Raw genomic sequence first — 55672 nt, forward strand, 5'->3', positions numbered from 1 at the left:
GTGGAGATCGGCGGCGGCTGGTTTTACAACTCCATGGCGCTGCTGGCCGACGGCTGGCATATGAGCTCCCACGCGCTGGCGCTCGGTCTCTCGGTGCTGGCCTATCGCGCCGCCCGCCACTTTGCCCGCGACCACAGATTCAGCTTCGGCACCTGGAAGATCGAGGTGCTGGGTGGCTTCACCAGTGCTCTCCTGCTGGTGGGGGTGGCCGGTCTGATGCTGTTCGAGTCGGTGTTCCGGTTACTGGATCCCAGCCCAATCCACTATCAACAGGCGATCGCCATCGCGCTGGTGGGGCTGCTGGTGAACCTGGCCTGTGCCTGGTTGCTCAAGGATGATCACAGCCATCATCACCACGGCCATGGGCATGACCACCATCATGAGCATCACGACCACGATCATCATGACCATGACGCTCACCACGGCCATCAGGATCTCAACCTGCGCGCCGCCTATATCCACGTGCTGGCGGATGCGGCCACTTCCGTACTGGCGATCCTGGCACTGGTGGGGGGCATGCTGTGGGGGGCCGACTGGCTGGATCCCCTGATGGGCATAGTGGGGGCCGTACTGGTGGCTGTGTGGGCCTGGGGTCTGTTGCGTGACTCCGGTCGGGTGTTACTGGATGCCGAGATGGATACCCCGTTGGTGGGTGAGATCCGTGAGGTGATTGCCGACCTGCCGGATGCCGAGATCCGCGATCTGCACGTCTGGCGGGTGGGACAGCAACAGTATGCCTGCGTGCTCTCCCTGCTGATGGCGGCGCCTGTCTCCGCCAGCGAGATCCGCGCGCGGTTGGCGATACATGAAGAGCTGGTCCATGTAACCATAGAGATAGCCACTCCATAGCCAGACTTATAGCTGTCTATGCCAGATAGCGTGCAACTTGCACTCTGCAACACGAGCAAATCGAAGCGGTTGTTTCTGGGGAGGCCTGTGGCAGGCAAGTGCTGACTATATGCCTGGTACAAGCCTCACTGGAGCCAAGGGTGAGATGTGACGGTTTGAGTTAACGTTCGAAGAAGCGATAGAGGTGTTCTACCTGCATCGGGCAGTCAGCTACCAGATGCACATGATCGCGGGCCTGTTCGACCGTATCGAAACTGACCGGGCAGCCGAGGGTGTCGGTCAGCTCGTAGAGAGCGCCATTATTGCCTCTGAATTCGATGATCCAGCCGGGGATGGCCACGTCGTGGAGTATTTCGGCCTCTTGCAGGATCTGTTGTTGATAGAGCTTGCGAAGTTCACTGACTGTCATGATGCTCTCCTGTGAAGGGGGATTCAGCTCCAGTCTATGCCTCTCTTTGTGCGGACGGCAACCGGATCATCCCCGCAGGGCCTCCCAGGCCCAGCGGATGCGGATAAAGGTCTCGACATTGCCGCCCCGATCCGGATGGTGCTGCAGTGCCAGCTCTCGCCAGCGGCGGCGGATCGTCTCCTGACTCGCCCCCTCATTCAACTCGAACAGGGCCAACGCCTCAGCTTTGTGCCCCTCACCGTCGTAAGCGCGCCAGAAGCGGTTGAGCAGGGCCTCCACTTCGGCATGGTCGGTCTGCCAGAACACCTGCCAGTCGAGATAGTAGCCGCGCAGATTTTCGCCAAGAGCAAGGCCGTGGTTGGCCTCCTGATTCCCGGCCAGCGGTTCTAGCCGGATATCCAGGGTGCTGATCACCAGCCACCATCCCTCTTCCCACAGCTCGGCCTGCAACTGGTAGAGGGCGTTCATGATCAGGAAGTTGACCCGAAACAGCTGCAGTTGCTCGTCGTCGGCAAGCTGTGGAATTGCCCCCTGCTGGCGCAGAGCAGCCATCAGCTCATGCACCTTGTAGCTGCCCGCCGCCTGTTGCAATAGCACCAGCAGAGGGGCGATCAGCGGATTGTGGTTGGCTTCGCTCATTCGGAGCCCTGATCCCTAGGCGGTTGCAGGGCGATCAGCAGCTCACCCGCCTGCGGGGTGACGGGGCCGGTGACGATCTGGGGCTTGCCCTTGCCATCCATGATGAACAGCGGGATGGCGCCGGGATTGGCGGTCTGATAGTGGGCCCAGTCGAACGCCTCGCTCAGGCGGGTCGCCTTGATCTGGCCACCCCGGCTCAGCAAGCCGCTCAGCCTGGCATAGTTGATGTCGGGGCCGAACAGGTTCTGGCGAGCGCGAAAGGTGGCGCTCTCCCGGTTGGCCTTGCCGTGCTGCTCGCTGGATCGCAGGGAGTAGACCTGCTCCTCGCCGTAGAGGTGGGCAAAGTGCAGCACCCCGAGGGCGTTGTTGTGGCGGTTGGGGGAGAGTGCCAGCACGGTACTGATGCTGGTAAGCGGCAGGTGCAGCTCGGCATGTTCCGACTGGGGGTTGCCGAAATAGCAGGGGAGGTTGCTCATCCGCGCCTGTTTGCAGAACTCCCAGGCGGGATCGCAGAGCTGTACCGGCACCCCCTGATCCGCCAGTGCCCGGCCTATGGCCCGCGCCACCGAGTTGGCCCCTATGATGAGCCAGGTGTTGGGGGCGCTCTGGCGCATCTTGAGCAGGCTGGCCAGCGGTGCCGAAGTGAGACTCTGCAGCACCACGGTGGAGATGATCACCGCAAATACCAGTGGCACCAGCTTGTCGGCATCGGGGATCTCTGCCTGATGCAGACTGATGGCGAACGAGGCGCTGACCGCCGCCGCAACGATACCGCGCGGGGCGATCCAGCTCAGCAGGGCGCGAGCCCGCCAGGAGAGATCCGAGCCCCAGGTCGAGACCAGAATACAGAGCGGACGCGCTACGAATTGCACCACGCAGAGCAGCGCCAGCACCATGGGGCCGAGCTGCCAGAGCTGGGCCAGATCGAGGCGCGCCGCCAGCAGGATAAACAGGCTGGAGATAAGGATGACAGCGAGGTCTTCTTTGAATGCCAGCACCTCCTCGAGATCCAGCCCCTCCTGATTGGCGAGCCAGATGCCGAACACGGTCACCGCCAGCAGACCGGATTCGTGGCTGAGCCAGTTGGAGAGACTGAAAGTGACCAGCACCAGCGCCAGCACGCCGAACTTGTGCAGACTGACCGGCAGCCAGTCCTTGCGAATGAGCAGGGTTGTGAGCCAACCAGCCGTCCCCCCGATCAGGGAGCCGACCAGCACTGTCTTGCCCAGCGCCAACAGGGTATGGCTGATGAGGTCTCCCTGACTGCCGAGGCGTACCGCCTCGAACACCAGCACCGCAAACAGGGCGCCGATGGGGTCGATGACGATCCCCTCCCAGCGCAGGATCCTGTCCACCTCCCGGGTGGGGCGGATCACGTTGAGCATGGGGGCGATCACCGTCGGGCCCGTTACTACCAGTACCGCGCCGAGCATGGTGGCGACCCGCCAGTCCAGCCCCAGCAGGAAGTAACCGGCGCTGCCGATGACGGCGAAACTGACCAGCATGCCGGTGGAGCAGAGATTGCTCACCACCTTGCCGATCCCCTTGAGCTCGGCCAGATGAAGGGTCAGTGCCCCCTCGAACAGGATGATGGCCACCGACAGGGAGACCAGCGGAAACAGCAGATCCCCGAGCAGGGCATCGGGGTCGAGCAGGCCGCTGACCGGGCCCAGAGTCAGGCCGGTGAGCAGCAGAAACAGGATGGCGGGTACCCGCAGCGACCAGGCAAGCCATTGGGCCAGCACGGAGACCAGGGCGATCCCGGCCAGAGAGAGGGCAATCATGCAGACCTCGATTCAGGCAGTGAGTATGGAGCTAGTGTAGTGGCTAAGTTGGTCAGATTGACACCTGAAGGAGCGTGCATCATGGCCGGGATGGGGAGATGTGCGACAGTCGGCGTCATGGTGGCTGGCGGTGGTGTGCAGGGCGCCAGCCAGACGCCAACCGTGGTGATGGGGTGGCCTCGGGGCTGGATTAGATGGGGCTCTCCTTGTGGAGTTCGCCGACACAGTCGGCCAGCGCCAGTACCAGTGCGGAGCGCACCATCTGATCGAGCCGGTTGAGCTGCATCTGGTAGAAGGCCCAATCCTCTTCGCTGGCGGGGGGCTCCAGCTTCATCATGCCGCCCTGATTGACCCCGTGCAGGCGGTCGAGCAGATCGCGGATCGGCTTGTCGCTGAAGCGGTAATCCTTGGGGTCGCGCACCAGAAAGTCGCGGATCTTGAGATAGGCTTCCAGATCCTGATAGCGCTCAAGGGAGATGAGGCCGAGGGCGAAGATGAGCTTGAGGCGCACCTCCAGCTGGCCGAGGGGGCCGCTCTGGTTGAGCAGGGGTTCGATGGCGTATTTGACGGCATACTCCTCCTGACGAAAGGCGCGTCGCATCAGGGAGTCGACCGCTTCTTCCAGGATGGTCACGGCTTCGAGAAAGAAGCCGCGAGGGCCATCCTGCTCATTCAGTCGTTCCAGTACTTCATCTTCCTGGTGTGTGGTCATAGGTGCATTGGGTCCAGCTGACAGGGAGAGAGTCAGCCTCTCTCCCGGTTTTTATCATATGGGGCGCATTTCCTTGCGATTCAATCAATTGGAGCATCCGTTCATGCGCCGCCAGCAGGGTATTACAAGGTCTCGTAACGAGCCACTATGGTGCGGACGATTTCGCTCTCTGCATCAAGTCCGGTGACGCGGGCCAACGCTTTGGCCGGGCCAAGCTCCGCCAGCAGCTGTTGCAGCTCGACCGCCTGCGGATCATCGGCATTGCGATAGTGGAGCGCCGCGGCGATCCCCTCCTGCAACTGCTCGTTGGGCAGGCCGTACTCCAGGGTGCCGAGCAGCGGTTTCACCAGTCGATCCCCCGCCGCCAGCTTGCGCAGTGGCTGACGGCCGACCCGGTCAATCTCGTCCACCAGATAGGGGTTGGCGAAGCGGGCCAGGATCTTCTCGATATAGGCGGCGTGCAGGCGCGGGTCGAAGCCGTAGCGTTTTACCAGCACGGCACCGCTCTCCTCCATGGCGCGGCGTACCTTGCTGCGGATCACCGGATCCTCGATCGCCTCGCGCACTGTGTGGTAGCCCCGCAGTTTGCCGAGGTAGGCGGTGACGATGTGGCCGGTGTTGAGGGTGAACAGCTTGCGCTCGACGAAGGCCATCAGGTTGTCGGTGGGCTCCATGCCCGCCACCTGTGGCAGCTCCCCCTTGAACTGGGTCTGGTCGACGATCCACTCGCTGAAGCTCTCGACCGTCACTTCCAGCGGATCATCGTTGGCAGCCGCGGCGGGCGGCACGATGCGATCCACCGCCGAGTCGACGAAGCCGATACAGGATTCGAGCGTGGCATGATACGCGACCGGCAGGTACTTGAGTACCTCCCGCTTGAGGTGGCTAGTGCCGCGCACCATGTTTTCACAGGCGATGACGTTGAGCGGAGTCAAGTTGCCGGCATCGAAGCGAGCTTGCAGCCCCTTGGCCAGAGTGCTGGCAATCTTGTCCAGAATGTTGGGGCCCACTGCCGTGGTGACCAGATCGGCGGTGATGATGCGGGCGATCACCTCGTGACCGGCGGAACTCACCGCCGCCACGTTGCGCACCACGTCCAGCTTCTGATCCGCTCCCACCACATGGACCTTGTACTCCTGGCGGTGGTTGAGTTGGTCGATCAGGGTGTCGTTGACGTCGGCGAAGGTGACCTGATGGCTGGCATCCGCCAGCACTTTTCCGATAAAGCCGCGACCGATGTTACCAGCACCAAAATGCAATGTTTTCATGATATTAACCTCTTGAACCAAAGACGATGAAAGATGATTACGCAGCCTGTTCGGCACCCAGCAGATCCAGGAAGGCCTGGGGATCCGTGGTGCTGGCCAGCCGGTCGATGAGACCGGGTTCATCCAGTGCATTGGTCAGGCGGGTTATCACCTGCATGTGTTCGTCGTTGCGGGCGGCGATACCGATCACCAGCCGTGCTACCTCATCGGCAGCCTCGCCAAAGGCAACCCCGGCCGGGTACTGGCAGATGACGATGCCGGCCCGCTTCACAAACTCCTTGGCGGCGATGGTGCCGTGGGGCACGGCGATGGACTCGCCGAGGTAGGTGGAGACCAGCTGTTCGCGCTCCAGCATGGCGTTGACGTAGTCGGGAGCCACGTAGCCGCGCTCGGCCAGCAGTCGGCCTGCGGTCAGGATGGCGGCCTCCTTGTTGTCCGCTTTCAGTCCCAGATGCACGTCATGACGGCTCAGGGTAAAGACTTCGGCAGCTTGCGGCTCATAGCTGTCGTCGTTGGCGGCCACCAGCAGTTGCGGGTTGGCGACGTCATCGTTGGCGGCGCGGCTCAGGCTCTGTACCAGCTCCTGATAGAGGCCGTTGTCGAGGAAGTTGGTGAGCGAGATATGGTGAGCGTTCGGCGCATGGCGACGGGCCCGCTCGGTCAGATCCTTGTGGGTGATGACCCAGTCCACCTGATCGTCGAGCTGATCGATGGCGCGGTTGGTGACGCTGATATCGAGCCCTGCGGCCTGCACCCGCTTGCGCAGCATGCCGGCGCCCATGGCGCTGGAGCCCATGCCCGCATCGCAGGCGACCACGATATTGCGTACCGCCATCAGTTCGCCACCCGGCTTCTTGGCCGCTGCGGTTTCGGGTTTGCCTCCCTTCATGGCTTTCATCTTGCGAGTGGCTTCACCGAGGGCATCGGCCTCGTCCGCTTCCGGCTGCTGGGCGCGAACGAACAAGGCGGCGACCAGGAAGGAGACCAGAGCGGCGCTGATGATGGAGAGGGCGACCCCGATCAGGGAAGCTTTCGGCGTCATCAACAACACTGCGAAGATGGAACCCGGTGAGGCAGGGGAGACCAGACCTGCATTGAACAGGGTCAGGGTAAAGACCCCGGTCATGCCGCCGGCGATCACCGCCAGAATGAGGCGCGGGTTCATCAGCACATACGGGAAGTAGATCTCGTGGATGCCGCCGAAGAAGTGAATGATGGAGGCACCTGCAGCGGACTGCTTGGCGGCGCCGCGGCCGAAAACCATGTAGGCCAGCAGCACGCCCATGCCCGGGCCCGGGTTCGCTTCAATCAGGAAGAAGATAGAGCTGCCGTGCTCGGTCGCCTGCTGGATCCCCAGCGGCGAGAAGATGCCGTGGTTGATGGCGTTGTTGAGGAACAGGATCTTGGCCGGTTCGACGAAGATGGAGGTGAGCGGCAGCATGTGGTTTTCCACCAGGAAGCCGACGCCACCGGCCAGCAGGCCGGAGAGCACCTTGACGAAGGGGCCAATCACGAAGAAGGCGAGGATGGCCAGCAGCATGCCGATAAGGCCGGCGGAGAAGTTGTTGACCAGCATCTCGAAGCCGCTCTTGACGCGACCGTCCATCGCCTTGTCGAAGCGCTTGATGGCCCAGCCACCGAGCGGGCCGACCATCATGGCGCCCATGAACATGGGGATATCGGTGCCCACGATGACACCCATGGTGGTGATGGCACCAACCACGCCGCCGCGCTCACCGCCCATCAGCTTGCCGCCGGTGTAGCCGATCAGCAGCGGCAGCAGGTAGGTGATCATGGGGCCGACCAGCTTGGCCAAGGTTTCATTGGGTAGCCAGCCGGTGGGGATGAAGAGGGCGGTGATAAAGCCCCAGGCGATAAAGGCGCCTATGTTGGGCATGACCATATTGGACAGGAAGCGTCCAAAATTCTGTATCTTGACTTTGGTATCCGGTGATAACATGTCGGGACCCCGTTTTAAGCCTGTTTGATTAAAAGTGGTAGTCGGGATGGCCGGTTTTGCCGAACCTCCATCCCGGTCGTCTAAGCAACTTCAATCTACCAGCTTGATATCAAATTAGGCTGAAAACGGGGTGTCTTGTGATCCAGCTCTCAGATACCCAGCGATACCCCCTCCATAACCAGTGACCCTGATCACATTCGAGAGCTGTAATTCGGCTACATTTCGATCTTTTCTGTTTTGCATGGTCATTTTTTGTGATTTAAATCACTAAAGTTACTTTGTGGCTCTCTTGTGGAATGGTGATTAGCGTCACAAATTATATTTTTGTATTCGAATGGGACAAATTACTCAGTCACTCATCAGCGGGTGGTGACGATGGATCTATCGAAACACTCCATTGCTTATCAATGAATCAATAAATTTGTAACCCGCTTTCAGTTTTTACGGTTGGTGATGAGCTCTCTTTTGCTGCTGGCTGGTGGGAATGGGCGCCAACATGCAGGATGTGATTGCGCGGCAGATGTTCGGGACGCTTGTTTGCCGCGCAGGCCAGACTGCAGATAAAAACAAACCGCCAACAGGCGGTTTGTCGGTTTTTACGAGCTATCCCATGTCGGTGGCTGCGGTTTAGTAGAAACCGGCATCCTCGGGGGAGGGGCGGGTCTTGAAGCGGCGATGGAGCCACATGTACTGCTCCGGCGCCTTGCGCACGGCGGCTTCAATCTCACGGTTGGCGCGGGCGGCATCGACCATGTCATCTCCGCTCGGGTAGTCGGCGAGCGGCGCCCCGATATGCAGGGTGTAACCCTCGCTGGTACGGATGTTGTAGCAGGGCAGGGTTACGGTGTTTTTAACCCGAGCCAGGGTGGCGGTGCCGGTGATGGTGGCCGCCTGCTCTACCGCGAAGTAGGGCACGAACACGCTGGCGTGGCTGCCGTAGTCGTGATCCGGTGCATACCAGAGGGCGTCGCCGTTGCGCAGCGCCTTGATCATCCCCTTCACATCCATCCGGTCCACCAGATATTTGTTGGAGGCGCAGCGACCGTGGTACTGGGCATACTCCAGCACCGGGTTGGTGTTGGGGCGATAGACGCCGACCCCGGGGCGCACCAGCCCGAAACAGCGGGCGTTGAGTTCCAGCGTTAGGAAGTGGCAGGAGAGCAGCAGCATGCCCTGACCTTTTTCCATGGCAGCGATGACATGCTCTTCCCCTTCCACCTTCATCAGGTTGCGCATCCGCCAGTCTGGCCAGAACCAGGCGATCCCCACCTCGAACACGGCGCAGCCCACGCTCTCGAAGTTTGCCTTAAGCAGTTTCTCCCGCTCATCCCGGGTCAGCTCGGGCATCGCCAGCTCCAGATTGCGACGGGCGATCTTGACCCGGGACTTCAATATCCTGGCGGCGAGACGACCGAGCTGACGGCCCAGCCACATCTGGCTGCGCCACGGCAGCAGGGTCAGCAGCCAGAGCAGGCCGAGGCCGAACCAGCTGGCCCAGTAACGGGGATGAAACATGCGGGGCTCGAGGCGGGGAGCGTTGTCGTGGGCCATGGCTAATCTCTTGTTCGCAAACACAATCGGGGGATTCTAGCCGAAAAGGGGGGGCGGGGGCGAATGGCAGTGTGCTGGTCAGAGGGGCTAATTGTGGTTCACTGGTGTTACGGGAATCCTAACTATCGGTTTCCTTTAAATGGAAACCGCAGGTTTGCTTTTTCTCCCTCAAATAAAAGAGTGTGATAAAATCGGCGACTGATTTTTCAGGTTTTGAGAGTCGATACAGATGAAGATCACCCTGCCCGAGTTTGAAAAAGCCCGCGTTCTGGTCGTTGGCGATGTCATGTTGGACCGTTACTGGCATGGCCCTACCGGCCGGATCTCCCCCGAGGCGCCGGTGCCCGTGGTCAAGGTTGAACACATTGAGGAGCGTCCCGGTGGCGCGGCCAACGTGGCCCTCAACTCCGCTGCGCTGGGCGCCCACGCCGTGCTGCTTGGCCTGACCGGTCAGGATGAAGCTGCCGATGCGCTGGCTGGCCAGATGGCTGGCGTCAAGGTGGCCTGTGACTTCGTTCGTCTGGCCGACTTCCCGACCATCACCAAGCTGCGGGTGCTGTCCCGCAACCAGCAACTGCTGCGTCTGGACTTTGAAGAGCCCTTCCACTCCGTCGATGCCACCCTGCTTATGACCAAGGTCGAGCAGGCGCTGCCGAATAGCGACGTGATGATCCTCTCCGACTACGGCAAGGGTGCTCTCAACGACGTGCCCGGCATGATCAAGCGTGCCCGTGCCGCCGGTATTCCGGTGTTGGTCGACCCCAAGGGGACCGACTTCGAGAAGTACCGCGGTGCCACCCTGCTGACCCCCAACATGTCCGAATTCGAGGCCGTGGTAGGCAAGGTGAAGAGTGAAGAGGAGCTGGTCGCCAAGGGACTGGATCTGGTCAAGCGCTTCGAGCTGGATGCCCTGCTGGTCACCCGTTCCGAGAACGGCATGACCCTGATCCGCGAAGGTCAGCCGGAGTTGCATCTGCCGGCTCAGGCCCACGAGGTTTACGATGTGACCGGTGCCGGTGATACCGTGATCTCCACCCTGGCCACTTCGCTGGCGGCAGGCAAGAGCCTGGACGAAGCCTGTGCGCTGGCCAATACCGCTGCCGGTATCGTGGTCGGCAAGCTGGGTACCTCTACCGTGAGTCCGGTCGAGCTGGCCAATGCTCTCTATACCGAGCAGGAGACCGGCTTTGGCGTTATGTCCGAAGCTCAGCTGAAAGTGGCGGTTCGTGCCGCCCGTCTGCGCGGCGAGAAAGTGGTGATGACCAACGGCTGTTTCGACATCCTGCACGCCGGCCATGTCTCCTATCTGGCCAACGCGGGCAAGCTGGGGGATCGCCTGATCGTGGCGGTCAACACCGACGAGTCGGTTCGCCGTCTGAAAGGGCCGGGTCGTCCGGTCAACCCGACCGAGCGCCGCATGGCGGTGCTGGCTGCGCTTGGCGCGGTGGATTGGGTTGTGCCGTTTGGTGAAGATACCCCACAGCGCCTGATTGCCGAGATCCTGCCAGACCTCTTGGTCAAGGGCGGTGACTACAAGCCGGAAGAGATTGCAGGTTACGCCGAGGTGACTGCCAATGGCGGCGAGGTGCGCGTTCTCAACTTCGAGGATGGCTGCTCCACCACCGACATCATCAAGACGATCCGCGAGCGCGGCTAACGATAGTGTTTGCCCCACTGGATGGTGGGGCCGACAGACGGCGCGATAAACAGAGAGAGCCGCCGACAAGAATCCGGATAACAAAAAGGCGACCTTGCGGTCGCCTTTTTCATGTCCGATAACGGCTATCAGGCTTTGGCCTTGGCCTTGGCCTTGGCTTTTGCGGTGGCAGGCATCAAGCCCTGGTTTACTTCCACCAGATCCTGCGCTTCCAGCACACCGGCAGCCTGCTTCAGGCTCAGGATATTGAGGATGTAGTTGTAACGGGCTTCGGAGAGCTTCTGCTTGGCCTCGTAAAGCTTGCGAGTGGAGTCCAGCACGTCGACGATGGTACGGGTACCCACTTCGTAACCGGCTTCGGTCGCCTTCAGGGCGCTGTCGGCGGAGACCACAGACTGGCTGTAGGCACGTACCGAGCCGATGCTGGCATTCACGTTGTTATAGGAGGAGCGCACCGTGCTCTGCACCGAGCGGAAGTTCTTCTCAAGCAGCTCGCTGGCCGCAACATAGTTGTATTGAGCCTGCTTAACCTTGGAGCTGGTGGCGCCACCGCTGTAGAGGGGCAGCTTGAAGGTCAGACCGATATTGGCCTGGTTGTCATTGCCACCGTTCTGAATGCTATCCAGCTTGTAATCGGTATTGCTGGTTTGCAGGCCGGCGCCCAGATCCAAGGTCGGCTCGTGGCCGGTCTTGGCGAGATCGATCTGCTCCTTGGCGATATCCTTGGCGATGCGGGCATTGTGCAGTTGCAGGTTCTTGTCCAGCGCCAGCTCCAGCCATTTGTCGGAACCGAAGGCGGTCTTCTGCGGGCTGAAGCGATCGGTGTTGAGGATGTCCAGGTTGCGGTGATCAACACCGGTCAGCTCGCGCAGGGCTTCGTAGCTGTTATCCAGAGTATTCTCGGCATTGATCTCGTCAGCCAGCGCCTGGTCGCGAGAGGCTTCCGCTTCATGCACATCGGTGATGGCGGTCAAACCCACTTCGAAACGCTGCTGTGTCTGCTCCAGTTGGCGCTCTACTGCAACCTTGTTGGCACGCACAAACTCCAGGGTATCCATCGCCTTGAGCACATCAAAGTAGGCTTTGGCAGTGCGCACCATCAGGTTCTGGATTTCGAGGTTGTAGGCGACATCAGACTGGGTGGCCTGCTTCTCGCCGATATCCAGATTGACCCAGTTGCTGCGACGATAAAGGGATTGTGACAGCGTCAGCTCACCCTTGGCGTTGTTATTGGTCTGGGTATCGTTCTTGTTTTGCAAATAATTGAGCCCGGCGCCCAGATCAATCTGGGGTAGCAGGGGGGCGCGGAATTCGTTGATCTTTTCGAAGGCCTGGTCGCGAACGGCTTTGGACTGCAGCAACTGCGGGTCTTTCAGCTGGGCTTGTTGATAGATATCGAGCAGGTTTTCGGCGTGGGCACCGGCACTGACGCCCAGCAACACCATGACGGACAAGAGTGTTCTTTTCATAGATCGTTTTAACCTTATGTAGTAACCCAAACTGGTTGCTGGAGAGGGCAAATATTGTCGCCGACCAAGCTTGATTGCAGCTTAATCACTCTACTATAAGCAAAATTTAATGCGAAGTGTCTCGGGTCCGGTGACGGGAACGTCAAGAACCGGCTGCAGTTTTCTCCCCGAGTGCCTAGCCAAATGGTCTGTGGCTGCTAAAATCCACCCCTCATTACCATGTTACACCGAGTGAATGAATGTTCATTCATGTTCCTCGGATTTTATGGTCAAACTGGTTCAAGTCAAGCTGACGGGAGTCCCTGATGTCGCAGCAACCCTTGCCGCAAGATCGGCACTATGCCGCTGATGATGTGAAAATCATTGAAAAATCAGCTGGATATAACGGCTTTTTCAAGGTGAACGTCTATCGCCTGCAGCACAGGTTATTTGCTGGTGGTTGGAATCAGCCCATCGTACGCGAGCTGTTTGAACGGGGCCATGCTGCTGCGCTGCTCCCCTATGATCCGGTGCGCGACCAGATAGTGCTGGTGGAGCAGTTTCGCATCGGCGCCATGGAGACCAGCCCGACCCCATGGTTGCTGGAGCTGGTGGCCGGCATTATCGACGAAGGTGAGACTGCCGAGGCGGTGGTGCGTCGCGAAGCGGTGGAAGAAGCAGGGATCGAGGTAGCCCGCTGCGAACATGCCATCAGCTATCTGGTGAGCCCGGGCGGCAGTACCGAGCGGATCGAGGTCTATGTGGGCGAGGTGGATGCCAGCAAGGCGAGCGGTTTGCACGGTCTGGCGGATGAAGGCGAGGATATCCGGGTCCACGTGGTGAGCCGCGAGCAGGCCTACGCCTGGCTGAAAGAGGGGCGCATCGACAACGCCGCCTCGGTCATCGCCCTGCAGTGGCTGGCCCTCAACCACGGCGAGTTGCGCGCCCGCTGGTTGGCGGAGCGCTGAGTTGGCTCAGACCCAGCAACAGAGCAGGCGCTATGTGCCTGATCTGATGTCCTTGCAGCGTACCTGCGAGGTCAATTACATGGCGCTGATGAAACTGCTGCCGCCAGATGGGGAAGTCGGATCTGAACGCCGCTATCGTGTTGGCAACGATCTGCAGTTCCAGCTCACCATTTGTGGCGAGAGTCGCTTCACTTCTCAGGTTCTTTTGAGTCAGCACAATCCCGAGTTGCCCGAATATCTGCAGGCTCAAATCGAGATTCGTTTGTATCATGATGTGCGGATGGCGGAAGTGTGTGCAGCGCAACAGATTTCCCGTTTGCAACCACGTTATGATTACCCCAACAAAAAGATGCACCAGCGGGATGAAAAGGAGCAGGTAAATCTGTTTCTGGCCGAATGGCTGAAATTTTGTCTCAGGCATGGCACCAGCCCCATCAATATCTCCAGTTGAACAAATATAAAGAAGCGTGATTTTGGAAACAGAGCTCCCCCAGGCGCAGGACGGCAGTGTGCGCCTGTTGCAAATTACCGATACCCATCTCTTTGCCAGTGAAGAGGGACGGCTGTTGGCCGTGCGTACAGCAGAGAGTCTGGCTGCCGTGCTGGAACAGGTGCAGGCCAACGACCATCCCTACGAGGTGATCCTGGCGACCGGCGATCTGTCGCAGGATCACAGCCCGGAATCCTATCTGCGTTTTGCCTCCATGATGGCGCCTCTTGGCCGCCCCATCTACTGGTTGCCAGGCAATCACGATGACAGTCCGCTGATGACCGAATACCTCCATGCCGCCGGGATCAGTGAGTCCAAGCAGTTGGTGGGAAACCACTGGCAGGTGATCCTGCTCGACACCCAGGTGCGTGGCAAACCCCACGGCATGATCGGTGATCACCAGCTGGAAGCGCTCGACCGTGCTCTGCGCCAGTATCCGGATCGCCACGCCCTCATCGCCCTGCACCATCAGGCGGTGCCGGTGGGTTGTGCCTGGCTGGATCAGCACAATCTCAAGAATGCCGATGACCTGTTTGCCGTGCTGGCTCGCCACCCGCAGCAGAAGACCATTCTGTTTGGCCACGTCCATCAGGAGTTTGACGAGGTGCACCGCGGCGTGCGGCTGATCGCCAGCCCATCGACCTGCATCCAGTTCAAACCGCTCTGTGACGGTTTCGCGCTGGACGAGTCCGGCCCGGGCTGGCGCTACCTCACCCTCTACCCTGATGGCCGTATCGCCAGCCAGGTGTGGCGTCTGCCGGTGGGGCAGTTTGTGCCCGACCCCAATGCCACCGGTTATTGAGGAGTCGCCATGAAGCCCGTTCTCCTCTACCTGCACGGTTTCAACTCCTCACCCGGTTCCGCCAAGGCGCAGCAGATGGCGGCCTGGGTGGCCACCAACCGACCCGATATAGAGGTGGTGATCCCGGCCCAGCCCAATACGCCAGCGGCAGCCTGGGCGGCCATCGAACAGACCATTGCCAATTTGCAGAGCCGCTATGGTAGTGAATTCAAGCTCGGCACCGTGGGTAGCTCCCTCGGTGGCTTTATGGCGACCCGGGTCAGCGAGCAGTACGGCTGCCGCGCGGCCCTAATCAATCCCGCGGTGCGCCCGCATGAGCTGCTCTGTGACTACCTTGGCCCCCAGACCAATCCCTATACGGGTGAGCAGTACCAGCTGCTGCCTGAACATATGGATGAGCTGCGAGCGCTGGCGGTACCGGTGACGGCGCCGGAGCGACTCTGGATCCTGCAGCAGCAGGGAGATGAGGTGCTCGACTATCGCAAGGCGCTGGATGAATACCGTTTTGCCCGCCTCTCGCTGGAGTGCGGCGGCAACCACGCCTTTGTCGCGTTTGAGCGTTACCCCGCCCAGATTATCCGTTTCCTCGGGCTTTAATCATGCAACCGCCGTTGTCCGCCTTTCTGGAACAGGTACTGGCCACGGCGCAAGCGGGCCTCACCTACTCCAAAGACCCCTTCGATATCGGCCGTTTCGAGGCGCTGCGAGCGGCCACCGTGGCCCTTATTGCCAGCCAGAGCGAGCTGGCGCCGGAAGCCATTAGCGACTGGATTGCCCTCGATCACGGTTATCCCACCCCCAAGCTCGATGTGCGGGCCTTCATTCAGAACGATGCGGGTCATATCCTGCTGGTGCAGGAGCGCAGCGACGACTGCTGGACTCTGCCCGGTGGCTGGTGCGATATCGGTGACTCGCCGGCGGATGCCGTGGTGCGTGAAGCCGTTGAGGAAACCGGCCTTGCGTGTCGGGCGGTGCAACTGCTGGCCCTGTTCGACAAGCTAAAACACCCTCATCCACCCCAGTTGCCCCACGCCCACAAGGCTTTCTTCCTGTGCGAGGTGACCGGCGGCCAGCTGCTGGGCGAAACCGATGAAACCAAAGGGGCGGGGTACTTCCCCATCGACGACTTGCCCCCGCTCTCCCGCCATCGGGTGGTGGCCTCCCAGCTGCGCACCCTCCATGAGCACTTGCAGCAGGGGCGGCGCGATACCCTGTTTGATTGACATCTGAGGAAGTGAACCCGTTCGAGCTTGGGGAGGTGCCGACGCGCGATGGAGTGCACCATCCAGCGGATCGACAGGCCTGAACGAAAGGGGCTCATATGTTCCTGTTGCGCCCTGCGGGGCAGTGTTAATCTTTAGCGGCCTGTTTACTTTGCCTCGCCCGGGGCAGGGAATGGCCGAACTCTTCTGAACTTCACTGCCAACAGGGAGCACGTTTGTGACAACTCCTTCTGCGCTGCCGGATCTGGTACTGGGCGCCTCTCTCTACTTTCCGCCCTTGTTCAAGGCGGTGTTGCTCGGCCTGCTCTGCTGGCTGCCGGTGCACCATCTGCTGCGTGACTGGCTCTATGGCGGGGATGTCTGGCACCCCTTGCTGATGGATCTCTCCCTCTTTATCCTCGCCGTCAGCGGCGCTCTATGGATGCTGTTACATGGCTAAATCACCTCTCGCGACCCTCAAATACTTCTCCACCCTGCTGGTCTGCGCGCTGGCGCTGGCGGCGGGCTGGTGGCTGTGGAACTACTACATGCAGGGGCCCTGGACCCGGGATGGCAAGGTGCGCGCCGAGCTGGTCAGCATTACCCCCGAGGTGTCGGGCAAGATCATCAAGATAGCGGTGAAGGACAACCAGCTGGTGAAGGCGGGGGAGGAGATCTTTACGCTCGACCCCGAGCCCTACCGGATCGCCCTCGATAATGCCCGGGCGGCGCTGGCCAAGGCGAAATCGGATCTCGACAAGGCCGAGCATGAGGCGAATCGCCGCAGCGGCCTGTCGCGTAGCGTCATCTCCGCCGAGACGATGGACGAAGCGCGCCTCAATGCCCAGGCGATGCAGGCGGCCTATCAGGTGGCACAGGCCAATCTGGAGAAGGCGGAGTGGTCGCTGGCCAAGACCCGGGTGCATGCCGCGAGCGATGGCTACATCACCAACCTGCAGACCCGGGTCGGCAACTATGCCAGCGCCGGCGTGCCGCTGGTGGCGCTGGTGGATACTCACTCCTTCTATGTGCAGGGTTACTTTGAAGAGACCAAGCTCGGCCACATAGCACCGGGCAAACCGGCTGAAGTGGTGCTCTACAGCGGTGAACAGCGGTTGCGCGGCGAGGTGGAGAGCATAGGGCGCGCCATCCACGATCAGAGCGTCGATGGCGGCAACGGCCTGCTGATCGACGTCAAACCCAACGTGCCCTGGGTGCGGCTGGCCCAGCGGGTGCCGGTGCGGATCAGGCTGCTGGATGTGCCGGCGGACGTGACGCTGATCGCCGGCACCACCTGCACCATCACCATTGGCGAGTAGGGTGAGCGAGTCATTCTGGCTGCGTACCCCCTGGGGGAAGGCGACAGGGGGGCAGTGGCGCTATGCCCTGCGCAATGCGCTGGCCATGTGCCTGTCGCTCTGGCTGGCCTTCGTGCTGCAGCTCGACTCCCCCTACTGGGCGATGAGCTCGGCCGCGGTGGTGAGTTTTCCCACTGTGGGCGGGGTGATCAGCAAGAGTCTGGGGCGGGTGGTTGGCAGCCTGATGGGGGCGATGGCGGCGGTGATGATCACCGGTCTTGGCATCAGCGATCCCTGGCTGTTCAGCTTTCTCATCGCCCTCTGGCTGGGCTTGTGCACCTACATCTCCAACCACTATCAGAACAACGTCTCCTACGCCTTCGCCCTCGGCGGTTACACTGCCGCCATCATCGCCTTCTCCTGCGTCAATGTGGCGGATCCCCACCATATCTTCGATATTGCCCAGGCGCGGGTGAGCGAGGTGATCATCGGCATCCTCTGCGGCGGTCTGATGATGATGATCCTGCCCAGCACCTCCGACAGCGAAACCCTGCTGGAATCCCTGCGCAAGAGCCAAGCCCGCCTGCTGGAGCATGCCCAGCTGCTCTGGCTGGGGGAGATGACGCACGAGGTACGCAGCTCCCACGAGGGGTTGATCGGCCAGATCCTCACCATGAACGTACTACGCATTCAGGCGGTCTGGAGCCATCACCGGCTGCGGCGCCAGAACCGGCTGCTCAACTTCCTGCTCCATCGCCAGCTGCGCCTGATCAGCCTTATCTCCAGCCAGCGCCGCATGCTGCACAACTGGCCGGAACAACCGGAAGGCATTCAGGCGCTGCTCGCCACCCTGCTGGCCGAGCTTGGCAAGCCGGAGTGCGACAAGTATCGGGTCGCGAGGTTGCTGGCTCCCCTGATGCCGACCAGCGAGCATGATTACCGGCTGCGCACCTTTTTGCTGCGGCTGCGCCATTTCTGCTGGAGCTATCTGGAGTGCCAGCGCTGGCTCGACCGGTTGACCCGCTACGACGATCAGGAGTGGCCGGCGCCGCCCCGTCACACCTCCCTCACCAGCCATACCGACACGCTGGAGGCCGCCTACAACGGCGGGCGCACCTTCCTCTGCGTGCTGCTCGGCTGCACTTTCTGGATCAACAGTCAGTGGGATGCGGGCAGCTCGGCGCTCACCATGCTCTCCATCTGCTGCGTGCTCTACTCGGCGACCCCGGCGCCGGCTCAGGGGGCCAACACCATGCTCAGGGCGATCCTGCTGCTCAGCCTCATCTGCTTTACGGTCAAGTTTGGCCTGATGATCCGCATCGACGATTTCTGGATCTTCTGCCTCTTGCTCTTTCCGGCGCTGCTCACCATGCAGCTCTGCAAACAACAGCAGGTGCGGCAGGCGGGCCTCTGGGGCCAGATGATCGTGCTGCTCGGCTCGTTTCTCGCCATCACCAATCCGCCCAGCTACGACTATCAGCAGTTCATCAACAGCAGCCTTGCCCAGATGCTGGGGGTGATGAGCGCCGCGCTGGCGTTTCAGCTGCTGCGACCCAGCTCGGATCGGCGCAAGAGCCGCCGCCTCATCCGCTCCCTGCGCCGCCACTTCATGGAGCAACTGGAGCCCGCCCCGCGCCAGAGCGAGAGCCAGTTCGAGTCGCTCATCTACCACTGCATCAGCCAGCTCGGCCAGAGTCAGGATCAGACCGCCCGCCTCTGGGTATTGCGCTGGGGCGTGGTGCTGCTCAACTGCAGCCATATCGTCTGGCAGCTGCGCCAGTGGCGCGGTGACGAGCACCCCCTCTATCTGGTGCGCGCCAACTGTATCCGCAGCCTGAAGGGGATCCTCACCGAGCAGGGGGTGCAGCACGCCTCCTTGGATCGCACGCTGGCCGAGCTGCAGCGGATCAGTCAGGGGCTGGCCAACCATGGCGATGGCACGGCGCGAGAGCTGGCAGGCATGGTGTGGCGGCTGCAAAGCTCGCTCTCCCAGCTGCAACAGGCGCTGCCGGGCCCTGCCGAGGGGAGCTGAGACAGCCTTGGGAGGGGCACAATCCCCTCCGGATCACCCTTTCCCGCAGCCAAGTTTGTCCAATACCCTCCCAACGAGTAAGATTCTCCCCAAACGTCAATTCGCAAGGCCCTCCATGTCTACTCAATACAATGCGGATGCCATTGAGGTCCTCAATGGCCTTGAACCGGTGCGTCGCCGCCCCGGCATGTATACCGACACCACCCGGCCCAACCACCTCGGCCAGGAGGTCATCGACAACAGCGTCGATGAAGCGCTGGCAGGTCACGCCCGCAATCTGGAGGTGATCCTGCATGAAGACCAGTCCCTCGAAGTGATCGACGACGGCCGCGGCATGCCGGTCGATATCCACCCGGAAGAGGGTGTCAGCGGGGTGGAGCTGATCCTCTGCAAGCTGCACGCGGGCGGCAAGTTCTCCAACAAGAACTACCAGTTCTCCGGCGGTCTGCACGGGGTGGGTATTTCGGTAGTAAATGCCCTCTCCGATCGGGTCGAGGTGACGGTACGTCGCGACGGTCAGGTCTACGACATCGCCTTCGAGCGTGGCGAGAAGGTGCAGGAGCTGACCATCACCGGCACTTGCGGCCGTCGCAACACCGGCACCCGGGTGCGCTTCTGGCCGCAGGCGAGCTACTTCGATTCTCCCAAGTTCTCGGTCACCAAGCTGGAGCACCTGCTCAAAGCCAAGGCCGTGCTCTGCCCCGGCCTCACCATCAAGTTCCTCGACAAGAACACCGGCATCAAGCTGGAGTGGTGCTACGAAGATGGCCTCAAGGATTATCTGGTCGACGCGGTCAAGCAGTTCACCTGCCTGCCGGAGCAGCCCTTTATCGGCTCGTTCAGCTCCGAACAATCGGCGGTGGACTGGGCGCTCTGCTGGTTGCCGGAAGGGGGCGAATGCCTCGCCGAATCCTATGTGAACCTCATTCCCACCGCCCAGGGCGGTACTCACGTCAACGGCCTGCGTCAGGGCCTGCTCGACGCCATGCGCGAGTTCTGCGAGTTCCGCAACCTGCTGCCGCGGGGGGTCAAGCTGACCCCGGAAGATATCTGGGATCGCTGCGCCTACATCCTCTCCATCAAGATGCAGGATCCGCAGTTTGCCGGTCAGACCAAGGAGCGGCTCTCCTCCCGCCAGAGCTCTGCGTTTGTCTCCGGCGTGGTGAAGGATGCCTTCAGCCTCTATCTGAACAGCAACACCGAGCTGGCGGAGCAGATCGCCGAGATCTGTATCTCCAGCGCCCAGCGCCGGATGCGCGCCGCCAAGACGGTGGTGCGCAAGAAGATTACCCAGGGCCCGGCCCTGCCCGGCAAGTTGACTGACTGTAACTGCGCCGACCCCATGCAGGGCGAACTGTTCCTGGTGGAGGGTGACTCCGCGGGCGGCAGTGCCAAGCAGGCGCGGGATCGCGAGTTTCAGGCCATCATGCCGCTGCGCGGCAAGATCCTGAACACCTGGGAGGTGGAGGCCGGTCAGGTGCTCGCCTCGCAGGAGGTGCACGATATTTCCGTGGCCATCGGCCTCGACCCCGACTCCAACGACCTCTCCGGCCTGCGCTACGGCAAGGTGTGCATCCTCGCGGATGCGGACTCGGACGGTCTGCACATCGCCACCCTGCTCTGCGCCCTGTTTGTGAAGCACTTCCGCACGCTGGTGGAGAAGGGCCACGTCTATGTGGCCATGCCGCCCCTCTACCGGATCGATATCGGTAAAGAGGTCTACTACGCCCTCGACGAGGACGAGAAGAACGGTGTGTTGCAGCGGGTCGAGGCCGAGAAGAAGAAGGGCAAGGTGATGGTGACCCGATTCAAGGGTCTGGGTGAGATGAACCCGAAACAGCTGCGGGAAACCACCATGGATCCCAACACCCGCCGTCTGGTGCAGCTCACCATGGAGCCGGCAGGGGAGAGCGAAGGGGATGCGGCTGACGAGACCCTGCAGCTGATGGACATGCTGCTGGCCAAGAAGCGGGCGGGTGATCGCCGCGAATGGCTCGAAGAGAAGGGCAACCTCGCCATCATCTAAGCTGTAGGCTGGCCCGCACAGGGCCAGCAAGCATTTAGCCGGAGTCGCCCTGTGGCGGCTCCCGAACCGAAAGAGAAAATCACATGAGTGATGCTATCGAGCTCAGTCTGGACGGGGTAGAGCGCCAGCCAATGCGCACCTTTACCGAACAGGCTTACTTGAACTACTCCATGTACGTCATCATGGATCGGGCCTTGCCGCATATTGGCGATGGCCTCAAACCGGTGCAGCGGCGCATCATCTACGCCATGAGCGAGCTGGGTCTGTCGGCGCTGTCCAAGCACAAGAAATCCGCCCGTACCGTGGGTGATGTGCTGGGTAAGTACCACCCCCACGGCGACAGCGCCTGTTATGAAGCCATGGTGCTGATGGCCCAGCCTTTCTCCTACCGCTACCCGCTGGTGGATGGTCAGGGCAACTGGGGGGCGCCGGACGATCCCAAATCCTTCGCCGCCATGCGTTATACCGAGGCGCGCCTGTCGCGCTTCTCCGAGCTGCTGCTCTCCGAATTGGGCCAGGGCACGGTGGAGTGGACGCCGAACTTTGACGGCACCATGAAGGAGCCGGTGGTGCTGCCTGCCCGCCTGCCGCATATCCTGCTCAACGGGGTGACCGGTATCGCGGTGGGCATGGCGACCGACATCCCGCCCCACAACGCGCGGGAAGTGGCCTACGCCTGTGCCGAGCTGCTCGACAACCCCAATGCGGGGCTCGATGTGTTGATGCAGCACATTCAGGGGCCGGACTACCCGACCAACGCCGAGATCATCACCCCGCGCGACGATATCCGCAAAATCTACGAGACCGGCAAGGGCTCCATCAAGCAGCGGGCGGTCTGGAGCGAGGAAGATGGCGACATCGTCATCACAGCGCTGCCCCATCAGGCCTCCGGCGCCAAGATCATGGAGCAGATCGCCGCCCAGATGGTGGCGAAAAAGCTGCCGATGGTCACCGATCTGCGCGATGAATCTGACCACGAGAACCCGACCCGTCTGGTGATCGTGCCGCGCTCCAACCGGGTGGATGTAGAGGGGCTGATGGCCCACCTGTTCGCCACCACGGATCTGGAGAAGAACTACCGGGTCAACCTCAACATCCTCGGCCTCGACAACCGGCCGCAGGTGAAGTGCCTCAAGACCATCCTCAGCGAGTGGATCCAGTTCCGCCGCGAGACCGTGCGTCGCCGTCTGCAGTTCCGCCTCGACAAGGTGCTGGCTCGCCTGCATATCCTCGAAGGCTTGCTGATCGCCTATCTCAACATCGACGAGGTGATCGAGATCATCCGCACCGAGGATGAGCCGGGCAAGGTGATGGTGGAGCGCTTCAACATTACCGAGACCCAGGCCGAAGCGATCCTCGAGCTGAAACTGCGCCATCTGGCCAAGCTCGAAGAGTTCAAGCTGCGTGCCGAACAGAACGAACTGGCCGAAGAGCGCGACAAGCTGGAGCTGATCCTGGGCTCCGAGCGCCGTCTCAACACCCTGCTCAAGAAAGAGCTGCTGGCCGATGCCGAGAAGTACGGCGACGATCGTCGCACCCCGCTGGTGGAGCGTGCCACCGCCGTCGCGCTGACCGAGAAAGAGCTGGTGCCGAGCGAGCCGGTCACCGTCATCCTCTCCGACAAGGGGTGGGTGCGCGCCGCCAAGGGCCACGACGTGGATGTCGAGGGGCTCTCCTACAAGGCGGGGGACAACTACCTCACCCACGCCTTTGGCCGTAGCAACCAGCAGGCGGTGTTCTTGTCGAGCTTTGGTCGCACCTACTCGCTGGAGGCGCACACTCTGCCCTCCGCCCGCAGTCAGGGCGAACCGCTCACCGGCCGCTTTGCGCTGGGTGCCGGTGAAGAGGTACGTCATCTGGTGATGGGCAACGAAGGCGAGCCGTATCTGATCGCCAGCGATGCCGGTTACGGCTTTGTCTGTACCTACGACGATCTCATCGGCAAGAACAAGAACGGCAAGGCGCTGCTCACCGTGCCGGAAGGGGGTCTGGTGATGGCACCCCAGAAGATTGGCTCGCCAGAGACCGATCTCTGCATGGCCATCTCCAACGAGGGGCGCATGCTGCTGTTCCCGATGAACACCTTGCCGGTGCTCGGCAAGGGCAAGGGCAACAAGCTCATCAGCATTCCGTCGGCGCGCGTGAAGGCGCGGGAGGAGTTTGTGGTGATGGCCGCCGTCATCCCGCAGGGCCAGTCGGTCACCCTGTTTGCCGGCAAGCGCAAGCTCACCCTGAAACCTTCGGATCTCGACTACTACCGTGGCGAGCGCGGCCGCCGCGGCGCCAAGCTGCCCCGCGGTTTGCAGCGGGTCGATCGTATCGAGATTGAACCCGCCGCCGGTGCCGAACCGGTAGCCGGGGAAAATCAGGAAGGGTAATTAATATAGAAGGGCGCGAAAGCGCCCTTCTATTATTAAAAGTCACGTATTAAGATTATAAATTTATGGGGTAGATATGAGCCAGGTCTTTAGAGTGGTAAATACCTATTATGAAGATTTTGAATCTTATGATTGTGTTTTTACATTTAAAACCATTAGATTTTGGTTGTGTCTTATATCGTTAGCTTTTTTTATCTTGGCTATGTTATGGCGATTTGAAGCTTTTGCTATCCCACATGCTAATGTTAGTTTGTCGAATAGAACTATTTTTATTTTCTTGCTTGAGTTTTGTTTTTTGATGTCATGTTTTAGTTTGAATTTGCTAAGGGATGAAATAGTTGTATCTAGAATGCAGAAAAAGTTAAAAACCAATGAGAAAAAACTTAGCAAGTTAAAATTAATTTGGCTGCAGAAGACAGTTGGGGTCGGAATGGATGGTTATTTATCCTTAGCTAAGGAACTAGATCAGTTATTGGACTTACGTAAAAAGCATAATAATAATTTTTCACCATCGTTACAAACTATCGTTCACCTCATTTACACGTCAGATGCAAAAAATCGTATATTGGCATTGTTTATTTCAGTGTCTGCGGCTACTGTGGCTTTAAGCATTTCCGCTGGCTCTAATATTAATGATGTTTTTTCTTTTATACAGGAAACTGGTTGGCATCAGTTTTTTATATTAGATGCAACAATTGCTTTTGGTATATTTGCCTCTATTGTAGGAATACGCTTGATGGCTTGGATGGTATACGTAGCACTATACAAAATCTCCGATAAGGTAAAAGGCGTGAATGATATTGACCACTTTAGGGTCAGCCTGTTCATAAACCAATTATTACTTGCACATACTTTCAAAAAAGCAAAAATAATAGTGAGCTTAGAGGGAAATAACTGATATGCATTGTAAATGAAGTTAATTATTTTTGTATGTAATGTTAATGTGTGCTCGTTGTTTAGCGAAGCCTAATCAGACGATCGCGAAAACCAGTTATAGCCACCTTGTAGGAATTCCTGCTGCTCTCTATACCCATCGCCACCGAGATTGCGGTACGGACGATTACGCTTCGCTAATCGACCCTACTTCTATCTGTTTTCTTTAACGTTCTGCTGCTTGTCGATGGTTTGCTCCCCTCATCCCCGACCCTTCTCCCCTTATCTATGGCAAAGAGTGGGAGAAGGGAGTGCCGGAATCACCGCTGGGTGATGGCATGACCACTAGTGCCAAAGGTTGGTATTGATTTGTTCCCTCTCCTTTTGGGAGAGGGCTAGGGTGAGGGGGGCGTAGATCTGACTAGCGCAGCGTAATCAGATGTTCACGAATGCTAAAAACTGGAAAGCACCTTTTGATATTGTGAAAAATCAGTCTGACCTGTTGAGGTTTTATCGATTTTAGCTACTGATAACTCATAATATTTTGTCGTATGAACTCAAGAAATACACGTGTTTTAGCAGGAAGATATTGGCGGTTCGCATAAACAGCAAACAACTGCAATGGGGCGGCGGGTAACTCAAGTTCAATTTCAACTAACCTGCCATCATCAATAAACTCTTGGCAAGATACCTTGGCAAGAATGGCAAACCCTACACCAGCTATGGCTGCTTTTAACGCCAGTTCGCCACTATTGACCCGGTAGTGTTCATTCACCTGGATGGTGGAAAATTCACTGCTCGTGCGAGTAAATTGCCAAGGCATCCCTTTCAGAGCGCTCACCGTTGTTATGCAGGGGAGAGTTTTGAGTTGTGATGTGTGGTTGGGAAGTCCCCACTTCTGGATCAATGACGGGGAGCCAACAACAGTACAGGGAATGGTGGTCAAATGGCTGGCTATGTAATCGCAGTCATCCATCTTGCCTCTGTGAATGATTATTGCCATGTCCAAATCCTCTCTTAATGATTCAAGTCCGGAGAGATTGGTAATGCAGCTGATCGTTATTTCAGGATGCTGGCAGGCAAAGTCGGCAATGGCTGTACCGAGCAGTTTTGGCCCAGCCTCATTGGGGATGCAGATGCGTAATGGCCCTTTCAGCTGAATCTGCTGTGATGTCAATTCAGCCTCCGTTTGCTCCAGTGATTCCAGCAGTGGTTTTACTCGGGTATAGAGCAGTTGCCCTGATTGTGTGAGCTTCATATGGCGGGTTGAGCGTTCAATCAGTTGAAGGTTCAAGGCTTCTTCCAATTGAGAAATACTGCGGCTCACATTTGAGGTGGGGATTTGAAGGGTTTTAGATGCCCCGACAAAACTGCTGTTTTCAACCACTGCAATGAAAATTTTCAGCGCATTCAATTCCATGCCGGTACGCATTGATTATCCCTAATCTGATAACAATTTATGCCATTTTAACGAATAAAATTAAAATGTGATAGTGGGTATACTTTTTATCTCTAAAGATTGAGAGTAAACACTATGATGCTAGATAAAAATAATGTGGGTAAAAAAACTCACAACAATAGTTCGGTTATGGATTTTAACGTTGTTTGGTTGGCGGCATTGATTCAATTGGTCAGTGCGCTTGATTTTATGATGATTATGCCGCTTGGGCCTGATTTATCTCGCGCACTAAATATAAGTCCAACCTATATAGGATATTTAGGTGGTGGGTATGCACTGGTCGCCGCACTATCCTCGTTGTTATGTGCCAGATATCTCGACCGATTTGATAGAAAGCATGTCGCACTGATCACATTGTTGGGGATCTCGCTATCCACTTGGGCCTGTGCATTGGCATGGAATATGGAAAGTTTATTCTTTACCCGCTTGCTGGCCGGTGTGTTTGCTGGCCCTGCAACATCCATTGCTCTGGCGATCGTTGTGGATGCCACGCCTGTAGAGCAACGTGGCCGAGCGATGGCCATCGTGATGGGGGCATTTTCGTTGTCAGCGATTGCCGGTGTGCCGTTGGGATTGGAGCTGGCAATGTTAAAAGGATGGAGTGCACCTTTCTATGTTTTAGGTGGCTTGGGATTGTGTGTCTGCGTGGCGGTGTATACAAGGCTGCCTGGAATGACGGCCCACTTGGGATTGAACCAGAAGGCTTTTTCATCCATTGAAATGTTGAAGCGACCTGTGGTGTTGAATGCGTTTATGGCAATTGGGTTGGCAATTTTCAGCACCTTCCTTATTGTTCCCAACATAGCTGCTTATTTTCAATTTAACCTTGATGTCCCTCGCGGCGATATGAGTCATTACTATGTCATGGGCGGCATTTTTAGCCTGTTTTCAATGCAGCTTGGCGGATTGTTTATTGACCGTTTTGGTGCGATGAAAGTGACGATTTTGATGGGGGCATTGACGATAGCGGTTGTTTGGGATGGTTTTTTGCATGAGCCTTGGTTGCCGACCATAGTGATTTTCACGTTATTCATGGTGGTTACATCGACCCGAACGATCACCGTTGCTGCTGTTAATAGTCAAGTAGCAGCGCCTTGGGAAAGGGCGGGATTCATGTCATTACAAAATGTTTTTCAACATATATTTAGTGGCTCGGCTGCCATCATCTCTTCGATGATTTTAACAAATGTCGATGGTTACCTTGGCAACATAACTCTATTGGCTTGGCTAACCATAGTGTTGACGATTATTCAGCCACTTTTTCTATATCGATTGCTCAAGCTGCTGCGTTTGGGAACCCCAAAATCGGATGTTTGAGAAACGAGACCTGTGGGGACATAGGCTTGATTGACGAAGCCTAAACGGGGGCTCGCCAGCCAGACGCGGGTCATCCATCCCACCAAAAGAGAAGGGCCCCGCCATCCATGATGGCAGGGCCCTTTGCATTATCAGCCGCGTTGCTGATTCAACTGTTCGCGCTGGTAGGGGCCACTGAAATGGCTGGCCCGAATCCAATTAGACAGGAATGGCTGTCGCCGCCGGTGGCGGGGTGATCTTGGAGGCGATCAGCTGGCGCAGGCGGAGCACCAGCAGTAGCAACACCACGCCGCCCGCCAGCGAGCCCCAGCCGAGCATATTGAACACCGAGCTGTAGCCCGGGTTGGTGGCCACCGGAGAGCTGCCGATATTTTGCGGCATGGCGCCGGAGACATAGCCCGCCAGCACCGAGGCGACGCCGGTCACCATCATCCAGCAGCCCATCATCAAGCCTTGCAGGCTGGCGGGGGCCAGCTTGCCGATCATGGCGTAACCGATGGGGGAGATCAGCAGCTCGCCAAAGCTCTGCAGCACATAGCTGATGGCGATCCACTTGAAGGCGACCAGCCCGTCGGCCCCCGCCAGATGGATGCCGAGCGGCAGCACCAGCATGCCGAGCCCCATGCAGAACAGGGAGGCGGCAAACTGGGAGGGGATATCGATATTCAATCCCTGTTCGCGCAGTCGCTTGAACAGCAGCGCCATCAGGGGGCCACCGATGACGATGACGAGGGTGTTGATGTTCTGGATCCACTGGGGGGCGACCCGCAGCCCGAACACGTTGAGGTTGATGTTGTGCTCGGAGAAGAGCATCAGCCCCATGGGCGCCAGCTGGTAGAGCGACCAGAAGATGAGGGAGCCAAGGGCGAGGATCAGGTAGGCCACCATGCGACTGCGCTCGGCGGCGTCCGGATGGCGGGCTGTCATCACGCAGAGCAGCACCAGCACCACGGCCCCCAGGATCAGCACGAAGTTGCTGCTAAAGCTGGCGTGGGTCAGCAGCAGGCGCAGCGCGGGCACCAGCAGGGCCAGAATGGCGAGGCCACCGAGCATTCGCAGATAGAAACCGCGCCCCTTGATATGGCGCAGCGGGGTGCTGATATCCGCCAGAATCGGCCAGCAGGCGAAGGTGGCAATGATGGCGATGATGTTGCCCAGCGTCGCAAACAGGAACAGGGTGCGGTAATCCTCGGTGAGCTGGAAATACCCCGCTACCGTGAAGCCCATAAAGAAGCCCAGATTCATCCCGGCGTAGTTCCACAGGAAGGCGCTCTCGCGGCGGTGATCATCCGGGGCGAAGCGCTGGGTCAGCATCATGTTGAGGCAGGTGACGTTGAGGCCGCTGCCGGTAAGGAACATGGCGAGCCCCCAGTAGAGGCCGGTGATCCCCATCTCGGCGATGAAGTAGCAGCCGATCACCTGCAAGACCATCCCCATCACGAACAGGTTGCGGTTGCTGAGGTAGCGCCCGCCGAGATAACCGCCAAACAGGTGCAGGCCATAGTTGAAGGCCCCGAAGACCCCCATCATGGCGTTGGCCTGGGATTCACTGAAGCCGAGCCGCTTGGTGGCGTAGAGCACCAGCGTGGAGTAGAGCACGGCAAACCCCAGGGTCGAGAAGGTCTGGATAAAGAACAGCGCCCCGGAGCCGGGGGGAATGGTGGGGTGTTGATTCGAAGCGCTCACGGTCTGTCTCCTGTGAGAGAAGAAAGTCATTACTCGTCCTGAGAGCGTACCGGTCTGCTGCCGGCTAGCCTTGTGCGCTTCCATGCTGGTCTGAAGGCCGGTCTGTCATTTAGCGGCCAAGCGGTGCAAATAGCCATACCTGAAATTTAATCTGGCGCGATTAATTGCTTTTTATTGATCTATTCCGCCTTTTTATGCGTGATTGAGCCGTGGTTGTAGCTCGGCTTACCACGTGATTGCGACACGGTTGATGTGATCCAGTCGGCTATTTGGTGCCGATTATGGCGCTGTAGCGGGATCTGCATCCCGCTTTGTTGTCCCGAAACGCAGCTGGCGCCAAGCGGTTGCATCGCAGGTTGTTTATTCATCCTTGGGTATTGAGTGAATAAATATCGGTAAGAGAAGGGGTCGCAGCAGGGTGACTTGCGTGTGTTCTCTCTTTGCTGTCGAGAGGGTGAGGGGAGGATATAACAACGCCCGGCGGGCCGGGCGTTGTGGTGCGACTGATGGGCGGCAAAAGCCGCCTTAGAAGTCGTGGTAGAGCGGCCAGCCGAGCAGCGGGTGCTTGAGACCGGCGCGCATCTCGACGTTGTCGAGCTTCTCCGGTGAGGCGTTCTCTTTTTGCAGCAGCTGGTACTGGCGCACAAAGCCGAGGGTGTGCAGCAGGTTGGGTACAAAACCCGGGCTCAACTCCTGCCGCAGTGCGGCGGCCATGTCGGCAGGCAGCTCGCTCAGCATCAGGGCGAGCTGGGCGGCGAGGTAGTCGGTGTCGTACCAGCCCTCGTCGAGCTCAATCTCCCGCGCCAGTTTGCGCTTGAGATCCTGCTTCACCTTGAGCGGGGCGGCGCCACTGCCCTTGCCGCAGAGGATGCGGTAGAGCAGCGCTTCGGCCAGCTTGTCCTCCATGGTGGGGTGGTCGCTCTCGCAGGCGAAGAAGTGCTGGTCGATGAGCTCCATCAGGCGGCTCTTGTTGTGCTCGGTCAGCGCCTTCTCGTACTCCTGCCACCCTTGCCACTCCTCCACATCGGGCGGGCTCGAGATCTTGTCCAGCAGGCGGGCATCCACGTCACCGTAGAGGCTGTTGCCAGCCTGCTTGGGGCTGACGGTAATGAGCATCGACCAGCCCTTCTGGAACGGCTTGATGGGGCCTTCCGGCGCCTGCAGCAGCGCCAGCGCCTTGGCCGGATCCCGCGCCGAGAGCTCCTGCAGGCCGAGGCTCACCACGCCGATGACGTCGTGGGCGGCCTGCTCCAGCAGGTGCATCTTGTACTTGTTGTAGTACTTGTCGGCGAATTTGAGGCTCATCAGCACCGCCTTGCCCTTGATGGCGGCCAGCTGCTGCTGACTCAAGAGTTCGTTGTCGCGGCCAAAGCGCAGCACTTGGGTGAGAAAGGGGCCCTGGTTGGCATCGCGAATGACTAACTGCATGAATGGGCTCCTTAATCCAGAAAGCTGAACATGTCGTCGACGTCGCCGTACTCGTCTTCCTCGACCTTGTTCTTCTCTTTGGCCTGCATCACCAGCTCGGCGGCAAACTTGTTGATGATGCCGTCCCAGCTTGAGTGCTCGTTGCGCAGCAGCGCCTTGATGGCTTTCTCCACCTCGGGGGCAAGCTCGCGAATGAGCATCAAGAGGCTGCGCGGGTCATCCAGCGCGTAGTCGTGGACATCCTCGCTCTGCTGGCGCTCGCTGTAGCGCAGGGACTCTTCGAGATCTTCCTCTTCGGCGTGCAGCACGTCGCGATAGCCTTCGTCCTCTTCATAGCGATCGCCGCGATAGAACTCGATAAAGGGGATGGCGAGGTAGAAGAGACCGGCCGGATCTTCGGCCACGCACTCGAGGATCTCGCGCTGCTTGGCTTCGCTATCCTGGGTGCGGATCAGGTAGTTGAGGAAGTCGAAGGTGTGCTGTTGCAGCTCATCGGCGTTGTTCTTGATCGCCTCTTCCCAGTAGAGCGGCTGCTGGCAGACGATGTCGCGGATCCGCTCCGGGGTCATCAGCTCGGAGATGATGGAGGGGAAGGAGATATCGTGCTGGCCGTTGATCTGGGTCAGGGTAACGATATCAATGTTTTCAATCACTTCTGCCAGCTGGTCGTCAGACATGGTCTTGGCGATCAGCTCGAACTTCTCGCTGGCCTGCTTCGGCTCGATAACGGCCAGCTCTTTGATCTCGATGGCGGTAATTTCTATCAGACTGTTGCTCATGCCTTGCCCCAATTAGAAACGGACTTCGTCGTACATATCCTGATCGCCGTCGTCATCACCATAGCGGTTACTACCGCCATGGTAGTCGGCGTCGGCATCTTCCCCGTCTTCATCTTCTTCGTCGCGCAGCTCATAGTCGTCATCGCCGCGGTGGCTACCGCGCGGCAGCGGGTTGTCGAGCAGGAACAGCACGGCGCAGGCTTCCATCAGCTGATCTTCGCTCTGGGCCCGCACCGCCTTGACCAGCGGCAGGGCGGCGTTGTTGAAGCCGACGCTCACCTTGAACTCGTCCCAGCTTGGCTGCTCGCCGCTGGCGAGCCACTTGTTCCACTGCGACTTGGCCTTTGCCGGGAACTGCACCCGGCCATAGAGGGCCAGCGGCAGATACTCGGGCATAAACTCCAGCATGCTCATGTCGGCCAGCAGCAGGCTCTTCATCTGGTCGGTGAACTGTTCCAGCCCCTTGGGGTCGTCCTGATCCCGGTAGGATCCGATGTTTTCGCTGGCATCGCTTTGCAGCGACTTGAGCCGCGCCTGGTCCCATCTCTTTTGCATAGTTGCTCTTTCTGCCTGCTGTTTCAGGGGTAGAACTGATCCCACATCTCCTGCATGGCGGAGGCGGGGTCGGTCACGATGACGTTGTTGAAATCCTTGATAAAGGCGGCCCGCTGTTTCGGATCGGACAGCACTTCATAGGCCTGCTTTACCTGGTGCAGCTTGATGGCTGCCTGCTCTTTCTCTTCTTCACTGGCCCCGTGCAGCTTGTCGGGGTGGTACTGGTTCGACAGCCGACGATAGGCTTTCTTGATGTCGTTTTCGCTGGCGTTGGACTTGACGCCCAGCACCCGAAAGTAGTTGTTCATGGCAGATCCTGCATCACTGGCATCATAGGATTCACGCTGCGAGTGCCTGATGGTGGGGATTGGCAAACCAGGCACGGCAAAAACCCGTCATTTTAACGGAAACAGCCCGCCAACGCGATGAGTTGGGCGATCAATTAACGGGCGAAATGAAGAGGGGTCAGTTGAGCGTCTATTGTTGCCAGTCGGTCTGGCCAGTGCAAGGGCGGCAGGGCAAAAGCGATGAAAAAACGGGCAGGAAAGGCATGGGCGGCAGGCCGGGGCGAGGCTGCCGCCGCAGGGGTTACTCCTCCCAGAAGGAGGCGGAGGTGTGGTAGATCATCTTCTTGCTCATCCCGCCATCGACCACCAGATTGGCACCGTTGATAAAGTCGTTCTGGGGATCCGCCAGAAAGAGGCAAGCGCGGGTGATGTCGTCGGGGCGCCCGACCCGGCCGCTCGGGTGCTGGCGGTGATCCGCCTCGGTCAGGGTGTGGTAATCCTCCGCCTGGATCCAGCCCGGACTGATGGCATTGACCGTGACGGGGTAGTCGGCCAGTGAGTTGGCGAGGGACTGGGTGAGGGCGACCAGCGCCCCCTTGGAGGCGCCATAGGCATCCCAACCCGGCTCGTTCTGCTGCCAGCGGGTGGAGGCAATATTGATGATACGGCCATAGGGCAACCCGCGGTTGGCCTGCACAAAGGCGCGGGCGCAGAGCATGGCGCCGCGCACATTGACCGTCATCACCTGATCGAACTGGGCTGCGCTCAGATCCTCGAAGCGGGTGTGGAACTTGCTGATGGCGCCGTTGTTGATCAGCAGATGGATGCCGCCATGCTGCGCGCTAACCTCGGCAAAGAGCCGCACGATGGCCTGCTCATCGCGCAAGTCGAGGGGATGAAAGTGGATCTCGGGATGGTCGAAAGCGTGAGGGGCCAGATCGGTGGCGATCACCCGATAACCCGCCTCGGCCAGCCCGATGCAGAGCTGGCGGCCAATCCCGCCAGCGGCGCCGGTGACCAGTGCAATTTGGGGTTGGTTGGTCTGCTCGTTCATTGTGCTGCTCCATTGCGCGCCCGCAGCACCTTGATGAGAGCCGAGACCTCCTGCTGACCAAATCCTTGCGCCACCCCTTCCTCAAACAGATCGGCGGCAAAGCGCGGGAAGCTGCTGTCGATCCCGGCATCGGTGGCGTGACCGGCGAGGCGGCTGATGGCGGCGCTCCAGGTTTTCAGGCTGGCGTAGGGGTGATCGAAATCGCCGCTCGCCAGCGTCTTGCCAAGGTGGGCCACATCGCCCCCCAAAATCGGCGACAGCTCGCTGAACTGGGCGCACACCTTGGCTACCGGCAACCCTTCCGCCTCGCAGATCAGCGCGCCGTGCAGAGCACCGAGCAGGCCACCGGCAAAGTAGGCGGCGACGGCACAATCTTGCGCCGCGGCGGCGCCAACCGCCTCGGCCACATGGTTGAGGGTTGGGGCGAGCAGGCGCAGCACCGGCTCGGCCTCGCTAAAGGCAGCGCTGGCACCGGAGCAGATGATGCTGGCATCAGTGGTGCCGATCTGATCCGGGAAGCAGAGGATGGCGCCATCGAGATAGCGGGCGCCGCGGGCGTGGCACCAGCTCTCCAGCGCTCTGGCCCCCTGCGGACTGCCGGTGGAGAGCTGCACCAGCAGCTTGCCCGCCACCGCATCGCTCGCCTCGTCCAGCAACTGCTGGCTGACGGCGTAGTTATCGACGCAGACAAGGGTGATATCACTTGCGGCGATGGCTGCGTCAACCGAGGGGGCGAGTGTTGCACCCAGCGCTTGCAGCGGGGCTGCCTTGGCGGCGCTGCGATTCCAGACGGTGACCGGATGGCCCGCCTTGAGCAATGTGGTGGCGAGGGCGGAGCCCATGGCCCCGAGGCCGATGACAGATAGATGGCGCATGATGGCTCCTGACAGTGTTGATAGACGCTGATATAGAAAATTGGGATGCCTTGTGGCAGGTAAGTCACTATATTTGCCCCGTGTCGCCGTGAAAAATGGCTTTTATGACTGTCTGGTATAGGTGAATTCTATGGATGTGCGAACCTTGCGTGCGTTTGTGGCTGTCTTCGAGGAGCGCAACATCACGGCGGCCGCCACCCGCCTTTTCATTACCCAGCCCACCCTCTCCACCACCATCAAGACGCTGGAGGATGAGCTGGGGGTGACCCTGTTTGTGCGGCAGGCGCGCGGGGTGGAGGGGACCGAAGCTGCGCACCGGCTCTATCCCCGCGCCAAGCGGCTGATCGCCGATACCGACTCTCTCGCCCGCGAGTTTCGTGAAACCTCCCCCTGTCTCGAGCTGACGGTGGGGATTGAGGCAGACCTTGGCGATGGCGTGGTGGAGGCGCTGGTGCAAGGGGCGCTCGCCCACGAGGAGATCCTGCTGACTCTGGAGGAGGGGTGCTGTGGCGATGTGCGGCTAGGGTGTGAATCCCTGCGTTGCGGTGACGAGCTCTTTATCCCCCTGCTGGAGGAGGAGTTTGTGCTGGTGCTGCCGCCGGATCACCCGCTGACGGGCAAGGGATCGCTCACCCCGGATGCGCTGGCGGACGAGCCTTGGGTCACCTGCCCGCGCCATGACTCTCACCTGCGGCTGATCGCCATTCTCGGCAATCAGGCGCCCCTCTATCCACGGCGGGCGGGGTCGCTGCGACTGGCGGCGACTATGGTGGCCGCCGGGGCGGGGATCGCCTGGTTGCCTCGTTCCCTCTGTCCGCACGGCTGTACGGTCGCCGAGCTGGCGGCCTCTTCCTTCAAGCGGCGGGTGGGGCTCTGCTACGCCCCCGATGCGTTGCGCTCGGCGGCGGTGACCGCCCTGCTGGCTCAGGTGCGCGGGATGCAGCTCCCCGCCTGATGTCAGGATAAAAATGTCGGCATAAAAAAGGGCCATCCGGTGGGATGGCCCTGTTGAAGGCAATGTTGTTGCGTGGCTAGAGCGACGCCCACCAGAGCCGCAGCTGCAGGCCCCACTTCGAGCTCCAGCCGGTGGTGCTGCTCACAAGCGTCCCATCCTTGATGACGAGAAAAGTCGGGGTGACCCCCACCTGCCACTGGGCGGCCAGCGCTCCCGACTCGTCGTTGTGGGTCGGGAAGGTGAGCCCCTTCTTGCTCATCCCCTTGGCTAACTGTTCCGAATTACCGGAGCGCAGCGCCACCGTCAGCACGTTTTCACCCTCCTGCCACAGCTGCTGTACCGCCGGGGTGGTGAAACGGCAGACACCGCACCAGCTGGCCCAGTAGTAGACCAGCAGCGGCTTGCCCTGACTCAGGGTGGCGAGATCCGTGCTGCTGCCATTCTGCAGGGTGACGGGGGCGCTCATCGCCCCCTCTGGCAGGGTTGGGCTGCGCCACAGATCGAGCAGGGTCGAGATGATCAGCGCCATCAGCAGCAGCCAGAGCGCCTCCTTGCCCCAGCGGCGCCAGCGGGGTTGAGGATTGGTGGCCATCCCTTACCCCTGCTTGGCCAGTTCGGCCTGCACCAGTTGCTCCAGCTCCTCATAGGGGATGGCGCCCGGCACCAGCTGGTTGCCAATCAGGGTCGCCGGTGTGCCCTGTACCCCCAGAATGGTGCCGATGCGCAGGCTGTTGCGCAGCTCCTCGGTCGCCTTGGCGGCCGGTTTGAGCGCGGTGTTGCCGGTGGCGGCCAGCGCCTTGTTGATGTCCGCCTCGGTCAGCATCCCCTGCTTGCTCATCAGCTTGTCGTGCAGGGTGAGGAAGCGAGCGGGATCCTGTTGCCACAGGGTCAGGCTGTATTGGGCCGCCTTGGCGGAGGTCTGCCCCTTGAACGGCAGCAGCTTGATCACCAGTCCCAGATCGTCCGGATAGGCCTTGAGCAGCTTGGTCAGCTGGGGATCGAACTGCTTGCAGTAGGGGCAGTTGTAGTCGGTGAACAGCACCAGCGTCAGCTTGGGGTTCTTGGCGCCGAGGCGCGGGCTGGTGGCGCTGTTGAACAGCACATCCTTGTTGCCCTTGATGAAGTTGCCAAGCTGCGCCTCCTGGGCTGCCGCGTTCTGTTTCTCCCAGGATTCGGCGGCCTCGTCGAGGATCTTGGGGTTGGCGATCAGGGTCTCGCGGATCAGCTCCTTGATGCGCGCTTCTTGCTCCGGGGTGAAGGGGGCGGCGTGCAGGGCCGGAGCCAGCAGGGCTGCGGAAAGGGAGGCCAGCAGGGTCAGGGCGCTCAGAGTCGGTTTCATGGTTACTCCTTAAAATCGGGTGGTGCCAGCCTGAAGCAGGCCAGCCTTGTGCAATGTGGTCAGCAGATCGTCCTTGTCGAGCAGGGGTGACAGCGTGACCCCCTGCGGCAACTCCGGGCCGTAAATCTGGTTGAAGGGAACCGCAGCCGCGCCCCGCTTACGCAGGAAGGCGGCGATGGTGTCGCTTGGTTTGCTCCAGTCGCCGCGCAGGGCCACCACATCGGGGGCCGAGAGGGCCTGTTGCACCTCATCGCGCAGCAACACGTTGTATTTGTTGGCCTTGCAGGTGACGCACCAGTCGGCGGTGACATCGATAAAGACCCGCTTGTTCTGGGCCAGCGCATCTGTGATGGCGCGTTCAGAGAGCGGCTGCCAGACCACCTTGTCAACACTGGCCGAGCCCTGCGCGCTAAAGGCGCCGCTCAGCAGCAGGGGGCTGCCAATCAGGGCGGTGAGGGCGATCGCCAGCGTGAAGCCGCGGATGCCGTAACGCCAGATGATGCCAGCCAGCAGTGCCAGCAGCATGGCAGCCATCAGCCAGCCGGTGGCATAGCTGCCGAGATGGTTGTCGAGCAGGCTGGTGAGCCAGAGGCTGGAGCCCAGCATCATCAGGCCGAGCAGGATGCGCAGATGGTTCATCCAGCGCCCCGGTTTCGGCAACCAGAGGGCGAGCCGTGGCAGGGCTGCCACCAGCAGCCAGGGCAGGCTCATGCCAATCCCCAATGCCGTGAAGATCAGCCAGAGCTGGCCGATCGGCGCCGCCAGCGCAAAGGCCACTGCAGTGCCGAGAAAGGGTGCCGAGCAGGGGGTCGCCAGCAGAGTGGCGAAGCTCCCTTGCAGGAAGTGACCGCCGAGGCCGTTGCCGCCGCTGGTGGCGAGGCGGGTGCAGAGGGCGCTGGGCAGGCGGATCTCGAACAGCCCCAACAGGTTGGCGCAAAACAGCAGGGTGACCAGCACCATCAAGCCGATAAAACCGGCGCTCTGGAACTGGATGCCCCAGCCGACGGCCCCTTGCGTGGCGCGCAGCAGGCTGCTCATGGCCGCCAGCACCCAGAAGGAGGCGATGATCCCGGCGCTGGCGGCGAGGAACTGCTTGCGCACCGCTCCCTGTTCACGCTTCTGATGTCCCAGCTTGAGCGCCAGCACCGGCAGCACGCAGGGCATCAGGTTGAGGATCAGGCCGCCGAGCAGCGCTGCTCCCAGCAACCAGAACAGCGAATGACTCTGGCCGGGCATTGCGAGTGGCGCGCCGATCGTCCCCTTGCCCTGCCACGCCTGCTCGCCACTGGTGAGCAGCAGGCCGAGGGATTGGCCGCGCAGATCCGGCGCATCCCCCTGCCAACCATCGCTCACCGACACCCGGGCGATCAGGGTGTTGCCCTCGACCTCAAGCGCCGGTTTGCCAAATTCGGCACCCTCCAGAGCGTCGATAAAGAGCGCTGGTGATTGCCAACCTTCTGCCCGCTCGGCGCGCAGTTGCAGCTGGTTGTGCTGATAACCGAGCTCGACCCGGGTTGCGGCAGGCAATTGCTGGGGCAGGGTACTCATCGCCTTCGCCCAGGCAAAATCGAAGTCGGCCGGGGCCTGCCCATCCACCGAGAGGGTGAAGGGAAAGTCGGTCAGGATGCAGACATTGCTGCAGGTGGAGAGGCGTAGAGTCCCCTTGAGCGGTTGCCCGGCGGGATAGTTGAGGCTCAGAGGGAAGGTCACCTCACCCTGATAACCCTGGGTGTTGAGCCCGACTACCTCGAAGTGGCGTGGCACCGGCCAGCGCCACTGAAAGGCACCGACCGGCTCGTCCCACAGGATCTGGGGGGCAATGCCCCCTTCGCCCGGGCTGTGCCAGTAGGTTTTCCAGCCTGACTCCAGCTCGACATCGAGCAGGATGCGGGTCTGATCTGCCGTGCTGTGGTCGGCCTGCAGCCGTACCCGGGCGTGATCATTCTGTGGGCTGGTGAGCCAGCCCGTGTCGCTGGCCAATCCCATGGATTGCCACAGCAGACCGCCCAGTAGCAGGGCCGCCTTGAAGAGATTCGACATCTTTTTGGTCTCGCAAAAATTGAGTGACAGCTAACGAAAGAACGCTGTCGAACTCATTCCCGCCAGACGCACAGGGTGAGGTGCAGACGCCGCTCGGGCGGCGAGATGACTCTGGGAGGGGGCAGTGGCGGTGTGTAGAGCCAAAGGGGGGCCAGCAGGGCGAGCAGCACCGCCACGGCAAAGAAGAGCTGTTCGACGCAGAGCAGGGTGGCGGCGCTTAGCCACTTGCCGTTGAGCTGGCAGCTGGTGGGCTGCGGGCTGACTGGCTTGCCGTCGTTCTGCTCATCATCGATGCTCTGAACGGGCAGTGCCTGACAGCTGAGGGCGTGATCGAGCAGGGCAAGCCGGGCCAGCGGCTGGGCTGCACAATTGAGCAGCAGCAGGCAGACCAGTAGCAGGAGATGCTTCGCTATCCGTTGTTGCAACATCATGTTCGCCATGTCCATCAAGATGGGGCCATCCTAGCGACCTATATCTGGAGGGGCAAGTTACCTTGCCCGTTATGACTGATCGCCGGGGTGACAGAGCGGGTGAGTCTGGTCGGTTCTGTTTGGCGAACGCTTGTTCGCTAAAAGGGGGATCAGTATACTGCGCCGAGTTAAAACTCGAGGTGTTCGATGCTCAAAATTGCCCGTGTGCTGCTGCTTGGTCTGCTGCTCATTTTCTGGTTCCTGTTCGGCTTGCTGCTCTGTCTGGTTCGTCCGCGCCACCCCAACAACGTCTATGTCTTTGCCCGTATGTATCACGCGGTCTGCCCGCTGATCGGGTTGCGAGTCAAGGTGACGGTGGCCGACGAGGTGAAATCGGTCGGCCCGGCGGTCTACGTCTGCAACCACCAGAGCAACTTCGACATCTTCACCGTGACCGGTGCGGTGCAGCCCGGTGTGGTGGCGGTAGGCAAGAAGAGCCTGCTGTGGCTCCCCTTCTTCGGCCTTATCTTCTGGCTCTCCGGCAACGTGTTGATCGACCGTTCCAACCGCTCCCGTGCCATCGGCACCATTGGTCAGGTGGTGGATCGCATCAAGAACCGTGGCACCTCCATCTGGATGTTTCCGGAAGGGACCCGCTCCCAGGGGCGTGGCCTGCTGCCGTTCAAGGCGGGCGCTTTCCACACTGCGGTACAGGCTGAAGTGCCGGTAGTGCCCATCGTCTGTTCCAGCTACTTTGGCCAGATCGACCTCAATCGCTGGGACAACGGCGAAGTGCTGGTGGAGGTGATGGCGCCAGTCTGCAGCAAGGAGCACGGTGCCGCCGGCATTCGCGAGCTCTCCGAAGTGTGCCGTGCCCGGATGGAGGCCAAGCTGGCTGAACTGGACAGCAAGCTGGGCCACAGCCACGCAGTCTGACTAGATATCGCAGATGAATCGACAAGGGAGCCTCAGGCTCCCTTTTTTGTTGGTGAAAATCACCACATGGTTGGCTATTTTCACCAACAAACCTTTCTTTAATTTCTTTGTGAAACTCTCATCTATATGTAAAACAACAATAATTTTTCTTGGCACGGCTCTTGTAATGCAATGGGAAGAGATAGCCATCCCATGAACAAGGAGCCAGACCATGAGCGTATTCAGCCGCCTGACCGACGTGATAAATGCCAACCTGCACAGCCTGCTCGACAAGAGTGAAGAGCCGGAGAAGATGCTGCGGTTGATGATCGAAGAGATGGAGCAGGTGCAGGTCGAGATGCGTACCCAGGCCGCCCGCGTGATTGCCGAACAGAAGCAGCTGGAGCGTCATCAGCAAGCGTTGCAGGCGCAGATCCTGGAGTGGTCGGCCAAGGCCGAGCTCGCCATCCAGAAAGGCCGTGAGGATCTGGCCCGCGCTGCCCTCACCGAGAAGCTGGCGGAGGCCAGGAAATGTGAACAGCTGGAGCAGGACAAGGCCCGGGTGGCCGAGGTGCTGGCCCAGCTTACCGCCGACAGTGAGCGACTGGCAGCCAAGCTGACCGAGGCGCGGGAGAAGCAGAAACTGCTGACCCTGCGCGAGCAGACGGCCCACAGCCGCATTCGTGCCCGCGCTCAGGTGGACAGCCAGCGCATGCACGAGCTGATGGCACGGTTCGAAGGCTTTCAGGGGCGGGTCGATCAGCTGGAAGCCCAGCTGGAGGCGGCCACTTTGGGGCAGAATCCCTCGCTGGAGGCCCAGTTCCGCGAGCTGGAGCTCAATGACGAGATAGAGCGCGAGCTGGCCCGTCTCAAGGGTCAGAAGGTGGAGGTATAACCATGACTCCCTGGCCCAAGGATCTGGTGCATCGCAAGCTGACCGGCGTTTGCGCCGGCATTGCCAAACGGCTGGGGATCTCCAGAGTGACGGTGCGAGTGGTAGCCCTGCTTGCCCTGATCCTGGTGCCACCGCTGGCACTGGCTGCCTATCTGCTGGCGGTGCTGGTGATGCCGCCTCGTTATGAATTGAGACGCTGGCTGGATTGACCGCAAGGCAGCCCGGCGGCACTGAGTGCCCGTAAGGAGCAAGTTATGCTGGAATTTTTCATATTGCTGGGAGTGTTGCTGGTGATGGCACTGACCGGTTTTACCCTGGTGGCCATGTTGCTGGTAAGCGGTGTGTTTGTGTTGCTGGGTCTGTTGAGCGGCATGCTTGCCCTGATCATCAAACTGGCTCCCTGGTTGCTACTGGTGTTGGTGGTCTGTTGGCTTATCAGCCACCGTCGTCAGCGCAACAATACCTATCTGTAGTGGCACAACACGTTGTGTGATGCTCCCTGATTTCCCCTTTTCGGCCACTCATCGAGTGGTCTTTTTTTCTGGCAATATTCAGGGGGAGTCGATTAACCACTGCGGGCTCCAGCTCTGCCAAATCGCGGGGTGCAGGATCAGCTGCTCCTTGAAGGATTTTGGCTGCTGCTTGAGGCGATATTCGATGCGCAGGGCCACCCCCTTCTCGCCGACTTCCTGCTGCCAAGCCAGCGTCAAGGGCCCCTTGCCGCGCAGGGCGCGAGCCCCTTTGCCATTCTGGTGCTGACGCAGACGGCGTAGCGGATCCGTGCTGATCCCGGTATAGAGCAGGCCGGTGGCGGTACGCACCATATAGACAGACCAGCGGGAAGAGGGGGATGGTTGTGGTGTCGGTGTGGTGGTTGCGGGTTTTCTCATTCAAATTCTCTGTGCCAAACTCAGAGGCAGCTCAAGGAGGTGCGATGAGGGTTTGGTTCTGGTTGTGGTTGCTGTTGTCGGTGCCGGCTCAGGGGGAGACGATTCGTCTCTACGATTACCATCAGCATCCGCCTTTCAATACCGGTGGAGATACTGGGCTGAGCCACGAGTTGGTCAAGTATCTCAATGAAAAGCTGGGGGGTGAACCCAGAATAGAGCTCTGGTTGGTTAATCGCGCCCGGCTGGCGCTGGAGATGGCGGATCCCGACTTCGATGGTCTGGTGGTCTGGGTCAATCCTGCCTGGGTGGGAGATCCCCATCGCGAGCGCTATTTGTGGACCTTTCCGGTGATGCGCGACACCAACGAGCTGATCTCGAACAGCGACAAGCCGATCACCTATCGCGGACCCGACTCCCTCAAGGGGTTGGTGTTTGGCGGGGTGGAGGGCTACCGCTATCAGGGGATCGACGATGCGGCAGCAAGGGGAGAGCTGGAGCGTCACGATGCCAAGAAGGTGAAGACCAATCTTGAGCTGCTGGTGCGCGGCCGTATCGATGTGACCCTGGTGCCAGGCTCCGCGCTGGGCTTTTTCATCGACTCAAACCACTATCAGGGCAAGCTGTTTATCTCCCCCTTCCCCCAATCCAGCTATACCCGCCATATTCTGTTGCCCAAGTCTCGTCCCGAGCTGCATGCCATCCTCAACGACATCGCCGAGCAGATGGACAAGGATCCCCGCTGGCACAAGGTGTTGGAATCTTATCGCGGTACGCCCTGAGGGCGACGCTTGAGCCGGTGCAATGGCAACAGGCTAACCAGCAAACCAGCCCAGACGAAGGCGAATCCGACTGCCTTTATGGGATCCGGCGCCTCACCAAACCAGTAGATGGCGAGCAGGAAGGCGAGGCTGGGCTCGATATATTGCAGCAGCCCCACAGTGCTCATCCGGGTTCTCGCCACCGCATAGCAGAAGAGCCCCACCGGCAGCAGAGTAGCGGGCGCACTGCCCATCAGCAGCAGCTTGTCGGCCAGATCCCCGTTCACGAATGCCCCTTCCCCGTGCCACGCCAGTGTGCCGATGATGATCAGCGCGACGGGCAGTTGCACCATGGCTTCCAGATAGAGGCTGGTGCCGGTGTCGTAGTGGATCTTCTTCTTGATAAGGCCATAGCAGGCGAAGTTGGCCCCCATGATGAGGGAGAACCAGGGGAGTTGGCCGTAGCAGAAGAGCATGTAGGCGAGCCCCGCCAGCGCCAGGGCGACCGCCAGATGCTTTTGCGGGGTGAGTCGCTCTTTGAGGAAGATGACGGCGAATACGATATTGAACAGCGGGGTCATAAAGAAGGCGAGGCTGGTGGTCAGCACTTGCCCGGTAGTGAGGCACCAGGTGAACATGCACCAGCTGATGGACATAACGGGGCCGGCCAGCAGGATTAGGCCGAGCTGGCGCGGCTCGCTACGCAGTTGTGCCCAGGGCACCTTGTGGCCAAGCAGCAGAAACAGGCCGCCAAGCAGGATAACCGACCAGAGCACACGGTGGGAGATGAGCTCCCACATGTTGACCTCGGGCATGAATTGATAATAGAGCGGCAGCATCCCCCACAGGATGAAGGAGAGGGTCGCGGTGCCGGTACCTAGCCAGTTTTTCATTATTATCCGTTTATTAAATTAAACGCTCATGGCGATAGTAGGGGGCGCGCCCTGTTTCCACAAGAGGGAAAACAGGGAAATGCTGGTACTATCAACGTCATGCTGCGAATCGATAAGTTGTTTGAGCAAATCAGGGCTTGCCGTCTGTGCGAGGCTCACCTGCCGCTGGGGCCTCGTCCGGTGATCCGCGGGGCCGAGAGTGCCCGCCTGCTGATCATCGGTCAGGCGCCCGGCACCCGGGTGCATGCCAGCGGTATCCCGTGGGATGACCCCTCCGGTGACAGGCTGCGCCAGTGGCTCGGGGTCGATAAGGCCACCTTTTACGACCAATCCCGCATCGCCATCATGCCGATGGGGCTCTGTTATCCCGGCAGGGGAAAATCCGGCGATCTGCCGCCGCGCCCCGAATGTGCGCCCACCTGGCACGGCAAGGTATTGATGCTGTTGCCCAATATCGAACTGACCCTGCTGATCGGCCAATATTCACAAGCCTACTATCTGCGGGGGGCAGCCAAAGGGTCACTCACCGACACGGTGCGCAGCTGGGCCGACTATGGCCCCGGCTGGCTGCCGTTGCCGCATCCCTCCCCGCGCAATACCCTCTGGCTCAGGAGGAATCCCTGGTTCGAGGAGGAGATCGTCCCCCATCTGCAGCAAAGGGTCGCCCCGCTTCTGGGGAGACCCTGAGTATTAGAGCGCTGGCTCGGCCAGCGGTTTTGGCTTGCTGCGCGCCATGGCGATAAGTGGCAGGACGATGCAGATACAGCCCAGCAGCAGCGGCAGGCCCGGCTGCTCGTCAAACAACCATACCCCGATGGCCACTGCCATCAGCAGACCGGTGTACTCCGCCGAGGCGATCTTGCTAGCCTCCGCCTTGCGATAGGCCACCACGCACAATCCCGCATAGACCATGATCAGCGCCGAAGATCCGAAGGCGGGCCACCACATCTGCCACTGCCAGTCGCCCCCTTCCCACAGTGCCAGCGCCAGAATGAAGGGCATGCTCAGCACGTTGGTGAAAAACAGGGTCTGGGCGATGGGCTGCTTGAGCGGGATCCGCTTGATCAGCAGGTTGTTGAGCGCCATCGACAGCGCCACCCCAAGCGCCGCCAGAGCGGCCCAGTTCACCTCGGTCGGGCGCAGCACGATCAAAACCCCGATAAATCCGATGACTGCGGTCAGCACCTTCTGGCGCGAGATCGCTTCCCCCGCCATCCACACCGCCAGCGGCACCATCATCAGGGGGGCTGCATAGAAGAGGGCATTGGCGGTAGCGAGCGGCAAGCGGGTGAGGGCCACCACCATCAGGCAGACGCCGACCGCCCAGATATGGGCCCGCAGCAGGTGCCACTTGATGGCCACCGGCGGGTTGCGGCGCCATGACCAGAGCAGCCAGGGCATCAGCAGAATGGCGGCCGAGAGCTGGCGGAAAAAGACAAACTGGAAGATGGGCTGATCCGGCTCCAGCACCTTGACCAGCGCATCGGAAAAAACCGCCACCATATTGCCCAGCACCAGATATAGGATGCCGATCCCTACTGCATTCATACCACCTCCCACTTCAGATGAGGGGAGGGTAGCGTGCCGGTTGATATCCAGTAAAATGATAAAAAATGACCATTCATGAGATATTTAGATAATGAAGCTTCCTCCCCTGCGTGCGGTGCAATATTTCGAGGTGGTGGCCCGGCTGCTCAGCTTCTCCCGCGCCGCTCTGGAACTGAACGTCAGCCAGAGTGCGGTCAGCCACCAGATCCGTCTGCTGGAGGATTTTCTGGGTGAGCGCTTGCTGCTGCGTCAGGGGCGGTTGCTCTCGCTGACAACCCAGGGGGAGAGCTACTTCGAAGGGATTGCTGCCGGGCTTAGCCAGATTGCCCAGAGCAGCGAACAGCTGCGCGGTGGCGGCGAGATGCGGTTGCGCCTCGCGGTCTACAGCTCGTTTGCGGTGAAATGGCTGATCCCCCGCTTGGCCGGATTGCGCCAGCTCTACCCCGAGCTGGACTTGAGTCTGGAGATGGTGGCGGAGGATCCCGAACTCTCCGATAGGGTGGCGGACTGCTTTATCACCGTCTCACCCCACGGGCGTGGTTACTGTCACGATCTTATCTATCAGGAGCGGCTCTTTCCGGTCTGCAGTCGCCGTCTGTTGCAGCAGGTCAGCGGGGAGTGGCCTGATGCCATCTGGCAGCTGCCGCTGCTTTCGGTGCAGTCCATCTACAAGGCGAGGGGGGAGGATTGGCTGCGCTGGGCCAAGGCGGGTGGGCTGGTGATTCCGGACGAGGCGCGGATGCACCATTTCAGCCATGTGCTGCTGGCGATGGAGGCGGCGGCCTGGGATCAGGGGGTGGCATTTGTGAATGACTATATGCTGCGACCCGATGATCCCCAGCTGGTGGCCTTGCCGGTACACCAGCTGGAGACGGGGGATGCCTTCTACTTTACCTGCAAGCGCTCGCGGGCCCATGAGCCCGCCATCAGCCGGTTGCGCCAGTGGCTGATGATGGAGACACGCCAGAGCATGCCGCTCTAGCCTGCACCGTTACGCTCTCTTGAACTGGCTCAGTACAAACAGGCTGGTGGCGCAGACGACGACCGAAGGCCCAGCCGGGGTGTCCTGGTACCAGGAGAGGGTCAGCCCGCCGAGCACGGCGAGACAGCCGATCAGCGCGGCAAAGCCAGCCATCTGCTCCGGTGTCTGGCTGAAACGGCGGGCGGTGGCGGCGGGGATGATCAGCAGGGAGGTGATGATCAGCGCGCCAACAAACTTCATCGCCACGGCGATCACCAGCCCAATCAGCAGCATCAGTACGCAGCGCAACATATCGACCCGGATCCCTTCTACCCGCGCCAGCTCTTCCGAGATGGTCATGGAGAGCAGTGGATCCCACAAGCGCCACAGGGTGAGCAGTACCAGCGCGCCACCGCCGTAGATCCAGAGCAGATCCATCGGTTGTACCGAGAGCAGGTCGCCAAACAGGTAGGCCATCAGATCCACCCGCACATTATCCATAAAACTCAAGGTAACCAGACCGAGCGACAGGGCGCTGTGGGCCAGAATGCCGAGCAGGGTATCGGTCGCGACCTGCTGGTTGCGACTCATGATCACCAGCAGCATCGCCATGGCGAGGCAGCAGACCACTACCGCCAGGGTGAGATCGACCTGCAGCAGAATGCCCAGTGCTATGCCGAACAGGCAGGCGTGCGAAAGGGTGTCGCCAAAATAGGCCATCTTGCGCCATACCACGAAGCTGCCTAAGGGGCCGGCCAGCAGGGCGATGCCGAGACCGGCTGCGAGGGCGTATAACAGAAAGCTGTCCACTTGAATGTCCTGTTCTTGCGCTATTTGCTGTGAGCGTTGTTGCGAGAGGGCAGGCGGATGACGGGGGCCTGCGGTTCATGATGATGGTGTTCGCCGTCGCAGTGGTGATGATGGGTATAGACCGCCAGCACCTCCTGCTCCGGTCGCCCGAACAGGCGGGCAAATTCGGGATGGCGGGCCACGCTCTCCGGTTCGCCATGGCAGCAGACGTGGCGGTTGAGGCAGATCACCTCGTGGGTGCTGGCCATCACCAGATGCAGATCGTGGGAGACCATCAGCACGGCGCAATTGAATTCGGCGGCGAGCTGACCGATCAGGGCGTAGAGCTCGATCTGGCCGTTGATATCCACACCCTGCACCGGTTCATCCAGCACCAGCAGTTCGGGTTTGACCAGCAGGGCGCGGGCCAGCAGCACCCGCTGCATCTCGCCGCCGGAGAGTTTTTGCATCCGGTTTTCCAGCAATCCCTCTGCGCCCACCCTGGCCAGAGCTTCCTCGATGGAGAGGCGGCTATTTTTGCCCAGTTGCAGGAAGCGACGCACCGTCAGCGGCAAGGTGGGATCCAGATAGAGGCGCTGGGGCACATAGCCGACTCTCAGATCGCGGCTGCGGGTTATCTTGCCTGAATCCGGCGTGAGCAGGCCCAGCACCAGCTTGCTCAGGGTGCTCTTGCCCGCCCCGTTGGGGCCGACGAGCGTGGTGATTTTGCCTTTATTGAGGGTAAAGGAGACCTTGTCGAGCACAGAGCGTCCATCAAACGAGAGAGAGACCTCTTTCAGCTCTACCAGTTGGCTCATGACAACTCCGGGGTTTACAGCCAGTGAGAGTTATAATATAACAAAAAGCAGCTGTTATATTATCACATACTCATCCCTTGACGAGATTCACCAATGAGAATTATTGCGCTTTTCACTGCCCTGCTGGCGGTGAGTTTGCCTGTTCGTGCCATTGAGGTAGTGACCACCATCAAGCCCCTTGGCTTCATCGCCGCGGCGATCACTGACGGGGTGAGCGAGCCCAAGGTATTGCTGCCGACCGGTGCCTCTCCCCACGATTTCTCCCTGCGTCCGTCCGATATTCGCAGCATCAACAGTGCTGGGCTGGTGGTGTGGGTTGGCCCCGAGCTGGAAGGGTTTATGGCCAAGCCGCTGGCCAATCATTCCCATGCTTTGGCCCTGACTCAGGTTGAGGGAATGCCGCTGTTCAACTACGCGATTCAGGATAGTCATGACTCCCATGACCATGATGATCACGATCATGCCGCCCACGAGCACGGTAACCATGATCATGATGAAGGGCATGAGGGACATCATCACGAAGGGGTCGATCCCCATATCTGGCTTGGCCCGACGCAGGCCAAGGTGATTGCCAAGGCGATCGCAAGTGAATTGGGCAAGCTGGATCCGGCCAATCAGGCTCGCTATGACGCCAACCTCGCGGCATTTGATGCCAAGGTGGATGCCAAGGACAAGGTGATTGCCGGCCAGATGAAGGCAGTGAATGAGAAGGGGTACTTTGTCTTCCACGAGGCGTATGGATACTGGGAGCGCCATTACGGCATGAGTTCAAAAGGTCACTTTACCGTGAGCCCTGAGCGTCGCCCGGGCGCCAAGACCCTGGTGGATATCCGCAAGGCACTGGAAGAGAAGCAGGCGAGCTGCATTTATGCCGAGCCGCAATTTTCACCGGCAGTGATCGAATCGGTGGCTCGCAATACTGGCGCCAAGGTGCTGTTGCTTGATGAGGTGGGTGAACAGGTGCCGCTTGGCCCGGATGGTTATCCCCAATTCATGCAACAACTGGCAGACGCATTTGCCCAATGTCGCTGATTAGCGGCTGAGTCTCTCATCCGGACGGACTATACTGACCTCCAGCATCTGACATGGAGTGTCCGGTATGAAATGGTTGTTGATCCCGGCCTGCACACTGGCGCTATGTTGCGCCAGTGTGCAGGCTTCGCGCCTTTCCGAATATATTGCCAGTCCGGACCTGCGGGCCAAGCTGCAGGAAGTGTATGGTGGCAGGGCCATCCAGCGGGCCGAGGCATTTTCTCGCTTGCTCACCCCCAGAGCGGGTACAACCGACCAGCAGAAGATCGAGCTGGTGAACAACTACTTCAACAATCTCACCTACAGCGAGGATCCCAAGCTGTGGGGAGATGAGGATTACTGGGCCAATCCGCTGGAGTTCATCGGCGCCCGGGGTGGGGATTGCGAGGATTACAGCATCTCCAAGTACTACACCCTGATGGAGCTGGGGGTGGATGAGAAGAAGCTGCGACTGGCCTACGTCAAGGCGGTGCGTTACAACCAGTTCCACATGGTGACTCTCTATTTTCCGACACCCAAGGCTGACCCACTGGTGCTCGACAACATCAACAGCCGGATCCTGCCGGGCAGCAAGCGTACCGATCTCATTCCCGTTTACAGTTTCGATGCCAAAAGCATCTGGATCATGAAGTCACGGCGGGAAGGGACGCTGGCGGGGAGTGCCGATCGGTTGGCGCAGTGGACATCGATGAAGACCCGTTTCTCCAGCGAGCAACTGCGCTCTCCTCGTCGTCAGTTATAGCTTGCCCGCCGCCTTCAACTCATCGAAATATTTCGCCGCGCCCGGATGCTGTTCAATACTCAGCACCGGGCCGGTTTTATTGCGTGCCCGGTGAAACATATTGGCGTAGCCATAAGTCTGCTCATTGAACTTGGTCTGCTGGGTCAGCATGGCCTTGGTCAGACGATAGACAGACTCTTCCGGCATGGTGGCATTGGTAACCAGGGTGGCGGCAATGGCAAAGGTGGGAGTTGCCTTCAGATTGCCGGGGTAGATACGAGCGGGCACCTGACTACGTTGGTAATATTTGACCCCTCTGAGTAGCTGATCCCGGGTGGCCCCATCGACGGGGAGGAAACTGACCGCGCAACGTTTGGCGGTGTCGAGCACAATCCGGTTGGGATGCCCCATCACCAATGCAAATGCGTCGATCTGCTTGCTGCAGAGCGCATCCGGCAGGTTGGCCATGCTCTTCAGATCGAGCTCCTGCTCTTTCGCTCCCAAGATGTTGAACAGAGCCAGCGCCGTCTGGCGGGTTCCCGAGTTCTTCAACCCCATGTCGATGGGGGCGAGCTTGAGCTGTTCCAGTGACGTGATATCGCCATCGGCACGAATCACTATGGTGAAGGGCTCGGCATGGGTGGCAAACAGGGTGCGCAGCTCAGGTTGCGGCTGGGTGGTAAAAGGGCCCAAGCCTTTGCTTGCCTGATACAGCCAGTCTGACTGCACCATGGCGTAGGAGGTCTCGCCACTCTTCAGCAGCTTCAGGTTTTCTATTGAACCCGATGAGCTCTGCAGTGTGCACGCAAGTTGCTCATCGACCTCATGGGCCAGACGGCAAAACTCTTTGGTTATCTGGTGATAAATCCCCTGCTCACCCCCGGTGGCGATAGTGACGGTTTCAGCCATCAAGCAGGGTTGCCACAGCAGAGGCAACAGCATAGCGAGCTTCTTCATGATTGCGCCTCCCTGGCATAACCATCGATACCCCAGGTCCGTAGTTTGTCGATGTCGCGACACTCTCCCGATTCTGCCAGCAGGGTATAACCGGCGGCATGCATGGTCTGGGAGAGCAGATTCCAGTAGAGCGGCTCATCGGTCAGCTGACAGCTGATAAAAATGGGATTGAGCGGGTCAAGTTGATTGAAGGTATCCGCATTGAGGGGAATGGCGCTGAAGGCGAGCTCACACCCCTGTTCCTGCAACGCAGCCAATATGGCTTGGCCGTGGGCGGGAAAGGTGACCACATCCCAGCGCCAATCCAGTGTTTTGCCGCGGCCCTGGCTTAGCAGGGGGAAGATCTCGGACCATTGCGGGTGATTGAGCAGGGAGAGGGGCAGCAAGATCCCCTCTATGTGAGAGTGCTGCCACTGTTGCAGGGCGCTCTGGATGGTTGCGAGAGCGCTGTCGGCACCGAGGGGCTGACTGGGCAAGAAACGCTGATAGAGCGCGATCTCCCCTTGTGTGGAGACAAATTTTTGCAGTTGCCCGCCTTCCGGCAGTGGGCTCACTCCTTGCAGCGGCTGTGGGGGCGTCAGTGGCAGCTGTTTTCCCAGCTGGGTGATTTTGAGTCGTTGTTGCAGCAGATCCCGTTTGCGTTCGGAAACCAATTGGTTGATGGAAAGTGCCACTTCTTTGAGGTCTTGCAACCAGGGAGTGGGCAGGGTGCTGTTGAACTGGTGTTTGCGGATACGGATCAGCTGCAGGTTGATCTGCTCCAGGGGCTGCAGCAGGCGTTTGCACACCAGGGAGATGATCAGGGTAAATACGACGAGGCCCGCCAACAGCGCCAGACCGGTGCGACTGATGGCATTCCACAGGTGCTGATAGGCGTAGCCGCTATGCCCCTCAAGGGTCAGAGTGCCCAGCATGCGCCAGCCATCTGTCAACTCTTGCTCAATTTTGACGGGTGGCATGCCGATAACAGAAGGGAGCCAGCCAGGGACATTTTGCTGGGTAGAGTGGAATACCTTCTGAAACAGCAATTGGCCATCCGGATCAACCAGAATAACCGAGCTGACGAAGCCGCCGTCAAACATGGCATTGACAATGGTTTCGGCCAGCACCTGATCATCATTGAGCAGGGTGCCTTGAAGTACCAGTCCAAGGGCTGTGATGGCGGTCTCCAGATTGGCCGACATCTGATCAAGGATTGACTGGCGGACCGTGGAGACTTCAAGAACGAACAACATAACTGCACCAATCAGGAACAGTACAAGGATTATCCAGCGCAACAGTTTTGATAACGTCATATCCACTCCATGGAAAAATTATCGCAACATTTGAATTTTTAATGCCGAATCGAGTCCGACCCGGCTCTTAAAAATAGGAAAAAATAGTTAAAAAAGGCGATCATTTCTGCCCATCAGGGCGTGTTATGCATAAAATGTGAGGTTCATGCAGATTGTGATGAACTATTTGTAATTTGTTTTGTCCAAAAAACAGTTTTATACGGTTTTGTCACAACTGACATCGCAATACTCTCTCTTGGATCTAAATACAGGATAGCGGATGAAACGTCTCCGTCCCTTGGTAGCACAGGCTGCCAATTGGGAACCACCGGTTCCCCGCAAACATTTTTACGCCATGCTGATGCTGACGGCCATGACCCTGTCAGCAGTGGCATTGCTGCCAGCGCCGGGGGATATCCTGGAGCGGCCTCTTCGCCTTGAGTTGCCCATTGATACCGCCGGTACAGCAACCAACGAAAACAACACTGATTTTAACGAAATCCCCGACCACGAACTGGTTGATCAGAGTGCGGCAGAGGACGATATCCCTGTTGATACCGCACCGCAGTGGCAGGATTACCGAGTGCGTAATGGTGAGAACCTGACCGCCATTTTTAACAATCTGGGACTCTCTACCACTACTCTCTACAAAGTACTTGATGCGGACAGCAAGAACTATCTGGCCAGATTGAAACCGGGCCAGACCATAGAGCTGCTGATCGATCAGGACAACATTCTGCAACAACTCAAGATCCGCTTGAACATCAAGCAGACGCTGGTGATGTCGCGCAGTGACGATGCTTATACTGCCTCCATGATCAACGAGAAGGTCGAGTGGCAGCCGCAGCGTTACAATGGCGTGATCAACGGCAGTTTCTATGTCAGTGCCCGCAATGCAGGCATTCCTGCCACTCATATCCAGAAGATTGCCAACCTGTTCCAGTGGCGGATGAACTTTGCTCAGGATCTGAAAAAGGGCGATAAATTCAAGGTGTTGGTACGCCAGGAGACGGTCGAGGGCAAGAGCACCGGTAACAGCCAGCTGCTGGGTGTGGAAATGATCAGTCAGGGCAAGACGGTGTCGGCCTGGCTCTCCGATGATGGCAACTATTACGATGGTCAGGGCAACAGCCTGGAGCGCGGTTTCCGCCGTTATCCGACCCACAGTCGTTACCGGATCAGCTCAAACTTCAACCCCGCTCGCAAGCATCCTGTGACTGGTGCTATCCGTCCCCACGAGGGGACCGACTTTGCCGTTCCGGTGGGTACCCCGGTACTGGCCACGGGTGACGGTGTGGTCCAGAAGGCGACCAGCCACCCGCTGGCGGGTACCTATATCGTAATCAAGCACGGTCGAACCCTCTCTACCCGTTATCTGCACCTGAGCAAGTTGCTGGTCAAAACCGGTCAGCGGGTGAAGATGGGCGACAAGATCGGCCTTTCCGGCAACACCGGTCGCTCGACTGGTGCTCACTTGCATTACGAACTGCGGATCAACAACCGTCCGGTTAATGCCATGACCGCCAAGCTGCCGATGGCTGAACCGCTCAGTGGCAAGGAGCGTCGCCAGTTCCTGGCCAAGGTGAAGAGCTACCGCAAGGAGCTGGCCGCCGGCTAATCGCTGTAGCCACTAGCTGAAATGAAAAGGCCCCGCCAGACTGGCGGGGCCTTTTTTGCATGCGTAGTGCTGGTCAGTAACCCTTGTCGAAGTCAATCTTGCCATCCAGTGGCTGGCCATCGATAAAGCGAATGTAGTTGCGTACAAATATCTGGGCCACATCCTCTGGAAAGCTGTAGGCGCTGTTGTGGGGGGTGACGATTAGGTTGGGTTGTCCCCACAGTGGACTGTCGGCGGGCAGCGGCTCCTGCTCGAATACATCCAGCACCGCCATTGCCAGCTTGCCGGTACGCAGTGCGGTGAGCAAATCGCCCGAGTGTACAGCGCTGCCACGACCGACGTTGAACAGGATGGCGCCCGGTTTGCAGTGTTCGAAGCGGGCGGCATTGAAGAGATGACGGGTATCGCGGGTGGCAGGCAGCACGCTGACGATGACATCGGCCTGCGCCAGCATCTTGTTGAGCGCAGGCAGCTGATAAACCTGGTCAAACCCGGCACGCTCCCGACCACTGCGGCTGATGCCCAGCACCTTCATACCAAAATGTTTGCCGGTGTGGGCGATATGCTGGCCAATGCTGCCGGTACCCAGGATCAGCATGGTTTTCCCTTTGAGCCCCTGATAGGGGTGACTCTGCCAGAGTCGTTGTCTTTGTTGTTCCCGATAGAGAGGAAGTTGGCGTGTCAGACTGAGCAGATGACCAAAGACATACTCGCTCATCAGCGGGCCGAAGATGCCGCGCACGTTGGTGAGCTGATAGTTGCGACGACTGTCCGGATCGAGCAGCACGTCGACCCCGGCATAGGTGGACTGGAACCAGCTCAGCTTGTTGGCTTTGGGCAGCAGTGGCTTGGCGCGGGCTGGCTCTGCCAGCAGAATATGGGCCTCGCCGATAAGTTGTTCGGCATCGCTCGGGTTGTCGGCCCGCAGAATGCGCAGATGAGGGAGGTTGGCCGCCTTGAGCAGACGTTCGTAGTGAGCATTATCCTGGCTGAGCAAAAGAAGGGTACGTTGGCTCATACTCTTGTTCCTTATCAGAATTTGCGGCGCGACAAGATGCCGCTCTCGTCCCATCTTACCCGAGTTGCCAGCGCAACATAGCCGACCAGGGCGCTTTTTCGTTTTCGCCACGCCCCTCGTGGGCTACAATCTGCCCCACATTTTGCAAAGGATCCGACTTCAGTGTTTGGTGACAAGTTTTATAAGCGACTGGCCGAGCTACAGCCTTGGCAACAGACCGTCTACACCCTGGCGCTGGCAGAGCGCATGTACCCCAACTATGCCCTGTTCAGCCAGGCTTCCGGTTTTGGCAATGCAGATGCCTTCCGGCACGCGCTGGATCAGATGTGGAACTATCTGACCGTCAAGGGCTCACGTGTCAATCTGGGAGCCATTCTCGAAGAGTTCGAAGCCCATATTCCGGATCCCCGCAAGTTTGAATCCTACGGCGCCTATCCGGCGCTGGATGCCTGTGTGGCACTGGGCTGCGCCTACAACTCGGTGATCTGCCGGGTTGGCGAAGAGGCCAACGATGCCAGCCATGCCTCCGTTGGCACTGTGGCCGGTTTTATCGAGCTGCTGGAGGAGCGGGCTCTGACAGAAGAGGAGCTCTACGAGCACGAGTACATGGAGGCCGAGCTGGAGTTTCAGGTCGAGTTGCTCAAGCGGGTTGCCCATGAGCGCGACAGCGATCGTATCCTGGCCATCAGAGCATTCGCCTCTCAGGATGGTGTCTCCAATATCGGTATCAGCCTGGAAGAGTAATTATCTCCGGTGCCTGATAGACAAAAGCTCCCGGTCGGGAGCTTTTTTTATGTCTGTCATTCTGTGGCTGTTTAAGCTTGCTCTTCGGTCAGGGGTCTGACGCTCAGCACCGGGGCAGCGTCGATTTCGTCTGCATTCATCATGGTGGAGATGCGTTGCAGGGAGGAGAGCAGCAGGGTCTGCTCCCACGCTTCCAGCGCCTGAAAACGTTGGATGAAGCGCTCTTGCAGCGGGGTAGGGGCCTGAGCCAGCAGGGCGCGGCCTGCGTCAGTCAGTGTCGCGTGAACCTTGCGCTTGTCGGTATTGCTGCGAACTCGCTGTACCAGTTGGCGGCTCTCCAATCGGTCCATGATGGTGGTGGCGGTGGCCTGGCTCATGTTGGTGTGATCGGCCAGCTGGCGCATGGAGATCTGCCCCAGTTCGTCGATCCCTTTGAGCAGCAAGAGTTGCGGGGAGGTGAGCCCGGCTTCTTTGATCAGGCGCCTGGAGTGCATGTCGATGGCACGAATAATCTGGCGCAGGGCGACCAGTACTTCATCATGTTTTTCCATGGGGTGTGCGTCATTGGAGGGCTATGGAGAGGCGCAAAATTTTCCGCCTAATTCGTTACAAGGTCAATATTGTTTTTGTTGTAATCATTTTTGCTCTAATTAATTTTATGTTAGGTTGTCAGGCATTTCACGGAATTCACCCTGACATTTGAGGAGCGAGATGATGAACGACGAGCTGGATATCAAGTCTCTGGTGGCCGAGTTACGTGTGGTCAGAGTGCGCTACGAACTGCCGGATACCTCGGCTTTTGTGCGCTATCAGCCTGCCTATGATGAAGACCCGAACAACCTCAAGGTACACCACTATGATGGTGAGTTACCCCTCTCTTGTAGTGAGACAGGTACTTTCAACCTAAAGGAGTTGGTGAACGAATTGCGCTACGCCTATGTGCTGGTGCACCTCTTTCCTGACGAAAGTGCCATGAACTTCTATCTGACCGGCCTAGATACCGGCCTGGCCCAGTTGGAGTTCATCGGTGGCTCTTACGACTTCAACCGGCTCTGGATCACCAGCGGTATCTCCAATCTGGGCGTCCCCATGGCCATCTTCCTCGGCAAGCGTCACGCCGTGAATGGCCAGCCCTCGGTTTCGCTGGTGGATCACCGCGAACAAGCAGCTGGCAAGCTAGTCTATCGCGCTATCGGCGGGGCCGGTGATCATGTGGGCGAAGACTTTTTCAACAACGACTAAGGAGGCTGGATGCGAGCAAGCAAAGGGCTATTGAAAGGCCTCAACCCCACCATGGCCATGACGGCCCTC

57 protein-coding genes (2 of these 57 running past the window's edge) are annotated in these 55672 nt (G+C 59.4%); 28 read left to right on the plus strand and 29 right to left on the minus strand.

Going from position 1 to position 55672, the window contains the following annotated elements:
* Positions 1 to 849, plus strand: the 3' portion of a protein-coding gene (dmeF, locus tag G5367_RS11285; RefSeq protein WP_421244418.1) for a CDF family Co(II)/Ni(II) efflux transporter DmeF. It extends 111 nt beyond the left edge of the window; 849 of the gene's 960 nt are visible here — the last part of the coding sequence; its start codon lies off the left edge, out of view; the stop codon is at positions 847 to 849.
* Positions 850 to 1009: 160 nt separating this feature from the next.
* Here the strand turns inward: dmeF and G5367_RS11290 are convergent, their stop codons facing one another.
* The 7 genes from G5367_RS11290 to lpxL all read right to left on the minus strand — a co-directional run bounded on the left by G5367_RS11290 (position 1010) and on the right by lpxL (position 9172).
* Complete coding sequence (locus G5367_RS11290) at positions 1010 to 1258, minus strand: hypothetical protein (RefSeq protein ID WP_421244417.1); 249 nt, start codon at positions 1256 to 1258, stop codon at positions 1010 to 1012.
* A gap of 66 nt (positions 1259 to 1324) precedes the next feature.
* Entirely contained in the window at positions 1325 to 1897 is a 573-nt protein-coding gene (locus tag G5367_RS11295; RefSeq protein WP_421244416.1) for a DNA-J related domain-containing protein, read from the minus strand.
* Positions 1894 to 3681 carry a cation:proton antiporter gene (locus G5367_RS11300; protein ID WP_421244415.1) on the minus strand — a complete coding sequence of 596 codons (1788 nt, stop codon included), beginning with the start codon at positions 3679 to 3681 and terminating at the stop codon, positions 1894 to 1896. The genes G5367_RS11295 and G5367_RS11300 overlap by 4 nt, the downstream gene beginning before the upstream one ends.
* A gap of 190 nt (positions 3682 to 3871) precedes the next feature.
* Positions 3872 to 4393: an MltR family transcriptional regulator gene (locus tag G5367_RS11305; protein WP_005354914.1), complete on the minus strand. Its 522-nt coding sequence runs from the start codon at positions 4391 to 4393 to the stop codon at positions 3872 to 3874.
* 122 nt (positions 4394 to 4515) lie between these two features.
* Positions 4516 to 5661, minus strand: coding sequence for a mannitol-1-phosphate 5-dehydrogenase (locus tag G5367_RS11310; RefSeq protein WP_421244414.1), 1146 nt, complete (start codon positions 5659 to 5661; stop codon positions 4516 to 4518).
* A gap of 37 nt (positions 5662 to 5698) precedes the next feature.
* Positions 5699 to 7621 carry a PTS mannitol transporter subunit IICBA gene (locus tag G5367_RS11315; RefSeq protein WP_421244413.1) on the minus strand — a complete coding sequence of 641 codons (1923 nt, stop codon included), beginning with the start codon at positions 7619 to 7621 and terminating at the stop codon, positions 5699 to 5701.
* A 627-nt stretch (positions 7622 to 8248) separates the two neighbouring features.
* Positions 8249 to 9172, minus strand: a complete 924-nt coding sequence (gene lpxL, locus G5367_RS11320) for an LpxL/LpxP family Kdo(2)-lipid IV(A) lauroyl/palmitoleoyl acyltransferase (RefSeq protein WP_421244412.1) — start codon at positions 9170 to 9172, stop codon at positions 8249 to 8251.
* Positions 9173 to 9401: 229 nt separating this feature from the next.
* Here lpxL and hldE point away from each other — a divergent pair, with 229 nt between their 5' ends.
* A complete protein-coding gene (hldE, locus tag G5367_RS11325) occupies positions 9402 to 10829 on the plus strand; it encodes a bifunctional D-glycero-beta-D-manno-heptose-7-phosphate kinase/D-glycero-beta-D-manno-heptose 1-phosphate adenylyltransferase HldE (RefSeq protein ID WP_335828531.1) in 1428 nt (475 codons plus the stop codon).
* Positions 10830 to 10957: 128 nt separating this feature from the next.
* On the opposite strand, the gene tolC is transcribed toward hldE, so the two are convergent.
* The gene (gene tolC, locus G5367_RS11330; RefSeq protein ID WP_421276287.1) at positions 10958 to 12298 is read right to left on the minus strand and encodes an outer membrane channel protein TolC; all 1341 of its coding nucleotides are present in this window, start codon (positions 12296 to 12298) and stop codon (positions 10958 to 10960) included.
* 305 nt (positions 12299 to 12603) lie between these two features.
* Here tolC and nudF point away from each other — a divergent pair, with 305 nt between their 5' ends.
* The 11 genes from nudF (at position 12604) to G5367_RS11385 (ending at position 24371) form a co-directional block, all read left to right on the plus strand.
* Positions 12604 to 13245, plus strand: a complete 642-nt coding sequence (nudF, locus tag G5367_RS11335; RefSeq protein ID WP_005343102.1) for an ADP-ribose diphosphatase — start codon at positions 12604 to 12606, stop codon at positions 13243 to 13245.
* 46 nt (positions 13246 to 13291) lie between these two features.
* Positions 13292 to 13696 carry a DUF1249 domain-containing protein gene (locus G5367_RS11340; RefSeq protein WP_050552205.1) on the plus strand — a complete coding sequence of 135 codons (405 nt, stop codon included), beginning with the start codon at positions 13292 to 13294 and terminating at the stop codon, positions 13694 to 13696.
* Between the two features lie 22 nt (positions 13697 to 13718).
* Positions 13719 to 14537, plus strand: a complete 819-nt coding sequence (gene cpdA, locus G5367_RS11345) for a 3',5'-cyclic-AMP phosphodiesterase (protein ID WP_041234061.1) — start codon at positions 13719 to 13721, stop codon at positions 14535 to 14537.
* A 9-nt stretch (positions 14538 to 14546) separates the two neighbouring features.
* Complete coding sequence (locus G5367_RS11350) at positions 14547 to 15134, plus strand: YqiA/YcfP family alpha/beta fold hydrolase (protein ID WP_421244411.1); 588 nt, start codon at positions 14547 to 14549, stop codon at positions 15132 to 15134.
* Positions 15135 to 15136: 2 nt separating this feature from the next.
* The gene (locus tag G5367_RS11355) at positions 15137 to 15760 is read left to right on the plus strand and encodes an NUDIX hydrolase (RefSeq protein WP_216979536.1); all 624 of its coding nucleotides are present in this window, start codon (positions 15137 to 15139) and stop codon (positions 15758 to 15760) included.
* A gap of 196 nt (positions 15761 to 15956) precedes the next feature.
* A complete protein-coding gene (locus G5367_RS11360; protein WP_033113020.1) occupies positions 15957 to 16199 on the plus strand; it encodes a DUF1656 domain-containing protein in 243 nt (80 codons plus the stop codon).
* Positions 16192 to 17058: an HlyD family secretion protein gene (locus G5367_RS11365; RefSeq protein ID WP_215802040.1), complete on the plus strand. Its 867-nt coding sequence runs from the start codon at positions 16192 to 16194 to the stop codon at positions 17056 to 17058. Before G5367_RS11360 ends, G5367_RS11365 begins: the two co-directional genes overlap by 8 nt.
* Position 17059: 1 nt before the next feature.
* Positions 17060 to 19069: an FUSC family protein gene (locus tag G5367_RS11370; RefSeq protein ID WP_421260312.1), complete on the plus strand. Its 2010-nt coding sequence runs from the start codon at positions 17060 to 17062 to the stop codon at positions 19067 to 19069.
* Between the two features lie 115 nt (positions 19070 to 19184).
* Positions 19185 to 21095, plus strand: a complete 1911-nt coding sequence (parE, locus tag G5367_RS11375; RefSeq protein WP_106844056.1) for a DNA topoisomerase IV subunit B — start codon at positions 19185 to 19187, stop codon at positions 21093 to 21095.
* A gap of 83 nt (positions 21096 to 21178) precedes the next feature.
* A complete protein-coding gene (parC, locus tag G5367_RS11380; RefSeq protein ID WP_043826057.1) occupies positions 21179 to 23473 on the plus strand; it encodes a DNA topoisomerase IV subunit A in 2295 nt (764 codons plus the stop codon).
* A 76-nt stretch (positions 23474 to 23549) separates the two neighbouring features.
* On the plus strand, positions 23550 to 24371 hold the full coding sequence (locus G5367_RS11385; protein WP_421244409.1) for a hypothetical protein: 822 nt from the start codon (positions 23550 to 23552) through the stop codon (positions 24369 to 24371).
* A gap of 498 nt (positions 24372 to 24869) precedes the next feature.
* Here the strand turns inward: G5367_RS11385 and G5367_RS11390 are convergent, their stop codons facing one another.
* The gene (locus G5367_RS11390) at positions 24870 to 25778 is read right to left on the minus strand and encodes a LysR family transcriptional regulator (RefSeq protein WP_120415372.1); all 909 of its coding nucleotides are present in this window, start codon (positions 25776 to 25778) and stop codon (positions 24870 to 24872) included.
* 102 nt (positions 25779 to 25880) lie between these two features.
* Between G5367_RS11390 and G5367_RS11395 the strand changes: the two genes are divergently transcribed.
* The gene (locus G5367_RS11395) at positions 25881 to 27122 is read left to right on the plus strand and encodes an MFS transporter (RefSeq protein WP_421294345.1); all 1242 of its coding nucleotides are present in this window, start codon (positions 25881 to 25883) and stop codon (positions 27120 to 27122) included.
* A gap of 198 nt (positions 27123 to 27320) precedes the next feature.
* On the opposite strand, the gene G5367_RS11400 is transcribed toward G5367_RS11395, so the two are convergent.
* From G5367_RS11400 to G5367_RS11430, 7 genes are all read right to left on the minus strand, one after another.
* Positions 27321 to 28808: a peptide MFS transporter gene (locus G5367_RS11400; protein WP_421294347.1), complete on the minus strand. Its 1488-nt coding sequence runs from the start codon at positions 28806 to 28808 to the stop codon at positions 27321 to 27323.
* Between the two features lie 525 nt (positions 28809 to 29333).
* Complete coding sequence (gene atcC, locus G5367_RS11405) at positions 29334 to 30236, minus strand: cold adaptation protein AtcC (RefSeq protein ID WP_421294349.1); 903 nt, start codon at positions 30234 to 30236, stop codon at positions 29334 to 29336.
* An 11-nt stretch (positions 30237 to 30247) separates the two neighbouring features.
* Positions 30248 to 31015, minus strand: coding sequence for a cold adaptation protein AtcB (gene atcB / locus G5367_RS11410; RefSeq protein ID WP_005343119.1), 768 nt, complete (start codon positions 31013 to 31015; stop codon positions 30248 to 30250).
* A gap of 12 nt (positions 31016 to 31027) precedes the next feature.
* A complete protein-coding gene (atcA, locus tag G5367_RS11415; protein ID WP_266135330.1) occupies positions 31028 to 31570 on the minus strand; it encodes a cold adaptation protein AtcA in 543 nt (180 codons plus the stop codon).
* A gap of 23 nt (positions 31571 to 31593) precedes the next feature.
* On the minus strand, positions 31594 to 31878 hold the full coding sequence (locus G5367_RS11420; RefSeq protein ID WP_005343121.1) for a DnaJ domain-containing protein: 285 nt from the start codon (positions 31876 to 31878) through the stop codon (positions 31594 to 31596).
* A 280-nt stretch (positions 31879 to 32158) separates the two neighbouring features.
* Positions 32159 to 32911: an SDR family NAD(P)-dependent oxidoreductase gene (locus tag G5367_RS11425; RefSeq protein ID WP_266135331.1), complete on the minus strand. Its 753-nt coding sequence runs from the start codon at positions 32909 to 32911 to the stop codon at positions 32159 to 32161.
* Entirely contained in the window at positions 32908 to 33786 is an 879-nt protein-coding gene (locus G5367_RS11430) for an NAD(P)-dependent oxidoreductase (RefSeq protein ID WP_266135332.1), read from the minus strand. The genes G5367_RS11425 and G5367_RS11430 overlap by 4 nt, the downstream gene beginning before the upstream one ends.
* A gap of 130 nt (positions 33787 to 33916) precedes the next feature.
* Between G5367_RS11430 and G5367_RS11435 the strand changes: the two genes are divergently transcribed.
* Positions 33917 to 34741, plus strand: a complete 825-nt coding sequence (locus G5367_RS11435; RefSeq protein ID WP_421244405.1) for a LysR family transcriptional regulator — start codon at positions 33917 to 33919, stop codon at positions 34739 to 34741.
* Positions 34742 to 34817: 76 nt separating this feature from the next.
* On the opposite strand, the gene G5367_RS11440 is transcribed toward G5367_RS11435, so the two are convergent.
* The 4 genes from G5367_RS11440 to G5367_RS11455 are packed head-to-tail and all read right to left on the minus strand — an operon-like array spanning position 34818 to position 38551.
* Positions 34818 to 35333 (minus strand): protein disulfide oxidoreductase, encoded by a 516-nt coding sequence (locus G5367_RS11440; RefSeq protein WP_266135334.1) that lies wholly within the window; start codon positions 35331 to 35333, stop codon positions 34818 to 34820.
* A gap of 3 nt (positions 35334 to 35336) precedes the next feature.
* Entirely contained in the window at positions 35337 to 36080 is a 744-nt protein-coding gene (locus G5367_RS11445; RefSeq protein WP_064341631.1) for a DsbA family protein, read from the minus strand.
* A gap of 9 nt (positions 36081 to 36089) precedes the next feature.
* Positions 36090 to 38120, minus strand: coding sequence for a protein-disulfide reductase DsbD family protein (locus tag G5367_RS11450; protein WP_421244404.1), 2031 nt, complete (start codon positions 38118 to 38120; stop codon positions 36090 to 36092).
* Positions 38121 to 38173: 53 nt separating this feature from the next.
* Positions 38174 to 38551, minus strand: a complete 378-nt coding sequence (locus tag G5367_RS11455) for a hypothetical protein (protein WP_421244403.1) — start codon at positions 38549 to 38551, stop codon at positions 38174 to 38176.
* 186 nt (positions 38552 to 38737) lie between these two features.
* On the opposite strand from G5367_RS11455, the gene G5367_RS11460 reads away from it, so the two are divergent.
* The 4 genes from G5367_RS11460 (at position 38738) to pspG (ending at position 40813) form a co-directional block, all read left to right on the plus strand.
* Positions 38738 to 39466 (plus strand): 1-acylglycerol-3-phosphate O-acyltransferase, encoded by a 729-nt coding sequence (locus tag G5367_RS11460; protein WP_005343125.1) that lies wholly within the window; start codon positions 38738 to 38740, stop codon positions 39464 to 39466.
* 211 nt (positions 39467 to 39677) lie between these two features.
* On the plus strand, positions 39678 to 40340 hold the full coding sequence (pspA, locus tag G5367_RS11465; protein WP_421244402.1) for a phage shock protein PspA: 663 nt from the start codon (positions 39678 to 39680) through the stop codon (positions 40338 to 40340).
* A gap of 2 nt (positions 40341 to 40342) precedes the next feature.
* The gene (locus G5367_RS11470) at positions 40343 to 40549 is read left to right on the plus strand and encodes a PspC domain-containing protein (protein ID WP_421244401.1); all 207 of its coding nucleotides are present in this window, start codon (positions 40343 to 40345) and stop codon (positions 40547 to 40549) included.
* A gap of 45 nt (positions 40550 to 40594) precedes the next feature.
* Entirely contained in the window at positions 40595 to 40813 is a 219-nt protein-coding gene (pspG, locus tag G5367_RS11475; protein WP_005343128.1) for an envelope stress response protein PspG, read from the plus strand.
* Positions 40814 to 40891: 78 nt separating this feature from the next.
* On the opposite strand, the gene G5367_RS11480 is transcribed toward pspG, so the two are convergent.
* The gene (locus G5367_RS11480) at positions 40892 to 41230 is read right to left on the minus strand and encodes a GIY-YIG nuclease family protein (protein WP_421212945.1); all 339 of its coding nucleotides are present in this window, start codon (positions 41228 to 41230) and stop codon (positions 40892 to 40894) included.
* Between the two features lie 44 nt (positions 41231 to 41274).
* Here G5367_RS11480 and G5367_RS11485 point away from each other — a divergent pair, with 44 nt between their 5' ends.
* Complete coding sequence (locus G5367_RS11485; RefSeq protein ID WP_005343130.1) at positions 41275 to 42009, plus strand: substrate-binding periplasmic protein; 735 nt, start codon at positions 41275 to 41277, stop codon at positions 42007 to 42009.
* Here the strand turns inward: G5367_RS11485 and rarD are convergent.
* Positions 41991 to 42881, minus strand: coding sequence for an EamA family transporter RarD (gene rarD / locus G5367_RS11490; protein WP_421212944.1), 891 nt, complete (start codon positions 42879 to 42881; stop codon positions 41991 to 41993). The genes G5367_RS11485 and rarD overlap by 19 nt on opposite strands.
* Positions 42882 to 42980: 99 nt before the next feature.
* On the opposite strand from rarD, the gene G5367_RS11495 reads away from it, so the two are divergent.
* Complete coding sequence (locus G5367_RS11495) at positions 42981 to 43568, plus strand: uracil-DNA glycosylase family protein (RefSeq protein WP_421244400.1); 588 nt, start codon at positions 42981 to 42983, stop codon at positions 43566 to 43568.
* Positions 43569 to 43571: 3 nt separating this feature from the next.
* Here the strand turns inward: G5367_RS11495 and G5367_RS11500 are convergent, their stop codons facing one another.
* Positions 43572 to 44429, minus strand: coding sequence for a DMT family transporter (locus tag G5367_RS11500; protein WP_005335858.1), 858 nt, complete (start codon positions 44427 to 44429; stop codon positions 43572 to 43574).
* Positions 44430 to 44520: 91 nt separating this feature from the next.
* Between G5367_RS11500 and G5367_RS11505 the strand changes: the two genes are divergently transcribed.
* Positions 44521 to 45411 (plus strand): LysR substrate-binding domain-containing protein, encoded by an 891-nt coding sequence (locus G5367_RS11505; protein WP_421244399.1) that lies wholly within the window; start codon positions 44521 to 44523, stop codon positions 45409 to 45411.
* A 9-nt stretch (positions 45412 to 45420) separates the two neighbouring features.
* Here G5367_RS11505 and znuB read toward each other — a convergent pair whose 3' ends face one another.
* Together znuB and znuC are read right to left on the minus strand one after the other, a co-directional pair.
* Complete coding sequence (znuB, locus tag G5367_RS11510; RefSeq protein WP_236358704.1) at positions 45421 to 46200, minus strand: zinc ABC transporter permease subunit ZnuB; 780 nt, start codon at positions 46198 to 46200, stop codon at positions 45421 to 45423.
* Positions 46201 to 46220: 20 nt separating this feature from the next.
* A complete protein-coding gene (gene znuC, locus G5367_RS11515; protein WP_042019414.1) occupies positions 46221 to 46997 on the minus strand; it encodes a zinc ABC transporter ATP-binding protein ZnuC in 777 nt (258 codons plus the stop codon).
* A gap of 93 nt (positions 46998 to 47090) precedes the next feature.
* Here znuC and znuA point away from each other — a divergent pair, with 93 nt between their 5' ends.
* Positions 47091 to 48029 carry a zinc ABC transporter substrate-binding protein ZnuA gene (gene znuA, locus G5367_RS11520; protein ID WP_421244398.1) on the plus strand — a complete coding sequence of 313 codons (939 nt, stop codon included), beginning with the start codon at positions 47091 to 47093 and terminating at the stop codon, positions 48027 to 48029.
* A 67-nt stretch (positions 48030 to 48096) separates the two neighbouring features.
* Positions 48097 to 48771 (plus strand): transglutaminase-like cysteine peptidase, encoded by a 675-nt coding sequence (locus G5367_RS11525; protein WP_042052461.1) that lies wholly within the window; start codon positions 48097 to 48099, stop codon positions 48769 to 48771.
* Here the strand turns inward: G5367_RS11525 and G5367_RS11530 are convergent.
* Both G5367_RS11530 and G5367_RS11535 read right to left on the minus strand, forming a co-directional pair.
* Positions 48766 to 49707 (minus strand): TAXI family TRAP transporter solute-binding subunit, encoded by a 942-nt coding sequence (locus tag G5367_RS11530; RefSeq protein WP_421244397.1) that lies wholly within the window; start codon positions 49705 to 49707, stop codon positions 48766 to 48768. The two genes, G5367_RS11525 and G5367_RS11530, sit on opposite strands and share 6 nt — an antisense overlap.
* Positions 49704 to 51002, minus strand: coding sequence for a LapD/MoxY N-terminal periplasmic domain-containing protein (locus tag G5367_RS11535; protein ID WP_421244396.1), 1299 nt, complete (start codon positions 51000 to 51002; stop codon positions 49704 to 49706). Before G5367_RS11535 ends, G5367_RS11530 begins: the two co-directional genes overlap by 4 nt.
* A 259-nt stretch (positions 51003 to 51261) precedes the next feature.
* Between G5367_RS11535 and mepM the strand changes: the two genes are divergently transcribed.
* Positions 51262 to 52599: a murein DD-endopeptidase MepM gene (mepM, locus tag G5367_RS11540; RefSeq protein ID WP_005343143.1), complete on the plus strand. Its 1338-nt coding sequence runs from the start codon at positions 51262 to 51264 to the stop codon at positions 52597 to 52599.
* A 73-nt stretch (positions 52600 to 52672) separates the two neighbouring features.
* Here the strand turns inward: mepM and G5367_RS11545 are convergent, their stop codons facing one another.
* Positions 52673 to 53617, minus strand: a complete 945-nt coding sequence (locus G5367_RS11545; RefSeq protein WP_266135387.1) for a D-2-hydroxyacid dehydrogenase — start codon at positions 53615 to 53617, stop codon at positions 52673 to 52675.
* Positions 53618 to 53779: 162 nt separating this feature from the next.
* On the opposite strand from G5367_RS11545, the gene G5367_RS11550 reads away from it, so the two are divergent.
* Entirely contained in the window at positions 53780 to 54361 is a 582-nt protein-coding gene (locus G5367_RS11550) for a YjaG family protein (protein WP_421244395.1), read from the plus strand.
* 71 nt (positions 54362 to 54432) lie between these two features.
* Here the strand turns inward: G5367_RS11550 and G5367_RS11555 are convergent, their stop codons facing one another.
* Complete coding sequence (locus G5367_RS11555) at positions 54433 to 54912, minus strand: MarR family winged helix-turn-helix transcriptional regulator (RefSeq protein WP_216952087.1); 480 nt, start codon at positions 54910 to 54912, stop codon at positions 54433 to 54435.
* A gap of 163 nt (positions 54913 to 55075) precedes the next feature.
* On the opposite strand from G5367_RS11555, the gene G5367_RS11560 reads away from it, so the two are divergent.
* Both G5367_RS11560 and G5367_RS11565 read left to right on the plus strand, forming a co-directional pair.
* Complete coding sequence (locus tag G5367_RS11560) at positions 55076 to 55603, plus strand: hypothetical protein (RefSeq protein ID WP_005335836.1); 528 nt, start codon at positions 55076 to 55078, stop codon at positions 55601 to 55603.
* A 9-nt stretch (positions 55604 to 55612) separates the two neighbouring features.
* Positions 55613 to 55672: the beginning of a BCCT family transporter gene (locus G5367_RS11565; protein ID WP_216979519.1), read on the plus strand. The gene runs 1539 nt beyond the window's last position; 60 of the gene's 1599 nt are visible here — the first part of the coding sequence; its start codon is at positions 55613 to 55615; its stop codon lies beyond the right edge, outside the window.

This window comes from Aeromonas sp. 604282 (assembly GCF_049170575.1).
Classification (GTDB): Bacteria; Pseudomonadota; Gammaproteobacteria; order Enterobacterales; family Aeromonadaceae; genus Aeromonas; species Aeromonas veronii_A.

Excerpts from the sequence above, each read along its gene's own strand:
- G5367_RS11300 (WP_421244415.1), bottom strand. The coding sequence starts at position 3,681 with ATGATTGCCCTCTCTCTGGCCGGGATCGCCCTGGTCTCCGTGCTGGCC.
- rarD (WP_421212944.1), bottom strand. The coding sequence starts at position 42,881 with ATGAAAAACTGGCTAGGTACCGGCACCGCGACCCTCTCCTTCATCCTG.
- G5367_RS11560 (WP_005335836.1), top strand. The coding sequence starts at position 55,076 with ATGAACGACGAGCTGGATATCAAGTCTCTGGTGGCCGAGTTACGTGTG.
- G5367_RS11535 (WP_421244396.1), bottom strand. The coding sequence starts at position 51,002 with ATGACGTTATCAAAACTGTTGCGCTGGATAATCCTTGTACTGTTCCTG.
- G5367_RS11355 (WP_216979536.1), top strand. The coding sequence starts at position 15,137 with ATGCAACCGCCGTTGTCCGCCTTTCTGGAACAGGTACTGGCCACGGCG.
- G5367_RS11470 (WP_421244401.1), top strand. The coding sequence starts at position 40,343 with ATGACTCCCTGGCCCAAGGATCTGGTGCATCGCAAGCTGACCGGCGTT.
- G5367_RS11500 (WP_005335858.1), bottom strand. The coding sequence starts at position 44,429 with ATGAATGCAGTAGGGATCGGCATCCTATATCTGGTGCTGGGCAATATG.
- G5367_RS11430 (WP_266135332.1), bottom strand. The coding sequence starts at position 33,786 with ATGCGCCATCTATCTGTCATCGGCCTCGGGGCCATGGGCTCCGCCCTC.
- parE (WP_106844056.1), top strand. The coding sequence starts at position 19,185 with ATGTCTACTCAATACAATGCGGATGCCATTGAGGTCCTCAATGGCCTT.
- G5367_RS11460 (WP_005343125.1), top strand. The coding sequence starts at position 38,738 with ATGCTCAAAATTGCCCGTGTGCTGCTGCTTGGTCTGCTGCTCATTTTC.
- G5367_RS11455 (WP_421244403.1), bottom strand. The coding sequence starts at position 38,551 with ATGATGTTGCAACAACGGATAGCGAAGCATCTCCTGCTACTGGTCTGC.
- G5367_RS11340 (WP_050552205.1), top strand. The coding sequence starts at position 13,292 with ATGTCCTTGCAGCGTACCTGCGAGGTCAATTACATGGCGCTGATGAAA.
- G5367_RS11530 (WP_421244397.1), bottom strand. The coding sequence starts at position 49,707 with ATGAAGAAGCTCGCTATGCTGTTGCCTCTGCTGTGGCAACCCTGCTTG.
- hldE (WP_335828531.1), top strand. The coding sequence starts at position 9,402 with ATGAAGATCACCCTGCCCGAGTTTGAAAAAGCCCGCGTTCTGGTCGTT.
- G5367_RS11505 (WP_421244399.1), top strand. The coding sequence starts at position 44,521 with ATGAAGCTTCCTCCCCTGCGTGCGGTGCAATATTTCGAGGTGGTGGCC.
- G5367_RS11545 (WP_266135387.1), bottom strand. The coding sequence starts at position 53,617 with ATGAGCCAACGTACCCTTCTTTTGCTCAGCCAGGATAATGCTCACTAC.
- G5367_RS11310 (WP_421244414.1), bottom strand. The coding sequence starts at position 5,661 with ATGAAAACATTGCATTTTGGTGCTGGTAACATCGGTCGCGGCTTTATC.
- G5367_RS11495 (WP_421244400.1), top strand. The coding sequence starts at position 42,981 with ATGCTGCGAATCGATAAGTTGTTTGAGCAAATCAGGGCTTGCCGTCTG.
- parC (WP_043826057.1), top strand. The coding sequence starts at position 21,179 with ATGAGTGATGCTATCGAGCTCAGTCTGGACGGGGTAGAGCGCCAGCCA.
- G5367_RS11425 (WP_266135331.1), bottom strand. The coding sequence starts at position 32,911 with ATGAACGAGCAGACCAACCAACCCCAAATTGCACTGGTCACCGGCGCC.
- G5367_RS11390 (WP_120415372.1), bottom strand. The coding sequence starts at position 25,778 with ATGCGTACCGGCATGGAATTGAATGCGCTGAAAATTTTCATTGCAGTG.
- nudF (WP_005343102.1), top strand. The coding sequence starts at position 12,604 with ATGTCGCAGCAACCCTTGCCGCAAGATCGGCACTATGCCGCTGATGAT.
- G5367_RS11420 (WP_005343121.1), bottom strand. The coding sequence starts at position 31,878 with ATGAACAACTACTTTCGGGTGCTGGGCGTCAAGTCCAACGCCAGCGAA.
- atcB (WP_005343119.1), bottom strand. The coding sequence starts at position 31,015 with ATGAGCAACAGTCTGATAGAAATTACCGCCATCGAGATCAAAGAGCTG.
- G5367_RS11450 (WP_421244404.1), bottom strand. The coding sequence starts at position 38,120 with ATGTCGAATCTCTTCAAGGCGGCCCTGCTACTGGGCGGTCTGCTGTGG.
- znuC (WP_042019414.1), bottom strand. The coding sequence starts at position 46,997 with ATGAGCCAACTGGTAGAGCTGAAAGAGGTCTCTCTCTCGTTTGATGGA.
- pspG (WP_005343128.1), top strand. The coding sequence starts at position 40,595 with ATGCTGGAATTTTTCATATTGCTGGGAGTGTTGCTGGTGATGGCACTG.
- G5367_RS11395 (WP_421294345.1), top strand. The coding sequence starts at position 25,881 with ATGATGCTAGATAAAAATAATGTGGGTAAAAAAACTCACAACAATAGT.
- atcA (WP_266135330.1), bottom strand. The coding sequence starts at position 31,570 with ATGCAAAAGAGATGGGACCAGGCGCGGCTCAAGTCGCTGCAAAGCGAT.
- G5367_RS11480 (WP_421212945.1), bottom strand. The coding sequence starts at position 41,230 with ATGAGAAAACCCGCAACCACCACACCGACACCACAACCATCCCCCTCT.
- G5367_RS11385 (WP_421244409.1), top strand. The coding sequence starts at position 23,550 with ATGAGCCAGGTCTTTAGAGTGGTAAATACCTATTATGAAGATTTTGAA.
- G5367_RS11440 (WP_266135334.1), bottom strand. The coding sequence starts at position 35,333 with ATGGCCACCAATCCTCAACCCCGCTGGCGCCGCTGGGGCAAGGAGGCG.
- G5367_RS11525 (WP_042052461.1), top strand. The coding sequence starts at position 48,097 with ATGAAATGGTTGTTGATCCCGGCCTGCACACTGGCGCTATGTTGCGCC.
- G5367_RS11435 (WP_421244405.1), top strand. The coding sequence starts at position 33,917 with ATGGATGTGCGAACCTTGCGTGCGTTTGTGGCTGTCTTCGAGGAGCGC.
- pspA (WP_421244402.1), top strand. The coding sequence starts at position 39,678 with ATGAGCGTATTCAGCCGCCTGACCGACGTGATAAATGCCAACCTGCAC.
- znuA (WP_421244398.1), top strand. The coding sequence starts at position 47,091 with ATGAGAATTATTGCGCTTTTCACTGCCCTGCTGGCGGTGAGTTTGCCT.
- G5367_RS11350 (WP_421244411.1), top strand. The coding sequence starts at position 14,547 with ATGAAGCCCGTTCTCCTCTACCTGCACGGTTTCAACTCCTCACCCGGT.
- G5367_RS11365 (WP_215802040.1), top strand. The coding sequence starts at position 16,192 with ATGGCTAAATCACCTCTCGCGACCCTCAAATACTTCTCCACCCTGCTG.
- G5367_RS11305 (WP_005354914.1), bottom strand. The coding sequence starts at position 4,393 with ATGACCACACACCAGGAAGATGAAGTACTGGAACGACTGAATGAGCAG.
- G5367_RS11555 (WP_216952087.1), bottom strand. The coding sequence starts at position 54,912 with ATGGAAAAACATGATGAAGTACTGGTCGCCCTGCGCCAGATTATTCGT.
- G5367_RS11295 (WP_421244416.1), bottom strand. The coding sequence starts at position 1,897 with ATGAGCGAAGCCAACCACAATCCGCTGATCGCCCCTCTGCTGGTGCTA.
- atcC (WP_421294349.1), bottom strand. The coding sequence starts at position 30,236 with ATGCAGTTAGTCATTCGCGATGCCAACCAGGGCCCCTTTCTCACCCAA.
- tolC (WP_421276287.1), bottom strand. The coding sequence starts at position 12,298 with ATGAAAAGAACACTCTTGTCCGTCATGGTGTTGCTGGGCGTCAGTGCC.
- G5367_RS11290 (WP_421244417.1), bottom strand. The coding sequence starts at position 1,258 with ATGACAGTCAGTGAACTTCGCAAGCTCTATCAACAACAGATCCTGCAA.
- G5367_RS11315 (WP_421244413.1), bottom strand. The coding sequence starts at position 7,621 with ATGTTATCACCGGATACCAAAGTCAAGATACAGAATTTTGGACGCTTC.
- G5367_RS11485 (WP_005343130.1), top strand. The coding sequence starts at position 41,275 with ATGAGGGTTTGGTTCTGGTTGTGGTTGCTGTTGTCGGTGCCGGCTCAG.
- lpxL (WP_421244412.1), bottom strand. The coding sequence starts at position 9,172 with ATGGCCCACGACAACGCTCCCCGCCTCGAGCCCCGCATGTTTCATCCC.
- G5367_RS11445 (WP_064341631.1), bottom strand. The coding sequence starts at position 36,080 with ATGAAACCGACTCTGAGCGCCCTGACCCTGCTGGCCTCCCTTTCCGCA.
- mepM (WP_005343143.1), top strand. The coding sequence starts at position 51,262 with ATGAAACGTCTCCGTCCCTTGGTAGCACAGGCTGCCAATTGGGAACCA.